General features: G+C 62.1%; 54 protein-coding genes (1 of these 54 cut by a window edge). 11 read left to right on the forward strand and 43 right to left on the reverse strand.

The window, feature by feature from the left end:
• The coding region (locus AC0GNO_RS21540; RefSeq protein WP_472904386.1) for an IS5 family transposase at nucleotides 1-797 on the forward strand (797 nt) is incomplete at its 5' end.
• A gap of 98 nt (nucleotides 798-895) precedes the next feature.
• Here AC0GNO_RS21540 and AC0GNO_RS21545 read toward each other — a convergent pair.
• From AC0GNO_RS21545 to AC0GNO_RS21620, 16 genes are all read right to left on the reverse strand, one after another.
• Entirely contained in the window at nucleotides 896-1030 is a 135-nt protein-coding gene (locus AC0GNO_RS21545) for a hypothetical protein (protein WP_472905452.1), read from the reverse strand.
• A gap of 4 nt (nucleotides 1031-1034) precedes the next feature.
• A complete protein-coding gene (locus tag AC0GNO_RS21550) occupies nucleotides 1035-2723 on the reverse strand; it encodes a glycosyltransferase family 4 protein (protein WP_472905453.1) in 1689 nt (562 codons plus the stop codon).
• Between the two features lie 80 nt (nucleotides 2724-2803).
• Complete coding sequence (locus AC0GNO_RS21555) at nucleotides 2804-4144, reverse strand: class I SAM-dependent methyltransferase (protein ID WP_472905454.1); 1341 nt, start codon at nucleotides 4142-4144, stop codon at nucleotides 2804-2806.
• The gene (locus AC0GNO_RS21560; RefSeq protein ID WP_472905455.1) at nucleotides 4137-5360 is read right to left on the reverse strand and encodes an ABC transporter ATP-binding protein; all 1224 of its coding nucleotides are present in this window, start codon (nucleotides 5358-5360) and stop codon (nucleotides 4137-4139) included. Before AC0GNO_RS21560 ends, AC0GNO_RS21555 begins: the two co-directional genes overlap by 8 nt.
• A gap of 33 nt (nucleotides 5361-5393) precedes the next feature.
• Nucleotides 5394-6185: an ABC transporter permease gene (locus tag AC0GNO_RS21565; protein ID WP_472905456.1), complete on the reverse strand. Its 792-nt coding sequence runs from the start codon at nucleotides 6183-6185 to the stop codon at nucleotides 5394-5396.
• Entirely contained in the window at nucleotides 6185-7660 is a 1476-nt protein-coding gene (locus AC0GNO_RS21570) for a mannose-1-phosphate guanylyltransferase/mannose-6-phosphate isomerase (protein ID WP_472905457.1), read from the reverse strand. The genes AC0GNO_RS21565 and AC0GNO_RS21570 overlap by 1 nt, the downstream gene beginning before the upstream one ends.
• 5 nt (nucleotides 7661-7665) lie before the next feature.
• On the reverse strand, nucleotides 7666-8211 hold the full coding sequence (gene rfbC / locus AC0GNO_RS21575) for a dTDP-4-dehydrorhamnose 3,5-epimerase (protein WP_472905458.1): 546 nt from the start codon (nucleotides 8209-8211) through the stop codon (nucleotides 7666-7668).
• Nucleotides 8212-8223: 12 nt separating this feature from the next.
• Nucleotides 8224-9105 carry a glucose-1-phosphate thymidylyltransferase RfbA gene (gene rfbA, locus AC0GNO_RS21580; protein ID WP_472905459.1) on the reverse strand — a complete coding sequence of 294 codons (882 nt, stop codon included), beginning with the start codon at nucleotides 9103-9105 and terminating at the stop codon, nucleotides 8224-8226.
• Between the two features lie 15 nt (nucleotides 9106-9120).
• A complete protein-coding gene (gene rfbD, locus AC0GNO_RS21585; RefSeq protein WP_472905460.1) occupies nucleotides 9121-10008 on the reverse strand; it encodes a dTDP-4-dehydrorhamnose reductase in 888 nt (295 codons plus the stop codon).
• On the reverse strand, nucleotides 10005-11069 hold the full coding sequence (gene rfbB, locus AC0GNO_RS21590) for a dTDP-glucose 4,6-dehydratase (protein ID WP_472905461.1): 1065 nt from the start codon (nucleotides 11067-11069) through the stop codon (nucleotides 10005-10007). Before rfbB ends, rfbD begins: the two co-directional genes overlap by 4 nt.
• Before the next feature lie 78 nt (nucleotides 11070-11147).
• Nucleotides 11148-11906, reverse strand: coding sequence for a glycosyltransferase (locus AC0GNO_RS21595; RefSeq protein ID WP_472905462.1), 759 nt, complete (start codon nucleotides 11904-11906; stop codon nucleotides 11148-11150).
• Nucleotides 11903-12922, reverse strand: coding sequence for a glycosyltransferase family 2 protein (locus tag AC0GNO_RS21600; RefSeq protein ID WP_472905463.1), 1020 nt, complete (start codon nucleotides 12920-12922; stop codon nucleotides 11903-11905). The genes AC0GNO_RS21595 and AC0GNO_RS21600 overlap by 4 nt, the downstream gene beginning before the upstream one ends.
• Nucleotides 12919-13851, reverse strand: coding sequence for a glycosyltransferase (locus AC0GNO_RS21605; RefSeq protein ID WP_472905464.1), 933 nt, complete (start codon nucleotides 13849-13851; stop codon nucleotides 12919-12921). The genes AC0GNO_RS21600 and AC0GNO_RS21605 overlap by 4 nt, the downstream gene beginning before the upstream one ends.
• Nucleotides 13851-15911, reverse strand: a complete 2061-nt coding sequence (locus tag AC0GNO_RS21610) for a glycosyltransferase family 2 protein (protein WP_472905465.1) — start codon at nucleotides 15909-15911, stop codon at nucleotides 13851-13853. Before AC0GNO_RS21610 ends, AC0GNO_RS21605 begins: the two co-directional genes overlap by 1 nt.
• Before the next feature lie 77 nt (nucleotides 15912-15988).
• A complete protein-coding gene (locus tag AC0GNO_RS21615; RefSeq protein ID WP_472905466.1) occupies nucleotides 15989-16669 on the reverse strand; it encodes a hypothetical protein in 681 nt (226 codons plus the stop codon).
• Nucleotides 16666-18309, reverse strand: coding sequence for a glycosyltransferase family 39 protein (locus tag AC0GNO_RS21620; RefSeq protein ID WP_472905467.1), 1644 nt, complete (start codon nucleotides 18307-18309; stop codon nucleotides 16666-16668). Before AC0GNO_RS21620 ends, AC0GNO_RS21615 begins: the two co-directional genes overlap by 4 nt.
• Before the next feature lie 69 nt (nucleotides 18310-18378).
• Between AC0GNO_RS21620 and AC0GNO_RS21625 the strand changes: the two genes are divergently transcribed.
• Nucleotides 18379-19383, forward strand: coding sequence for a glycosyltransferase family 2 protein (locus AC0GNO_RS21625; RefSeq protein WP_472905468.1), 1005 nt, complete (start codon nucleotides 18379-18381; stop codon nucleotides 19381-19383).
• 31 nt (nucleotides 19384-19414) lie between these two features.
• Nucleotides 19415-20425, forward strand: a complete 1011-nt coding sequence (locus AC0GNO_RS21630; protein WP_472905469.1) for a polysaccharide deacetylase family protein — start codon at nucleotides 19415-19417, stop codon at nucleotides 20423-20425.
• Nucleotides 20426-20443: 18 nt separating this feature from the next.
• Here AC0GNO_RS21630 and AC0GNO_RS21635 read toward each other — a convergent pair whose 3' ends face one another.
• The 10 genes from AC0GNO_RS21635 to AC0GNO_RS21680 form a co-directional block, all read right to left on the reverse strand.
• Nucleotides 20444-21487 carry an acyltransferase family protein gene (locus AC0GNO_RS21635; RefSeq protein WP_472905470.1) on the reverse strand — a complete coding sequence of 348 codons (1044 nt, stop codon included), beginning with the start codon at nucleotides 21485-21487 and terminating at the stop codon, nucleotides 20444-20446.
• Nucleotides 21488-21497: 10 nt separating this feature from the next.
• A complete protein-coding gene (locus AC0GNO_RS21640) occupies nucleotides 21498-22517 on the reverse strand; it encodes a lysylphosphatidylglycerol synthase domain-containing protein (protein ID WP_472905471.1) in 1020 nt (339 codons plus the stop codon).
• Nucleotides 22518-22616: 99 nt separating this feature from the next.
• Nucleotides 22617-23933 (reverse strand): protoporphyrinogen/coproporphyrinogen oxidase, encoded by a 1317-nt coding sequence (locus AC0GNO_RS21645; RefSeq protein ID WP_472905472.1) that lies wholly within the window; start codon nucleotides 23931-23933, stop codon nucleotides 22617-22619.
• 55 nt (nucleotides 23934-23988) lie between these two features.
• Complete coding sequence (locus AC0GNO_RS21650; protein WP_472905473.1) at nucleotides 23989-25053, reverse strand: glycosyltransferase family 4 protein; 1065 nt, start codon at nucleotides 25051-25053, stop codon at nucleotides 23989-23991.
• 47 nt (nucleotides 25054-25100) lie between these two features.
• Nucleotides 25101-26942, reverse strand: coding sequence for a GDSL-type esterase/lipase family protein (locus tag AC0GNO_RS21655; RefSeq protein ID WP_472905474.1), 1842 nt, complete (start codon nucleotides 26940-26942; stop codon nucleotides 25101-25103).
• A gap of 79 nt (nucleotides 26943-27021) precedes the next feature.
• Nucleotides 27022-28188, reverse strand: a complete 1167-nt coding sequence (locus AC0GNO_RS21660) for a nucleotide sugar dehydrogenase (protein WP_472905475.1) — start codon at nucleotides 28186-28188, stop codon at nucleotides 27022-27024.
• Nucleotides 28189-28343: 155 nt separating this feature from the next.
• Complete coding sequence (locus AC0GNO_RS21665) at nucleotides 28344-29249, reverse strand: AEC family transporter (RefSeq protein WP_472905504.1); 906 nt, start codon at nucleotides 29247-29249, stop codon at nucleotides 28344-28346.
• 44 nt (nucleotides 29250-29293) lie between these two features.
• A complete protein-coding gene (locus AC0GNO_RS21670; protein WP_472905476.1) occupies nucleotides 29294-29722 on the reverse strand; it encodes a DUF1850 domain-containing protein in 429 nt (142 codons plus the stop codon).
• A 4-nt stretch (nucleotides 29723-29726) separates the two neighbouring features.
• Nucleotides 29727-31778 carry a TRAP transporter permease gene (locus AC0GNO_RS21675; protein WP_472905477.1) on the reverse strand — a complete coding sequence of 684 codons (2052 nt, stop codon included), beginning with the start codon at nucleotides 31776-31778 and terminating at the stop codon, nucleotides 29727-29729.
• Between the two features lie 88 nt (nucleotides 31779-31866).
• Nucleotides 31867-32826 (reverse strand): TAXI family TRAP transporter solute-binding subunit, encoded by a 960-nt coding sequence (locus AC0GNO_RS21680; RefSeq protein WP_472905478.1) that lies wholly within the window; start codon nucleotides 32824-32826, stop codon nucleotides 31867-31869.
• A gap of 154 nt (nucleotides 32827-32980) precedes the next feature.
• Here AC0GNO_RS21680 and xerD point away from each other — a divergent pair, with 154 nt between their 5' ends.
• Nucleotides 32981-33943: a site-specific tyrosine recombinase XerD gene (xerD, locus tag AC0GNO_RS21685; protein ID WP_472905479.1), complete on the forward strand. Its 963-nt coding sequence runs from the start codon at nucleotides 32981-32983 to the stop codon at nucleotides 33941-33943.
• 115 nt (nucleotides 33944-34058) lie between these two features.
• Here the strand turns inward: xerD and AC0GNO_RS21690 are convergent, their stop codons facing one another.
• The 7 genes from AC0GNO_RS21690 to AC0GNO_RS21720 all read right to left on the reverse strand — a co-directional run bounded on the left by AC0GNO_RS21690 (nucleotide 34059) and on the right by AC0GNO_RS21720 (nucleotide 40065).
• Nucleotides 34059-34922 (reverse strand): PA4780 family RIO1-like protein kinase, encoded by an 864-nt coding sequence (locus tag AC0GNO_RS21690; protein WP_472905480.1) that lies wholly within the window; start codon nucleotides 34920-34922, stop codon nucleotides 34059-34061.
• A 28-nt stretch (nucleotides 34923-34950) separates the two neighbouring features.
• A complete protein-coding gene (locus AC0GNO_RS21695) occupies nucleotides 34951-35202 on the reverse strand; it encodes a hypothetical protein (protein ID WP_472887756.1) in 252 nt (83 codons plus the stop codon).
• 90 nt (nucleotides 35203-35292) lie between these two features.
• On the reverse strand, nucleotides 35293-36741 hold the full coding sequence (locus AC0GNO_RS21700; RefSeq protein WP_472905481.1) for a phospholipase D-like domain-containing protein: 1449 nt from the start codon (nucleotides 36739-36741) through the stop codon (nucleotides 35293-35295).
• Between the two features lie 86 nt (nucleotides 36742-36827).
• Nucleotides 36828-37412 carry a DUF1439 domain-containing protein gene (locus AC0GNO_RS21705; protein WP_472905482.1) on the reverse strand — a complete coding sequence of 195 codons (585 nt, stop codon included), beginning with the start codon at nucleotides 37410-37412 and terminating at the stop codon, nucleotides 36828-36830.
• A 6-nt stretch (nucleotides 37413-37418) separates the two neighbouring features.
• Nucleotides 37419-37667, reverse strand: coding sequence for a DUF3297 family protein (locus tag AC0GNO_RS21710; protein ID WP_472905483.1), 249 nt, complete (start codon nucleotides 37665-37667; stop codon nucleotides 37419-37421).
• 51 nt (nucleotides 37668-37718) lie between these two features.
• Complete coding sequence (gene dbpA, locus AC0GNO_RS21715) at nucleotides 37719-39125, reverse strand: ATP-dependent RNA helicase DbpA (protein ID WP_472905484.1); 1407 nt, start codon at nucleotides 39123-39125, stop codon at nucleotides 37719-37721.
• Nucleotides 39126-39195: 70 nt separating this feature from the next.
• Nucleotides 39196-40065: a ferritin-like domain-containing protein gene (locus AC0GNO_RS21720; protein ID WP_472905485.1), complete on the reverse strand. Its 870-nt coding sequence runs from the start codon at nucleotides 40063-40065 to the stop codon at nucleotides 39196-39198.
• A gap of 71 nt (nucleotides 40066-40136) precedes the next feature.
• Here AC0GNO_RS21720 and AC0GNO_RS21725 point away from each other — a divergent pair, with 71 nt between their 5' ends.
• On the forward strand, nucleotides 40137-40661 hold the full coding sequence (locus tag AC0GNO_RS21725) for a gamma carbonic anhydrase family protein (RefSeq protein WP_472905486.1): 525 nt from the start codon (nucleotides 40137-40139) through the stop codon (nucleotides 40659-40661).
• A 38-nt stretch (nucleotides 40662-40699) separates the two neighbouring features.
• Nucleotides 40700-41680, forward strand: a complete 981-nt coding sequence (hslO, locus tag AC0GNO_RS21730) for an Hsp33 family molecular chaperone HslO (protein WP_472887763.1) — start codon at nucleotides 40700-40702, stop codon at nucleotides 41678-41680.
• Between the two features lie 12 nt (nucleotides 41681-41692).
• Here the strand turns inward: hslO and AC0GNO_RS21735 are convergent, their stop codons facing one another.
• The 8 genes from AC0GNO_RS21735 to AC0GNO_RS21770 all read right to left on the reverse strand — a co-directional run bounded on the left by AC0GNO_RS21735 (nucleotide 41693) and on the right by AC0GNO_RS21770 (nucleotide 48893).
• Nucleotides 41693-42925: an AGE family epimerase/isomerase gene (locus AC0GNO_RS21735; protein ID WP_472905487.1), complete on the reverse strand. Its 1233-nt coding sequence runs from the start codon at nucleotides 42923-42925 to the stop codon at nucleotides 41693-41695.
• Nucleotides 42922-43599: an AAA family ATPase gene (locus AC0GNO_RS21740; RefSeq protein WP_472905488.1), complete on the reverse strand. Its 678-nt coding sequence runs from the start codon at nucleotides 43597-43599 to the stop codon at nucleotides 42922-42924. Before AC0GNO_RS21740 ends, AC0GNO_RS21735 begins: the two co-directional genes overlap by 4 nt.
• A 66-nt stretch (nucleotides 43600-43665) precedes the next feature.
• The gene (locus AC0GNO_RS21745; protein WP_472887766.1) at nucleotides 43666-43950 is read right to left on the reverse strand and encodes an FtsB family cell division protein; all 285 of its coding nucleotides are present in this window, start codon (nucleotides 43948-43950) and stop codon (nucleotides 43666-43668) included.
• 38 nt (nucleotides 43951-43988) lie between these two features.
• Nucleotides 43989-45272, reverse strand: a complete 1284-nt coding sequence (gene eno / locus AC0GNO_RS21750; RefSeq protein ID WP_226465707.1) for a phosphopyruvate hydratase — start codon at nucleotides 45270-45272, stop codon at nucleotides 43989-43991.
• Between the two features lie 76 nt (nucleotides 45273-45348).
• Nucleotides 45349-45702 carry a DUF1330 domain-containing protein gene (locus AC0GNO_RS21755; RefSeq protein WP_472905489.1) on the reverse strand — a complete coding sequence of 118 codons (354 nt, stop codon included), beginning with the start codon at nucleotides 45700-45702 and terminating at the stop codon, nucleotides 45349-45351.
• On the reverse strand, nucleotides 45699-46553 hold the full coding sequence (gene kdsA / locus AC0GNO_RS21760) for a 3-deoxy-8-phosphooctulonate synthase (RefSeq protein ID WP_472905490.1): 855 nt from the start codon (nucleotides 46551-46553) through the stop codon (nucleotides 45699-45701). The genes AC0GNO_RS21755 and kdsA overlap by 4 nt, the downstream gene beginning before the upstream one ends.
• 17 nt (nucleotides 46554-46570) lie before the next feature.
• The gene (locus AC0GNO_RS21765; protein ID WP_472905491.1) at nucleotides 46571-48238 is read right to left on the reverse strand and encodes a CTP synthase; all 1668 of its coding nucleotides are present in this window, start codon (nucleotides 48236-48238) and stop codon (nucleotides 46571-46573) included.
• Nucleotides 48239-48353: 115 nt separating this feature from the next.
• Nucleotides 48354-48893 carry a hypothetical protein gene (locus tag AC0GNO_RS21770; RefSeq protein WP_472905492.1) on the reverse strand — a complete coding sequence of 180 codons (540 nt, stop codon included), beginning with the start codon at nucleotides 48891-48893 and terminating at the stop codon, nucleotides 48354-48356.
• A gap of 139 nt (nucleotides 48894-49032) precedes the next feature.
• Between AC0GNO_RS21770 and coaBC the strand changes: the two genes are divergently transcribed.
• Both coaBC and AC0GNO_RS21780 read left to right on the forward strand, forming a co-directional pair.
• Nucleotides 49033-50259, forward strand: a complete 1227-nt coding sequence (gene coaBC, locus AC0GNO_RS21775) for a bifunctional phosphopantothenoylcysteine decarboxylase/phosphopantothenate--cysteine ligase CoaBC (protein ID WP_472905493.1) — start codon at nucleotides 49033-49035, stop codon at nucleotides 50257-50259.
• An 89-nt stretch (nucleotides 50260-50348) separates the two neighbouring features.
• Nucleotides 50349-51419 carry an MBL fold metallo-hydrolase gene (locus AC0GNO_RS21780; RefSeq protein ID WP_472905494.1) on the forward strand — a complete coding sequence of 357 codons (1071 nt, stop codon included), beginning with the start codon at nucleotides 50349-50351 and terminating at the stop codon, nucleotides 51417-51419.
• A 1-nt stretch (nucleotide 51420) separates the two neighbouring features.
• On the opposite strand, the gene AC0GNO_RS21785 is transcribed toward AC0GNO_RS21780, so the two are convergent.
• Nucleotides 51421-52539: a substrate-binding domain-containing protein gene (locus tag AC0GNO_RS21785; protein ID WP_472905495.1), complete on the reverse strand. Its 1119-nt coding sequence runs from the start codon at nucleotides 52537-52539 to the stop codon at nucleotides 51421-51423.
• A 118-nt stretch (nucleotides 52540-52657) separates the two neighbouring features.
• On the opposite strand from AC0GNO_RS21785, the gene AC0GNO_RS21790 reads away from it, so the two are divergent.
• Genes AC0GNO_RS21790 through AC0GNO_RS21800 form a run of 3 tightly spaced genes read left to right on the forward strand, consistent with a single transcriptional unit; the run spans nucleotide 52658 to nucleotide 55001 of the window.
• Complete coding sequence (locus AC0GNO_RS21790) at nucleotides 52658-53386, forward strand: ABC transporter permease (RefSeq protein ID WP_472905496.1); 729 nt, start codon at nucleotides 52658-52660, stop codon at nucleotides 53384-53386.
• Entirely contained in the window at nucleotides 53383-54165 is a 783-nt protein-coding gene (locus AC0GNO_RS21795; protein ID WP_472905497.1) for an ABC transporter ATP-binding protein, read from the forward strand. Before AC0GNO_RS21790 ends, AC0GNO_RS21795 begins: the two co-directional genes overlap by 4 nt.
• Nucleotides 54162-55001, forward strand: coding sequence for an ABC transporter substrate-binding protein (locus tag AC0GNO_RS21800; RefSeq protein WP_472905498.1), 840 nt, complete (start codon nucleotides 54162-54164; stop codon nucleotides 54999-55001). Before AC0GNO_RS21795 ends, AC0GNO_RS21800 begins: the two co-directional genes overlap by 4 nt.
• On the opposite strand, the gene modC is transcribed toward AC0GNO_RS21800, so the two are convergent.
• On the reverse strand, nucleotides 55002-55594 hold the 3' portion of the coding sequence (gene modC, locus AC0GNO_RS21805; RefSeq protein WP_472905499.1) for a molybdenum ABC transporter ATP-binding protein. The gene runs 517 nt beyond the window's last position; only the last 593 of its 1110 coding nucleotides appear in the window; its start codon lies off the right edge, out of view; it ends in the stop codon at nucleotides 55002-55004. It lies immediately after the preceding gene.

A 55594-nucleotide genomic window follows, 5' to 3' on the forward strand; every position in this document is an offset into this window, starting at 1 on the left:
TGCGCATTCATTTTTTGCAGCAGTGGTTCGGCCTGTCGGACCTGGCCATGGAAGAAGCCCTGTTCGAGACGCCGCTGTACCGTGAATTCGCTGGTCTCTCGGGCAGCGAGCGCATTCCGGATCGCGTGAGCATCCTGCGCTTTCGCCACCTGCTCGAAGAGCACCAACTCAGCCTGCAGATACTGGCCACCGTCAACAGCACGCTGGCCGCCAAAGGGCTGCTGCTCAAGAACGGCACAGCCATCGACGCCACGCTGATCGCAGCACCCAGCTCGACCAAGAACAGCAGCGGCGAGCGTGATCCTGAGATGCACCAAACGAAGAAGGGAAACCAATGGCACTTCGGCATGAAGGCGCACATTGGCGTGGATGCCGATTCGGGACTGGTGCACACGGTGGTGGGCACAGCGGCCAACGTCAACGATGTGACGCAGGCCGGCGCGCTGGTGCATGGTGAAGAGAGCGATGTGTTCGCTGACGCAGGCTACCAGGGTGTGGCCAAGCGCGAGGAGACGCAGGCGATCAATGCCAACTGGCACGTGGCCATGCGCCCGGGCAAACGCAAAGCGTTGGACAAGAGCACGCCCATGGGCGCGATCATGGACAAGCTCGAACATGTGAAGGCCAGCATCCGGGCCAAGGTGGAGCACCCGTTTCGGGTGATCAAGCGCCAGTTCGGGTTTGTGAAGGTGCGCTACCGCGGATTGGTCAAGAACACGGCGCAACTGCACACGCTGTTCGCACTTTCCAACTTGTGGATGGCGCGGCACCGGCTTTTGCAGAAGGCGCAGGGATGAGTGCGCCTGCAACGCGCCCATGGGCCTCGATGAGGCCCCGAAAGGCCGGTAAATCGACCTTTGAACGGTGGAAACTGATCGAAACGGGCACGGCGGTTTCATGTCGCGAGATCCATGCGCTCAACGCCCTTCACCGCTCCGGTTTTGAACATCATCCCTAGCAACAGCAATGCGAAATAGTAGGCAGTTGAATTAACCGACTTTTGGCTGTAGCCCGCTTGTGGATTTTGCATGGGTTCAGGTCTCGGTTTGCCGTGGTGCATTTCGCAGCATCCGACCCGTGCTGAGTCCTATGGCGTCCAGCAATTGCTGGGCCGACTGCTTCCAGTTCAGCCAGGGAAAATGCGCGGATTGGGGATGCCGATTGTCCTGGTAGAGCGCCAGCCATTCCTGTATGGCATCGGCTAGAGCCTGGGGGGACAGACCTTCGAAATAGTGAGCGTGTTCACCGGCCACCTCTTTGAAAACAGGCAAAGACCGGGCTAGTATGGGTAGGCGATGCTGGGCAGCCTCAATCAACGGCAGACCAAAGCCTTCACCCTCACTGGCGGCGATCAGGCAGGTGCTCGCCGCATAGACTTTTTCGAGGTATTCGTCGCTGAGGCCCTCCAGCCACAATAGACGTTTTCCATTTTCGGGGTGTTCGATGATGCGTTGAAGCAGGGAGTCGACCAGCCATCCACGACGCCCTGCAATCACCAGTTTAAGATCCAGACCTTGGTTCCACAGCAGTTCAAAGGCATCCAGGGTTTGGCGGTGTCCCTTGCGCGGTTCGATGGTGCTGACCATCAAAAAACTGTGACTGTTTTGGATCGAGTCCAGTATTTCTTCGGCGGATTCGGGCAGCCCCATGGTAGGCAGGCTGTTTTGAACGTCGGCGCCCAGATGAAAGCTGTGTACGCTGGGGCCTGGCCGAACGCGTTGGGGGGGGTGCTGTTCCAGCCAGGTGGAGACATCCCGCGCCACAGCAGCCGATATGCAGCACAGCCCGCTTGCATGGCGCGTCAAGGAGTCCAGCCAGCCCATATACATGGGCGAAATCTCCGCCGGCCACCATTCCGGGTGTTGAATCGGCAGCATGTCGTAGACGATGAAAAACAGCTCGACGCCTTTGTTGCCCATGTCCCGGTAAATCGCTTCGACCTCGGAAACGATGTGCATGTTCAGGTCCAGTGACAAATAGATGTCGCCCTGGTAGAAATCGACCGGTTCGTCGGATCCGGTGTTCAAAGCATGGCCTGCTTTGGCGGCAAACGCATCGGCGTAGTGGTAGTGCCCTTCGCTGAAGCGGATGGCCCGCACCGTGTGATTCACGGGCGGACAGATCAACAATTCATTGAAGATGGATCGCCCCACGCGTTGAATGCCGGACTTGGCGTCTGTGATCGCGAGCACAGAGACGTCGAGCAGCAACTGCCTCTTTTCAGGGCGCCGGTTGTAGGCCATGGCCTTTGCCGCGTTTCGAATGACCTCGTCGCTGGTCGGATGCCGTCTAAATTCGTCTGCCAGACACTGCATGAGGTCGGTGGCCGCCGCGCCGTGCGCTTTGGCAGCACCGGCTGAGGCATCGTTCAGCCAGCTCAAAATTGCCGGCAGGTCTTCTTCTGATCGCAGCGACAGGGTGGCACAGCTCAGGGCGTATCGATCCAAAGGCTTGAGGATCTGGTGGTTGTCTTCATCGACATGACCCAGCCATATCAGCAGGTCGGGCCGGTTGTTTTCTATGAAGTCGGTATACACACCTCGAGAGACTGTGCGACCACTGGAGGGGTCCTGCGGAGGTACGCAAAACAGCCTGAATTCGCAACCATTCGAATCGGGTGCGAGCACTTCTTTCAGGGCCAGTACATTGCCGCTGTTGCGCTCGTCCAGAATGAAGCGGCATTCGTGGCCGACGGCTTGTTGCAGCAAGCGTTTGGCCAACATGACCGCCGTCGAGCTCCGTCTAAACGGTAAAAGGTCCGTTTGGGCAGCTTGAAGATCAATAAGGATGCGCATCAGGCCGTTCAATCTTGTGATGCATTGATCTTGTTGATCAATTGCAGGTAAATAGTGCGCGCGTGAGGTGACAGTGGCACGCTTTCGAGTTGCGTCTGAGCAGAAACATCATCCCGGCCGGCCCGGCTTGTATCGACCGTTGGTATGACGCGCCGCCCGGTCAATTTGCGCACGAGGGCTGTCAACCGCTCCTGCGGACCATGTGTTCTCAGCAGTCTGAGCTGCAGGCTGGCCCAACGCAAAGGTCGGGTCAGTTGCCAGGATCGGCTTGCGTGGAGGGATTGTAAGGCCTGTTCCATGTGCATGGCACGGTCTTGCGCGTGAGCCGCCAGTTCAATTGCGTGTTCAACCTTGGCTTCAAGTTCGCCGTGCGCAGCAATCCATGACCGCAACGTCGCATTCGCTTCAATTGCGTGTTCAACCTTGGCTTCAAGTTCGCCGTGCGCAGCAATCCATGACCGCAACGTCGCATTCGCTTCAATTGCGTGCTCAACCTTGGCTTCAAGTTCGAGATGCGCCGACCGCAACATCGCATTCGCTTCAATTGCGTGTTCAACCTTGGCTTCAAGTTCGAGGTGCGTCGCAACCCATGACCGCACCATCGCATTCGCTTGGTCGTGGCGCTCGCAAAGTTCGTTCAGCGTCAAGCCGATCTCTTTGGCAAAGGCCTGATCGGACCGTTCCAGGATGTCTGCCGGTCCACGCTTTTGCGCCACCACGGCGTAGTCAGGGCTGGCGCCTTCCAAGACGTCTATCAAGCTTGGATCGGTATCTTGTTCAAGGCGGGCAGATTGTTGGAGTCGCAGAATCTTGCTTCGTTGGAAGCCGTAATACTCTGGCAGGAAGGAAAGCAGGAGCGGTGGGATGGGGCGCTGGTGGGTGGGGTCCAGATAGAAATCACGGGTGGCAACCGCGATGTTCTCAGGATTGGGTGTTTCCATGATCAGCAACCCACCCGGCTTCAACACCCTCAGCGACTCCGAGACGATGACCTGCAGCTGATCGAACGGAATGTGTTCAACCATGTGGAATGCCGAGATGACGGCCTGACTCTCGTTCGGCAGAGCAGCCAGATAGGCCACAGCATCGCCTTTGACGGCAGGTAAGTGCAATGCCCGACAAGCTTCAAGCATCCCTTCGTCCAGATCGATCCCCAGTGGCTCAATGCCCTCCTCCTGAAGCACTTCGAGCCATTCCCCGCGACCGCAGCCGAGATCCAGACCTCGTGCATCGGAATAGATCTGTTTCAGAGGTGAAATGAAGGCCCGATAAACATCTAGGCGCGAACGGATCAATGACCTTGACCCCCGAAATTTCTCTTCGAATGCGCGGTAAAACAGATCAGTCATGGCTGGATTGCAGTTGGGGAGGAAGCCAGGCACAGCCAACAAAGCTGCTCTTGTCGAGGTTCACCACGTTGAACACCAGGGCCAGGTCTTTCCATTCGTAGTTTTTCGCAATGTGTGTATCGCCGGTGTGCAACGAAGTGGCGATCGAGTAGGTGCCCGGCCCCAGCGAGGCATCGAAACGGAACACATAGGTCGCCAGGTGACCGGCGCGGACGTCATGGATCACGTTGCTCAGGTGATAGGTGTTGGTGCCAAAGATCGGTTGCCCCAGGCGGTCTTTGATCATGTAGCCCAGCACCAGCTCGGGCAGATGGTCCCGGGCTTCGACCACGATCTTCAGCTGGACTGGCTGCCCCACATTCACCATCTCAATGGGCTCATCAGCGTCGTTCAACAGCGCGATGCTGTGCACGATGGCTTCGCCCGTGCCAGAGACGGTTTGCACCTTTCCGCTGTCCGATACTTCCTGCCGCACCGTCTGGTTTTCCCTCTCGGCCAGCATCGCGTTGTAGTAGTCCATCACCGTTTCGGGTTCACCTTCCATGGCCAGCCGGCCGGCGTTGAGCAGGATGGCCCGGTCACAGATGGACTGGATGGCGCCCTTGTCGTGGCTGACGATCAGCAGCGTGGTGCCTTGTTCGCGGAACGCCTTGATGCGTGCAAAGCTTTTGTGCACGAAGTACGCGTCACCCACCGACAGCGCTTCGTCCACGATCAGGATGTCGGGTCGGTGCGCGGTGGCAACGCTGAAGGCCAGTCGCATCTGCATGCCGCTGCTGTAGACCCGCACGGGTTGGTCGATGTATTCGCCAATCTCGGCAAAGGCTTCGATCTCGGGCATGAGGCGCGCAATCTCTTCGACCGAGTAACCGAGCAACTGGCCCGCCATGTAGGCGTTTTGTCGCCCGGTGAAGTCCGGGTGGAAACCCATACCAAGTTCCAGCATGGCGGCCACCCTCCCGGTCAACTGAACGCTACCGGTGGTGGGTTGCGTGGTACCCGTGATCATTTTCAGCAGCGTACTTTTACCGGCACCGTTCATTCCAATGATGCCGACAGCTTCACCGGGCTGGACAGTAAAGCTAATCTCCTGCAGGATCCACTTGAGCGTGTGTCTTTTCGGGTTGAACGGCACCAGCCACTCTACCAGCCGTGCCCATCGGGACGGATACTGTTTATAGGCTTTGCCCAGTTGGGAAACGGAAATGGTGCCCATGGCGCTTAGGTGGGAGTAAGAGGGCCAAGTGGCTCAGAGTTCATCGACCATTTCGCCGGACCGGCGACGGAACAGGTAGAGACCGTAGGCGCACAGCAGTACCGACAGCACCACCACAGGCCAGAGGCTGGTCCAGTTGGGCCAGCGCCCGTACACCAGGACGTCCTGGTAGCCAGCGATCATGCGCGCCATGGGGTTGAATCGGATGATTGGCTGCACACTGGCCGGCAGAATGGACGCCGGATACACAATGGGCGTGAACCAGAACCAGAAGGTCAGGAAGATGCTGAAGAACTGCCCGACATCCCGGAAGAACACATTGAGCATGCCCAGCGTGATGCCCAGACCGATAGCAAAAGCTACCTGCAGCATGATCAGCGGAAACAGGGCGACGACGGCAACGCCGGGGAACTGCCCGATCAACACCAGAAACACCAGAAACAGTGCAAACACGATGGCAAAGTTGAGCAGGGCGTTGCTGACCACCACCACCGGCAGGCACAGGCGCGGAAAACTCAGCTTCTTGAGCAGGTTCGCGTTGTCCACGAACATCGTGGTAGACCGGTTGGCGATCTCTGCAAACAGCCCCCAGGTCAGGATGCCCGCGCACAGGTAGATGCTGAAGCCATGCATGCTTTCTACCCCCGGCAACCGGGCCTTCATGATCTCCGAAAAAATGACCGTGTAGACCACAATCATCGACAGCGGGTTGATGATGTTCCAGGCAGCGCCCAGCAGCGAGTTTCTATACTTGACCTGAAACTCCCGCTTGACGCTGCCCAGAATAAACCCGCGGTAGGCCCAGAGGGCACGTATCACGTTCATCAGTTTCGCCCGTAGATGTCGGCCAGGCGGACGATGTCATCCTCTCCGAGATAGTCACCGCACTGGACTTCGATCAAGACGAGTTCTTCGTCGCCGGTGTTGCTCAGACGGTGTTTTTCGTTCAGCGCTATGTGGCGGTATTCGCCCGGTCCCGTGGGATGTAGCGTCTCACCGATCTGGACGTCGCCGTGGCCGCGCACCACCACCCAGTGTTCCGCTCGCTTGTGGTGGTACTGAAGGCTCAGGCTTTGCCCAGGCTTGACCGTGATGCGCTTGACCTTGTAGCCGACCTCTTCCTTGAGCATGGCGTAGGTTCCCCAGGGGCGTTGCACCGCAGCGGGCAGCAGCGTGGTCTGGTGCGGCGGGCTGTCGACATGCCGCTCCTTGAGCGCATCCACCACCCGTTTGACGTTTTGCGCCTGTTCCTTGCTGGTGATCAGCAGCGCGTCGGGCGTGTCCACGATCACCAGATCTTTGACGCCCACCGTGGCCACGACCTTGTGACCGTGGCTGTCGATGTGCACATGGGTGTCGGTGGTGTCGATTGCAACCCAATCGGCGTCGTCTGCTGTGCCCAGGGTGTTGCCGCTGGCATCTGCGCTGTGGGCCCGTGCGACTGAGGGCCAGGTGCCCACGTCGCTCCAGCCAAATCGGGCGGGCACCATGGTGACGTTGCCGGCGCGTTCCATCACGGCATAGTCGATGCTGATGTCGGGTTGCAGGCCGAAGCTGTGGACTTCAAAACGCGTAACACTTTCCGGACTGGCCGGTCCCATGGCCGGGTGCTGCTGGGTGCTGGCGTGGGCCATGGCCTCGCGAGCTGCGTGCAGCACGTCGGGCGAGTGTTCGGCGAAGGCGCTGAGCAGGGTGCCGACCGTGAAACAGAACATGCCGCTGTTCCAGTAGTAGCGGCCTGTGGCCAGATACTCCTGGGCGGTTTCCAGATCGGGCTTTTCCACAAACTTGAGCACCGGCTGGGCCTGGCGCCCGACCTTGGCAACTTCGATGTAGCCAAACCCGGTTTCTGGGCCGGTGGGGTGGATGCCAAACACCACCAGGTGGCCTTGCAGGGCTTGGCGCGCGGCTTCCAGTGCATTGGCCACAAATGTTTCGGTGTCTGGGATCAGATGGTCAGCGGGCAGCACCAGCATCACTGCATCGTCCCCTTGGGCGGCCTGGCAGGCCAGGGCGGCCAGGGCGATGGCGGGCGCCGTGTTGCGTCCCTTGGGTTCCAGCAGGTAACGCACCCGGGGCGGGTCATTCATTTCGGCCAGCAGGCCTTGAGTGAGGAACAGGTGCTCCTGGTTGGTGACGATGTACACGTCATCGGTACCGCAAGCCTGGCCGCGCGTGATAGCCTGCTCCAGCAGAGCGCTGCCACCCAGTTTCATGAAGGGTTTGGGATAAGCTTGTCGAGATGCTGGCCAAAGCCGGGTTCCAGCACCACCCGACAGAATAACGGAGACTATTTTCATACGCTTCAATCGAACAGATCTGCGGTCTGGAGATTCTTGGCCGCTTGATCTTTGGTCGAAAGAACCGGTGTGATATCCGTTGTCCAGTCAATCGCGATATCGGGGTCGTTCCACAGGATGCTGCGTTCATGCGCAGGCGCATAGTAGTCCGTGGTCTTGTACAGGAACTCTGCGGTATCGCTCAGCACAACGAATCCATGAGCAAAACCTTCCGGCACCCACAACTGGTGTTTGTTCTCAGCGCTCAGCAAGGCGCCCACCCATTTCCCGAACGTGGGTGACGAGCGCCGAATATCCACTGCGACATCGAACACAGCTCCCTCGACTACCCTGACCAGCTTGCCTTGGGGTTGCTGGACCTGATAGTGAAGACCGCGCAGCACGCCTTTGACCGACTTTGAGTGGTTGTCTTGCACAAACTTGACGGGGTGTCCAATAGCCTCCTCAAACTTGGAGAGGTTGAAGCTCTCAAAGAAGAAGCCGCGGTCATCGCCGAACACCTTGGGTTCGAAAAGGATGACGTCAGGGATGGCTTGAGGTGTGGCTTTCATGGGGGAGTCCTGTCAAACGAGGGCTTCTTTGAGAATCTGCTGCAGATACTGGCCGTAGCCGTTTTTGGCCAACGGTTTGGCCAATGCTCCAAGTTGTTCAGCGTTGATCCAGTGATGACGGTATGCAATTTCTTCCGGACAGGCCACTTTGAGGCCTTGGCGCTTCTCCAGGGTGGCGATGAACTGGCCTGCTTCCAGAAGGCTGTCGTGTGTGCCGGTGTCCAGCCAGGCATAGCCGCGGCCCATCACCTCGACACGCAGCTGGTTCTGTTCCAGGTACAAGCGGTTCAGGTCGGTGATCTCCAGTTCGCCACGTGGTGAAGGCTGGAGGTCTTTGGCCAGTTGCACCACCTGATTGTCGTAAAAGTACAGGCCAGTGACCGCAAAATTGCTTTTCGGTTGGCTCGGCTTTTCTTCAAGACTGAGCACCTTGCCATGCTCGTTGAATTCGGCAACACCATAGCGTTCCGGGTCGTGCACGTGGTAGGCAAACACGGTGGCACCTTCTTCGCGTTGAGTGGCATTGCGAAGCAGCTCGGCGAAGTCGTGTCCGTGAAAGATGTTGTCGCCGAGAACCAGCGACGATGTGTCGCTTCCGATGAACTTCTCGCCAATGATGAAAGCCTGTGCAAGCCCGTCGGGGCTGGGCTGTACGGCGTACTGGATGTTCAACCCCCACTGGCTGCCATCTCCCAGCAGATCCTGGAAGCGGGGGGTGTCCATGGGGGTGGAGATCACCAGAATGTCCCGGATGCCCGCGAGCATCAGCGTGCTCAGCGGGTAGTAGATCATTGGCTTGTCGTACACCGGCATCAGCTGCTTGCTCACGGCTTGCGTGACGGGGTAGAGACGGGTGCCGGAACCTCCGGCGAGAATGATGCCTTTGCGTGCCATCTTGGGGCTTTCTGGTCAGAGGATTTGCTGGAGGACATGACTCACACCCTGTTGCCAGTGAGGCAGGTGCAGATCAAAAGCGGCGCGCAGGCGCTGCGTATCCAGGCGGGAATTTTGGGGGCGTTTTGCGGGAGTGGGGTAAGCCGAGGCCGGAATGGGAAGCACACGATCAGGGTGCGCCCGCAGCACCTTGCCCCTGCCAAGTGCCTCCCCAATGACAAACTGGGCGTACTGGTGCCAACTGGTTTCACCGTCTGCCGCCAGATGATAGGTGCCAAAAGGGAAAGCCTGACCATCTTCGTGCTGGTGTTGCCGCAGGATATGGGCGGTGACATCGGCAATCAGGGCCGCCGAGGTGGGCGCACCAAACTGGTCAGCTACCACCTTGAGTTCATCGCGGTCTCCTGCCAGCCGAAGCATGGTTTTTGCAAAGTTGCCTCCATGCGCGCCGACCACCCAACTGGTGCGCAAGATGACATGCTGAGCGTTGGCTGCTGCGAGCGCCAGTTCGCCGTCCAGCTTGGTCTGGCCATAGACCGATTGCGGGTTGGTAGAGTCCGATTCCACGTAGTAGCCGGCTTTGTTGCCTTCGTAGACGTAGTCTGTCGAGTAATGAATAACGAAGGCACCCAGCTTGGCGGCCTCTTCACCCAGTATTCCCGGCGCAATGGCGTTGACCGCGCGGGCTGTTTGGGCGTCGCTTTCTGCCCGGTCAACGGCGGTGTAGGCGGCCGGGTTGACGATGACTTGCGGCTGGACGGATTGCACCAGGCGACGCACAGCATCAGCGTCCGCGAGATCGCAGTCGGTGGTTCCCACGGCGACAACGGTTCCCAGCGGTGCCAAGGCGCGCTGGAGTTCGAAGCCCAACTGCCCGTTCTTCCCGGTCAGCAGGATGTTCATGCTTTGTTACCGTACTGCTGGTCCATCCATTGCCGATATTCGCCGCTTTGTACTTGTTGCACCCAAGGCTGGTTGTCCAGGTACCAGCGAACGGTCTTGCGGATGCCTGTTTCGAAGGTTTCCGCAGGCCTCCAGCCCAGCTCACGGTGGATCTTGCTGGCGTCGATGGCGTAGCGACGATCATGTCCCGGCCGGTCGGTGACATAGGTGATCTGATCGGCATAGGCCTTGCCATCCCTACGGGGTGACATTTCGTTGAGGAGGGCGCACACGGTGTTCACGATCTCGATGTTGGGCTTTTCGTTCCAGCCCCCCACGTTGTAGGTTTCTCCAGGAACACCCGCTTCCAGCACGCGGCGAATGGCACTGCAGTGGTCCTTGACGAACAGCCAGTCGCGCACCTGCATGCCATCGCCATAAACGGGCAAGGGCTTGCCAGCCAACGCGTTGACGATCATCAGCGGGATGAGCTTTTCCGGAAAGTGATACGGCCCGTAGTTGTTGGAACAGTTGGTGGTCAGTACCGGCAGCCCGTAGGTATGGTGGTAGGCGCGAACCAGGTGGTCACTCGAGGCTTTGCTGGCTGAGTAGGGACTGTTGGGGGCGAAAGGCGTTGTTTCGGTGAACGGTGCATCAGCCGGGCCGAGCGTGCCGTACACCTCGTCGGTTGAGACGTGCAGGAAGCGAAAGGCGGCTTTGGCCTCTGTGTCCAGGCTACCCCAGTAGGTGCGCACCGACTCCAGCAAATGGAAGGTACCGACCACATTGGTCTGGATGAAATCCTCGGGGCCGTGGATGGATCGGTCAACGTGGCTTTCGGCCGCGAAGTTCACGACCGCGCGCGGCTTGTGTTCTGCAAGCAAGCGCTGCAGGAGGGCGCGATCCCCAATGTCACCATGAACGAAGATGTGGTTCGGCTTGCCCTTCAGGCTGGCCAGGCTTTGCATGTTGCCGGCATACGTGAGCTTGTCGAGATTGATGACTGGCTCATCCGACTGGGTAAACCAGTCAAGGACGAAATTGGCTCCAATGAAGCCTGCGGCTCCGGTCACGAGAATCATCAGGAACTCCTGTAGGGTTGTGCGACGAGGACTTGCACCGAAGATCAACGGGCGGGCGGCAATGCCAAGCACATACCTTCAGCTTGCGGAGGCGGTGGTGGTGTCAGGCAATCTGCCCAGGTGCTTGCGGAAGTAGCGGGCCATGCTTCTGACATGCCAGGACATGTACAAAGGATGGCGTCTGCTGGTTCGCTGCGCGGCGTGGACCACGGCGATCTGCGGCGATACCATCACTTTCCAGCCTGCATTCCAAAGGCGAGCACAGATATCGACGTCTTCGTAGTAAAGATGGAATTTATCATCGAATCCTCCCACATCCCGAAATGCGGAGGCTCTAAACAACAGGAACATGCCGGCAGCCCAATCAACGGGCACAGGCTCGGCCGAAGCAGAAGGACGAATGTTGTACCGGCCATCGCGTCCACCGATGGCTTTCCGTAGCAGAGATGCGAGCGTCGGGAAGTGGCGAGCGCTGTCTTCAGTAGCCCCCTTCGGGCTCACCACCATGGGTGCAACTACCCCCACGAGGGGGTCTTTCATGGCGGCAAGAAGAGCGGGAAACGGATCGTGGGGAAGGCGGATGTCCGGGTTGGCGACGCAAAAAAATGTTTCGGTGCTGCGACGAAAGGCTTGGTTGTGATTGGCACCAAATCCCAGAGGCTGAGAGTTGGTCGCGATATCCACTGCCACTTGGTGAACGTTCCATGGCGCGGGTTCCTGCACATTGCTGGTCAGAAGAATCCTGTTGGGTCGAGTGGCGTGATAGGCAAGGTCGTTCAGCAACAAATTGGCCAGCGGGGCTTGGGCATGACTGACAACTGAGAGGCACAGGCTCATAGCGTGCGCAGGAGCCGGAACAAGGCTCGCTGGAGTGGAGGAAACGGGATGCCCAATCCACAGGCCATCCAGACGCTGAGGCGCTGCATCGACGTCAGGCGAGCTGCGAAATACCGCAAAAAAGTGCGAGCCTGCAGGGCGTTGGCTTGAAAGGCTTGACTGTGTTCGTTGTTGAACAGCCGGATGCTGACGATAGCGAGCACACGCAACACGTGATAGGTGTTCCGCGGCAGTGCCGCCAGCCCTGGTTTCATCCTGTAGCGGTTGCGCTCTGTCCATTCTTTGGCACCGATGGTGTTGCTGTCATGTTGTCGGTAGTTCACCAACGGTTGTTTTACGTAGCGACGGCGGCCAAACGCGCTGGCTACCAGTGAAATCCACCAGTCGTGCATGATCGAATCGGCGGGCACAGGCGAACTGATCACGACGAGCGATCTGTTGAGCAATGCGGTACAGCCTGTGACTGTGTTGCTGATCAGTTGTGCAGCCAAGCTGTCGCGGTCCGCCCGGAGCCCCTGGTAAGTGGCCATGGAGGGTGCAATCTCTCTGCCGTCATGATCAACAACGCGCAGATCTCCGTGTACTAGGCACGGTATGTCCGGTGTGCCGTTTTCGAGTTGGAGCATTTCGTCAAGCAACACAGCCAGCTTCTCAGGGTGCCATGTGTCGTCTTGATCTGCCAACGCGAAATAGGTGTTTGTGTCGGGCGTTTCCTCATGTGCCGGAAGTTTGAGCCCTTCCTCCATCAGACGGGAGAAACTTCCTCTTGCCCCCAGATTGCCCAGAGTATCGTGGACCAGTTGAATTCGCCCTGGATACCGAGCGGCATATTCCGCCAAAATGGCAGCGGAGTTGTCTTGGGATGCGTCATCACGACAAAGGATGAGCGTGTTCTGGAAGCTCTGCGTGAGGATGGAGTCCAGTTGGGCACGCAAGAAACGTGAGCCGTTGTAGACAGGCAGTAAAACAACCATTTTCTGCACAACATGTACGACGTGGGCGTGAGAGCTTGTCATGAAAGATGTCTCGCATCTCGCACGGCACGTCGTAGATTGGTCCAGATGCTGTGCCTGTCACCCGATGTGATCAACAGGTAAGTGGACTTGAGTACGAAGCGAACGATGTCTTTTGTGCGCCAGATCCAGGGGGTGTAAGGCTGCTTGTGCAGATGAATGCGGTTGCGTGAGGAGTAGTAGTAGCGCAAGGCGCTGTGTTGCACGATGACACCTCGGCGAACCAGGACGTTGTCGCTGTCCTCTCCAATGCGGTGATGCAATGTGGCGAGTTCCGTGCCAAACAGCTGGTACCCGAGGGCCTTCGCTCTGAAGCACCACTCCAGATCGACGTTGTCGATGAAATAGTCGCTGCGCATGAGGCCAATCCTTGGAAGCAGACCCACAGCCAGCAAACATCCGGATGTGATCAGAAAAGCGGTGTCAATCAACCGAGACTGTGGTTCGGCAACGGTTTCACTACGTTCGATCAGACTTCGAAAAGTGCGGAAGGGCATCCGTCTTTTTGATCGTGGCTCGATCAGTCGCGGACCTATGGCTGCCACAGTTCCTCGTGCAATTTGTTGTCCCAAATTCCAGGAGGTCAGCATGCCTGGAACGAAGTTGTCATCAATGCTGCTGTCCTGATCGAACAGCAAAGCCAACTCGTAACCTGCAGTTTCAATTCGCGTCAGCGCCTCGTTGAGAGCCGAGGCTTGTCCTAAGTTTTCAGGCAGGCAAATCACCTCGCGACAACGGTTGAAGCCCAAAGCCTTGGTCTTGAAGTGATCGATGTTGTTCGAGTGGTTGTCGATCAGGATGAAGTCACATCCGCTTTGGTCGAGCTGATTCAGCAGATCCAAGAGGACGGTCGTCTCAGGGTGGTAGCTCACCACGACAGCACACACGGCGTTCAGTGACGTGGCAGGCGAGTGATGGAGTTCGGAAGTCATCAGACTCGCCAGTTCAAAGAAAAATCACCGTCAAGCGACAGATTCGGGTTGTAGGCGGGGTCCTTTGGCTTGGGACCCCACTTCTGAATCCAGGTTGTACGTCTTGCACTCAAAGGAGGCAGTGACGTGAATAGATTGGTTCTTCCAGCAAAGCGCAAATCGTTGAAACGAAGCTCGACTTCTGGAGTCCATACATTGGCGAGTCCGCGGTCTCGAAACTCCAGACACAGGTCGACAAAATCCAGAGGATCACCAAAGAGCGAAGTCAGAGGGAGTGCTGTATTGATCAATTCTCTACGCACGACAAGTAGCGCGGGCGACAGGGCAGAAAATGATTGAGACAGAGCACCTCGGCCAGCGTAGCCGGTGTGATCAATGTGCAGCCCCTTGTGTGCATGGACGGCTCGGAAGTTGTCGGTGAATAGTATGCCGCCATGGTCCACGAGCTTGATCTGGTCTGCGGCGTCTACCACCATGGGTGCAACGAAACCTACTCGCGGTTGTGCAGCGAATCTGGCGAGTTCATCCAGCCAGCCATCGGTTGCTTCTGAGAAGGGCATGGTCAAGACGGCCAGGATCGGATCATCAGACAGTGGCAATGCGGTGGCGACACGAGCCAGCGCAGACCCACCGGGCGGCGCAGAAACGACTTGTATGGTGGGTGCGATCGATTGTGGGTCCGTTTGTATGTCGGCTGCGGTGACTGCTTGTGATGTCACCCAGATGAAGCTTGTGTCGCGGACTCCTGCCCGGGTGCCAAGCATGGTGATCAACTCGCGCACTTGGTGGACAGGGTAGTCAAATGCCAAGACCACGGTGGCGCGCTGCATGTTGGAGGCCAGCGTGTACCGGATTCGGTGAAAATTTGGCAGCAGGCGACAAGGCAGAACCTCTGCCGCGACCCCGGTTCTTTCCAGGTGATCCACCAGTGCTTTGTAGCTTGCCGTGGTGGTATAGGTCTTTTCAGACTGACTCAGTGCTGTGCTGCCTTGAATGGCTCGCCAGTGATAAAGCACTTTAGGGATGTGAACCACCTGATCGAGGCGCAGCCTCTCCAAGGCGCGCAAGGCCACGTCATAGTCTTGGGACCCTTCAACACCGCGACGAAATCCGCCAATCGCAGTGAGCAGGCTGCGTCGGTACACACCCAGATGGCTCACCATGTTGTGACCCATGAACAGGTCGTAGTTGAAGTCGGGCTTGAAATAGGCGCCCAGTGACCGCGTTCCGGATTCGACGATCCGGTCTTCATCCGAAAAAATGATGCCCACATCGGGATGTTCGGCGACACACTTGACCACCTCGGCCAGCGCTTCTTCAGGGAGCAGGTCATCCTGATCCAGAAGAACCACGAACTCGCCAGTGGCCAAGTCGAGCGCGGAGTTTGTGCATTCCGAAATATGGCCGTTGGCCTTTCTGAAAATGACGTGCACGTTGGCGTGTTGAGATTCCAGTGTGTGCAAATACGCTGTTAATTGCTCATCGTTCGATGCATCGTCGGCAATGCAGAGTTCCCAGTTGGCATAGCGTTGCCTGAGGACAGAGGCGACCGCTTCCTGCAGCAGGTGCAAAGGGGGGCGATACACCGGGAGCACCACCGACATCAAGGGGGTGGGGTCTGTTGGGATAGTCGCTGCCGGTTTCGTTTGGGTGAAGCGATGTTTCCAGGCTGTGTAATCGTTGCGATCATGGTTGCCTGACCCTGGGCCAGGGTTGTGTTCATAAGTGGCAACGCGTCCAAAGTAGCCCCATCCGTACGATTGGATGTCTCTCCACCATTCACAGAGATGACCAAACCAGCCGCCATGACGCGCAATGCGGCCAGGCAGTCCACCCCATCCATGCCGAAGCCTCAATATGAACATGACGGGCGCGCGAACAGCCAATGACATGCGCCATATCGTCGAGTTCTGTATGGCTTCGAGCTCGGATCTGGTCTGCTTGAGTTCCTCAAGAGCCGAGGAGAGTTGGGCCTGCAGTCGGACCACTTCCACGTCGCCCGGGTCGCTGGCATGCGGGTGTTCGAACCCAGGTTCACGCATCGGGTCAGGGTGATTCATGTAGGAGGCAGTGTCATGGGTTCAACCCGGTGCAGATCAAGAGGAGGCCCGAAGACGCCGTAACTTCGGGGTGGGAGTTATTTTCTGGAAGCCGGAAGCGCAACCATGGTTCGACTTGCCAGCAGGATCGCAGTCATTAACAACGATGCAAAGACAATCAGGACATACGAGTTGATCTGGTACAGCTCAGGGTCCTTGCGAATCGAAGCGATGTAGACCAACGTCAAGTCACTGGGTCGCCCATTGATGACCGCCCTCGGCGGACCGGCAGTAGTGCTGCCGACAGTGGTCACGGATTTCCCGCGGGGGCTGTCAATGCCCTGTATGTCCACCCACGAATCTTGCTGAAATATTTCTCTAAATGAGATGCTGTGAAAACACACCAGCTCCATTTCGTTGTCTTCGATGTTCCTGGCCTCTATGACGCGCTCCTCGGAGGCTGAAGCTGTGGATGCCACGATCCGCAAACGCCCGGTGTTTTTCCTGTTTGCGTAGTTGGCGAATTGGATATCCAGGCAAACCGGGTTGTGAAATTCGGTGGGCAGAAGATCTGTATGCTCAACGCGAATGCTTTGGCGCAGACTGAATTCCGGCGTGATCTCACCAGTGACACGCATGTCTTTCCATGCAATACCTTCGTTGAGCACATGTTTATTTTTGTACCGCTCAATCGTTGGGTAATACATGAACAGCAGCATCAGCACACTGAACAGTGCAAGCTTTCCAAACTGGCGGGCGGTGGCGGTCTGTTGCGTCATATCTTTACCGATTCAAAGAACGGTATGACGTGCTGGAGATAGGTGTAAATTTCGGCGAACATGAGACCCAATACGATCCAGAGGGCGATCTTGATCGGGAAACGCAGATCCACTAGCGCCGTGGCAAGGGCCGCCAAAAGCATGGGGATGTAGGGAAAAAAGTACCTTCCCTGGGCGCCCCGCATCTCGCCGACCAGCATGTATGCCTTGTGGGCCTGCAGGATGAAAATCATGCCGAACAAGGCGAAAACCAGAATCAGGTGGTGAGGCAGTCGTTTGGATGGGTTCGTTTCGAGCAGCACGGCCACGAGAGAGAACGGAATGATCAATAGGGGTGCCAGTGCAATACCATTCACGACCAGGCCATTGAAAATGCCTGGTTCGGCATGCACGGTTTGCATGGCATAAACGTACAGGAAAACGCCGGACGATATCGATATGACCAAGAGCGCCATGCCGATGGGTTTTCGCGCAACCATGCTGTGCACCCATCCCTGCAATGATTGAGGTATTTCTGGGGGCCGCACCTGCGAGGTGAATCTTCCGGCCTGCTTGGCCGCAAAACCCACGGTGAGCAACACCAGCAACGCCAACACGAACAAGAAATAGAAGAAAGGCTCGTTGTTGATGTGGGTAAGCCGTGTTCCTTGGCACAAGTGCACCAGACTCGGTGTCTGGCAATAGCCCGAAAAACCAAACAGTGCATAGAAATGCACAAGCATAAAATAAAAGAAAGGCTGGCTTTCCAGGAACTGTAACATGGTGGCTCCCGGCATGACCGGCTGAATGGCAGCCGAAATTCCAATGTAAAAAGGGTCGCCGAAGTGCATCAGGTTTCGTCCCATCCACCACAATGGGGCAAGTAGCGACACAACCGTGATACCGATGGTGTGGCTTAACCAGCCCTTGATGGGCTGACGCAATTCAAGCACCATGACAGCCACAAAGCCGGCAATTATGATCCATGCCGTCATCTTTGTTGCACCCGCCAATGTCAGCCAGATAGCGCACAGGTAGGCGTCCCGTAATCTATTCTCCAATACAAAACGGACGAGATAGCGTGTGGCGACTGCACACACCAAAAGCAAAAAGACGTCGTTGGTAATCCCCGCTGAGAGGCTGTTCAGCGTAGGAATGAACGCAAGGGACGTGGACACCAACAGACTGCGTCCTGGATCCAGTCCCACATCCATCAGAATGCGGAATACCACCAAGACTGTCAGTCCCAACGAAAGAGCGGAAACCAGCCTCGTAATCCTGATCAGAAACCACCTGTCGTCAGTCACCTTGCTGGCGAGGGCATACGGAATTGCCGCAAGGGTGTAATATAGGGGAGGATGTTGCACTATGTAATTGATACGAGGGTGCAGAATCACCTTATCCGCAGGGTCCATCCAGAGGTCATTTAATATTGTCGCATTGCCCAGCAGTGGAAAAAACGAGCCGTTCGCGATATCTTTGATGTAAGCGTAGTGCCCGGATTCGTCAGGGATGTCGGCTGGTGGAATGACAAAGAAGGCGAGGTAGGCCGACTTCAACGTCACGATGAGCACGATCAGCCACGACCAACGCCACGCCGGGTGGGATTGCACCTCATTCTTGTGTGTGTGCAACGGCGGCGGGGCTGTGTTCGTGGGCATCATTCAATTGTATACTGTTGGGTTTACCCAACATCGCCGCGCGCTGCTGCCGAGCCGCTCATTGCATCGATGCCAAAGATCTCCATCGTCGTTCCCGTCTACAACTGCGAGCCCTTCCTGGAGCAGTGTCTTTTGTCTGTTCAGGCGCAGGTGCTTTCTGACTTCGAGGTGCTGCTGGTTAACGATGGCTCTACGGATGGAGGGGGCACCATTTGTGATCGCTTCGCCCTGCTGGATCCTCGTTTCCGGGTGTTTCACAAGGCCAACGGTGGTGTGTCGTCCGCTCGAAACCAGGCGCTCGACGCCGCACAGGGCGAGTGTGTTGTGTTCATCGATGCCGACGACTATGTGGAGCCGGATTTTCTGACCAAACTGGTCGAGCCGATGGCCTCGCATGACGTGGCCGTCTGTGCCTATGACCGGGTGCGGCCGGATGGCACCCAGCCGTTTGTGCTGGGAGACTCTGGTGAGTTGAGCATGAAAGCACTGTACGAACATACCCTGTGCACTCAGATGGTGGGGGGCGGGTGCTGCAACAAAGCGTTCCGCATGGCCCTGATTCGGAATTTCCGTCTGCGCTTTGATGGGCGGATCGCGGTGGGAGAGGACATGTTGTTTCTCGTTCAGTACTACAGGCACTGTCGATCGGCATGGCTGGTGGGCGATGTGCTGTACCACTACCGCTTCAACCAGGTGTCGGCAACTGAGTCGAGTTTTGCCCAGAAACGTGTCGATCAGCGGACCGCCAGCATCTTGCTTGCTGTTGAAAGCATGGCAGCCCATACCGATCCAGATGTGGGGTATCAGCTCAACTTTGTTCAATTTCGCAAGGCGCGATCGAGCTTGCGACTTTTTTTCCAGATGGTGCTCTCCCGAACCAACGACCCAGCCATTTTTTCTTCCTTGGAGCGCATCACGCGTGACAGCCTGATGTCGTTCCTCGGTTCAAATCACGCGCGCCCCCTTGAGAAGGTTGTTGCCTTGAGCATGGCGTTTTCCACACGCTTTTCTTTTGCGTTTGCGGTGAGGCTGTCGGGTGCCTTGGCCGGTCGTCTGGCAGCCTACCGAACTTAAGCAACTTTTCACGCATCTCTCACAGGTTGTCATGTCCTTCGTCAATGAAAAGCTCCTGCGCTCGGCCTCACGCGGCATGCGCATGATCATGCGGCACATTCCATTGGAGGTATCTCGCGCAGTCTCTGCACGGACACTGCCTATTTTTATTTTTCATGCGGTCGAAACACACCCCAAGCCGTACATCAAGCATCTCTACGACTACCACACTCCCGAAAGTTTTGAGCGGGTGCTGGACGAAATTCTTCGCCACTTCAAGCCACTGGAAGACCTGTCGCCCGAAGGAATTGCACGGGCTGGCGCTGATCGGTTTCTTGTCACGTTTGATGATGGCCTGCGTTCCTCCTACGAAGTGGCTTCGCCCATTCTGGAGCGCAAGGGAATTCCTGCCATTCACTTTTTGATCACCGATTTCCTCGGTGCGGGGGCGTCTTCTTCCATGGTGGAGGAGAAGTTCAAAGCCAGTCTCTTGATGGAGCTATTGAAATCCCGTTCCGAACGTGATCAGACCGACGTTGCCGCCATCCTGGCACGAATGGGTTACGCATCCGCCCATCCTGGACAAGCACTGATGTCAGTTCGTCAGGCTGATGGCGCTGTTTTTGACGCTGTTGCAGCGAGGCTGTCCGTGGATCTCGATGCTTACTTCCGCGCCGATCGACCGTACATCACGCACCAGGAAGCCACCGATCTGGTGCGTAGGGGGTTCATGCTGGGTGCACACAGCTGTGACCATCCTCGGTATTGGGAAATCACCCTGGATGAGCAGGTGTCGCAGACGCGTCGCAGTATGCGCCATATGTCCGAATCCTTTGACCTGCCTTACCGCTATTTCGCTTTTCCCTATAAAAATCGCGGCATCACCCCCGCCTTCTATGAACGTGTCCGCGGCGAGGTTGACTTGTTTTTCACCACCAGCGGCTGGGGCAGTCGCATGAACGACGACCAGGTGTTTCACCGGGTTGGGCTGGATAGCTCAGACAGTGCGTTGACGGCACTTCAGTGTGGCTGGCGGCCTTTTCCACTCAGTCTGGTCCAGTAGAAGTTCCGGTGAGCCCGCTTATCCTGCGGAGTGCCGTTTCCCCAACGTCCAGGGGAGCGAGCGCTCAATGAGCCAAATCGATGGCCACATGATCAGAGCAGAGATGACAAGCACGAGCACTCCCCACCCCAACTCCTGTTCCATGGTGTCCAGGCTCACACCCGTTCCCAGGCTGAATATCACCTTCACACCTTTGATCACCAGCATGTGCAGTACCAGAATGCCCATGCTGTGTTGTCCCAGCATCGCCATCCAGGGGATGCGGTTCCCGACCCGCCAGCTCAGTAGCACCGACAGTCCAATACCCACCAAGGCAAAAGCCAGAAACATGATGGGATGGTTGACGGTGGGTCCTGCCAGACCTACAGCACCGTTCATCGGTGAAAGAAGGGACAGCGGCAGCAGTATTGCTAGCAACCAGTATTGCTGAGTTGGACGCAGTCTCTCCAGCCAACCGTAACGGCGCATGTCAAGCCCCAGTTGCATGAAAACAGCTGCGCACAAGGCTGAAGCCGCACTCATGGGCAGCTTCAGTCGATCTTCAATCCATGCGCCAAGAGCAAAAGCCGCCATCAGTAAGGCGTAGCGCAGAAGCGGAGGGTGCTCACGCTGGTTCAGTGCGTACACCAGTCCTGAGGCCAAAAAAAGTGCTGGCAGGAACCAGAGAGGACTGTTGACGAGCAGTCCGTCACCGACTGTGCCGTAAAACGCACCCAGCAATGGCCACCAAAGGCCATATCCAAACTGTGCGACCTGCTTGCCAGCCAGTGCGGCTGCGGCAAACCCCAGGACGTAGAAAAGGTAGCCCAGCAAGGCATAGAGGATGTACGGGACCAAGATGCTGCTGACGCGGTTGCGCAAGAAGCGGCTCAGCGGCTGTGAGCCGGGTTTGAGAGTCAGGCCGGAGGCAAAGAAAAACAGTGGGACATGGAAGGAGAATATCCACATGTACGCGGTGGACACGTCGCTCAGCGACCAGACATGACCGACCACGATCAAGAGCATGCCCCAACCTTTGAGGACATCGATCCAGGTTTCGCGTGCTGCCATTTGTGGGTTCATCTGGCGGTTTTCAGGTGCGGTGCGAGGTCACGCGTTCGGCAGCGCCATTGCTTGCAAAAAGTTTCAAGCCCATTCCCACCAGGAAGGCCAATCCATCGCCCAGCACGGTGGCCAGACGCATGGTGACGCTCAGCCCGATGGCGGTGCCGGTACCCACCACCGAGCCCAGCAAGGCCACCACCAGGGCTTCTCGAACCCCTAGGCCGCCCGGTGCACCCGGGAGCAGGTAGCCGGCGATCCACGCCGAGGTGAACATCAGGGTGAAGGTCAGGATGTCCCCCTCTGAAATACCAAACAGGTAGGTGGCCTGGATTTTGAGCATCAGCCCGAAGACGAAAAAGCAGAAAATGAACCCCACCGCAACCAGAACTGCGGTGTGAAAGCGCGGCAGCGCCACCCGTTGACCACTGCCTAGCTTGCGCGACAGCTTGGGCAGGAATCGGTTGAGCAGCCAGACCGCCACCCATGGACTCATGGCCACGGCAACACCCATGGCTGCCATGACGGGGGCGTTGGGCATGGGTACTTCAAGCACCGCCGTCGTGTCCAGGAACAGGATCAGTCCCGCGCCCCCCATGCTCAGACCAGTGGCAACCAGCCAGAGGGTGGAGATGAGCATGGTGGTGATCGACACGCCCACCGGGACGCCAGCGGCGCTGGCCAGCGTGATTTGTCCTACGAGGTGTCCCACATTGCCCGGCAGGTATTTCGCCACCTGGGCCATACCGACAATGCGGAATGCGGTGGCTGCAGGCAGGCGTACGCCCTGATCACGCAGCAAGGCCATCCACATTAGCCCACCACAGACCAAGTTCACGAACATGCAAAAAACCGTGGCCGTCATGGCGAGCCAAGCCGATGCGCCCCACTGAATGGGCGGAATACTGTCGAAGTGTTTGCTGGCTGCTGCGACGAAGTAGAACGCTGTGATCGACAGGATGATCACAGCAGCCCACTTGGCGAGCCGCTGCATGGTAGGAGAGCGGGTCATGTTTTCGGGTCTGTGCTGTCGGTACACGTCGTGGTGCACCGGCTTTCGTGATCACACAAAAGCAGCCCATGCAAACGGCCGCGGGGCTGGCGAAGGCATGGGCACAGGAGATAGAGAGGTTTCAGGCCTCTCCGCGCATCATTCGGCTCGGCTGTTGATCAGATCGGCGACGCGCTTGCCGGCCAGGATGCTGTGGTCCATGTTGTAGTACTGCCAGTCACCGAAGCGGCCGGTGGGATGGATGTCGAGGCTGACCAGGTACTCATGAATGGTCTTGACGTTCTTTTCGTAGTCCAGGTCGTAGATCACGTAGGCCGGGTCCACGGTCAGCACGTCTGCTGCCAGCACTTCGTCGTTCGGGCGCATGATCTTGGCCTTGATGAGGCCGTCGATCGTGGCCTGGATCAAGGCTTCGCGACCCTGCACGCGCAGCGGGCGGTGCTTGGAGTAGGAAATCTCGCAGCACACGGAACTGGTGCCCGGTGGGCAGGTCTTCTCGGAGGCGTTGCGCGGGAAGCTGATGCGGTGGAAGATGAAATCTTCGGCTTCGTGGAAGTACAGCCAGTGGTAGGGGCTGATGTCTGGCCGGTTGATGCCGATGTTCACGCACTCGATCTGGTTGAACTGCAGCCCGTTGATGGCGTCCAGCACGTTTTGCGGAATGCCGTCGATGAACTTGGGCAGGTGCGTCAGCGGCAGCGTGTAGACCAGGTTTTCGTAGCCCACCACCTTGCCGGACTCGAACGACACCTGTCGGGTGACGGGGTCGATCCGGGTGACGGTTTCGTTCAGGTGGATGTTCTGCACGCCTTTGGCCAGCGCCACGGGCAGGGATTCGATCGCACCCTCGATGGGGTACCAGAACTCCTGGTTGAAGCCCGATTCGTCATCTTCGTCCTGCAGTGCCCCGCGCAGCACGGCTTCGAAGTCGGGCTCGGGTACGCGACGGTCGATCCAGTCGAAGTTCATGTGCTTGGGATCGATGGTCCAGATGCGCTCGGCGTAGGGAATCATCAGCTGCTCGGCGATGCCTTTGCCAAAGCGCCAGTACATCCACTCGCGGTAGTTCTGCGGTTTCGGACGGTCCGGGTCTCGCAGCACATCCACCAGCCCGCTGAGGCACTCGATGACGTCCTTGGCCGGCAGGCCATGCAGGTGGGCCTGGTAAGGGAACTGCGTGTAAAGGTCGTACTTGCCGTGGTAAATGAAGGCCTTGCGCTTCTTGATCTCGAGATTACCCTTGAGCAAGGTGTGGATCAGCTCGTGCGCATAGGGATTGACCGTGTACAGGATGTGGGGCGCGTAGTCGAATAAGAAGCCGTTGACCTCTTCCGAGCGGCACAGTCCACCCACCTCGTGGAGTTTTTCGTAGACCGCGTAGTCGCTCTTGAGGTGGTAGCCGGTGCTCAGGCCGGTCAGGCCGCCGCCGAGGATGAGGTTCTTGGTGTGTTGCATATGGGTGTCGGAAAGCTGAGGTAACCGACAATTTTAACCGGGTGCCTGTCCCCGCTCAGGTGCGGGTTTTGCCCGTGACTTCGTCAAACATCGCCTGCAGGGCTTCCCCGGTCTTCTGGATCGCGCAGTGGTCCTTGAACGCCTGGTAGCCGTTGTCGGCGATGCGCTGGCACAGGGCCGGGTCGTTCTTGAGCGTGCGCACGGCGTCGGCCAGTGCCTGTGGGCTGGCGGCGTCGACCAGGTACACGCTCTCACCGTGCCGGAGCAGTTCCTGCACCGGTGCGTTGCGCTGGGTGATCAGCGGCTTGGCCATGCCGATGCCTTCGATGACCTTGTTGGTCATCACCAGGGAGGCGCGCGTGTTCTCGCCGAAGATGCCCAGGCAGACGTCGGCGTTGGACATCAGCACGGCCAGCTGGTCGTAGGGCACGGAGTCGATCAGGCGGACATTCTTGAGGTCCAGTTCCTTCGCGAGCTTCATGTCTTCTTCGTAAGTGATGCCCTTGCCCACGATCTGGAACTGCACGCCTTCGTTCTCCAGCATCTTGGCAGCACGCAGGATGTGGCGCACGCCGTGGAACGGGGTGTATTCGCCATGGAAGTGCACCAGGAAGTCGCTGCTCTTCTCGGCTGGCGGGCGTGGGTAGATGGCCTTGTCGTCCACCGCCAGGAAGAGGCGGCGCAGCTTGCGGCCGTCCACCTTGAAGGTGCGCTTGAAGTGTTCGATGACGTGCTGGCTGTCCAGAATGGAGATGTTGGCCGCCTTGTACGACAGCCAGTCGCTCAGACCGTACACCCAGGCCATGAAGCTGCCTTCCTTGGCCTTGGCGCGGTCGAACACCATGGTGTCGTAGGTGGTGATGTACATGTCGAACACGATCGGCTTCCACGTCAGCAGGCGGATCACCGGGGTGATCAGCTGGCCGTAGAAGCCGGTCAGCACCACATCGCAGCGGGGTGCGGCCAGCAGGGTCTGCCACAGCAGCCGGGGGTAGTTCTTGAACGAACGGTCCGGCGGCAGGACGGTGACCACCTCGTGCCCCATGTCGGTCAGGGCGCGCAGGATGATGCGCGTGCGCGAATAGCTGGCCTCACGGCCAGCAACGTAAAGAATTTTCATGAAAGCTCCGATTCGGAGACGTGTGCCAAAACCAGAGGGTCGCCTGATCAGAAGTGGGCATTGGCGCGCAGCTGCACGGCCTGGGTTTGTCGGGCTTGCTTGATGTTGGCGGCATAGGACGCATTGAGGTTCCAATGCCGGGACAGATTCATCTGCGCATTCAGTCCGAGGTAAGTCTGGTTGATACGCGCACGATCAATCAGCTCGCGCTGCACGACCAGCGGTTGGGCGGTTTCGCGCATATTGACGACGAACCCCTCCCGTTTGAGGCTTTCCCGGTGCATCAGGCTCCCACCCCATTGCAACTTGCGGCCACCAGCCAGGTTGATGGGCGAGAATTGCAGATCCATACCCACTCCAGAAAACCACTCTGTGGATTTGGTTGCATCAAAGTGCACGTCGGATGTGTAGAGCGTTTTCAATGTGCCAGCATCGAGACTTTGGCGCGTTTGAGTGAGAGAGGCCCATGGCGTCACCGTGAACATTGGGTGGCTCACTGTGTAGCGCAGTTTGCTTTCCATCGACCAGCTGTTGCCCTGGCGGGTGTTGTCAACGGTGCGCATGATCAGGTCATCGGATGCAGTCTGGCTGAAACGCTGCGAGGCTTGAGACAGGTGAGTGGTGAACAGGAAGTCGGACATCGGTTTGATCCAGTACAGGCTGGCCGCATACGACTGAAAGCCGATGCTGGAACGGCTCTCGGTGCTGCTGATCTGTGTGCCGGCGTTTTTCTGGTGCAGCGCCAAGCCCATCTGGGATGCTCCGGTTAAGGCGTTGTCAGAAGCATTGAAGTTCAAGGCCAAACCAGTGAAGGCAGGTGCCGTGTTGCCCGATGCGTAGTGGTTGAATGACCGATGCTGCGCCATGCGATCAGGAGTCGATGTTTGCGATTGCACACCCAGTGGAACCAGGCTGAACGATGAGCCAGAGATGTTCTTTGTATTTTCTGCCATGCTCAGTACCAGAAGACCCTGATCAATATCCTGATTCAGTTGAGCCGCGGCTGCGGAGCCTGCCTCGATGGCGTTGGCCCAGTTCCATGCGCGCGTCAGGTAGTGCGCATAGGTTCTGGCGATGATTTCCATGCCGCGACTACCAAAATGGATGGCATCGTAGAACAGCGCATCTCTGGTGTGCCGCGCAGGATCCTCTGTGTCGATGATGTTGAATCCGTACTTGGTTGGCTCATTGAGGATGCGATTGAATACGGTGTAGAGGTCCACCGCAATGATGTTGGGATTGCTGTTGGCCAGTCCTGCCACATGATTGTTCAAGTCAACGATCATGCTTTGGGTATGAAGAGGATTGACGCCGGGGTTTCGGCTCCAATCATGGATTTGGGTCACGAAGATGCGGTTGGTGCCGCTGGCTGCTCCGGCTTGCACCAACTGGTTCACGCCTTCTGTGTAGCCCGCCTTGGATGCAGCAAAGTCCTCAGGTGACCGGCCGTTACGACCCACGTCGTTGTAACCGAAGTACGTGACGGAGAGGTCGCGCTCGGATATCGCTGAATTCCTGTTGCGCCAGGTGGCCAGCTGTCTGTTAAATGAGGTGGTTTGTGAAAACTGCGCTCGGGCACCTCCAATTGCGTAGTTCTCGACCCGTGTCACGTAGCCACTTCCCTGCAATGCACTGGCCCAGTTCAGGATGCCATTTGGACCGGTGTACCCCGGATCAGAGTAGCTGTCTCCAAAGACGCGCATGGTGTTGACCTTGATCTGGTCGTTGCTCCCGGCAGCGTCTATCGAGAACGGATTGGGTGTCGCCGGGACGACCTTGGTTGAACCGCCACTGCTGGCACAACCAGACAATAGGATCATGGCGATGGCTAAGCTCAACACAGATGGATAGTAAGGAATGCACAGGGGGGGGCTGATACGTTTCTTCATGGTGTTGATCGGTGTGAGAAGGGGTTTAAGCTAGATCGCGATGGTCTGCGCACAGCACGAAACAAAGGGGGTTTGGAGTTCAATCGCTGCCGAAGAGGTCGCGCGTGAAGACCTTGTCCTGGACATCGGCCAGGCTGCTGGACATACGGTTGCTGATGATCACGTCGGATTGCTGCTTGAAAGCTTCGAGGTCCTTGATGATCGGTGAATTGAAGAACTGATCACCTTCCAGCCCCGGCTCATAGATGATCACGGGAATGCCCTTGGCCTTGATGCGTTTCATGATGCCCTGAATGCTGGAAGACCGGAAATTATCGGATCCCGCTTTCATGATCAGGCGGTAGATGCCCACGGTAGTGGGCCTGCGCTGGAGTACGCTGTTGGCAATGAAGTCCTTGCGCGTGGTGTTGGACTGCACGATCGCCTGGATCAGGTTCTGGGGCACGTCCTTGTAGTTGGCCAGCATCTGCTTGGTGTCCTTGGGCAGGCAGTAGCCGCCGTAGCCGAAGGACGGGTTGTTGTAGTGGCTGCCGATGCGCGGATCAAGGCCGACGCCTTCGATGATCTGGCGTGAATCGAGGCCGTGGGTCGCTGCGTAGGTGTCGAGTTCGTTGAAATAGGCCACCCGCATGGCGAGGTAGGTGTTCGAGAACAGCTTGACAGCCTCGGCCTCGGTGGAGTCGACGAACAGCACCGGAATGTCCTGTTTACGGGCACCCTGGCGCAGCAGACCGGCAAACACCTCGGCACGCCCGGAGCGTTCGCCGACGATGATGCGCGACGGGTAGAGGTTGTCGTACAGCGCCTTGCCCTCACGCAGGAACTCGGGCGAAAAGAGGAGATTGTCGCAGCCGGTCTGGGCCCGGATCTTGGCGGTGTAGCCCACGGGGACCGTCGACTTGATGATCATCACGGCCTGCGGGTTGATGCGCATGACGTCGTGGATCACGGCCTCGACCGACCGGGTGTTGAAGTAGTTCGTCTCGCTGTCGTAGTCGGTCGGGGTGGCGATGATGACAAAGTCCGCGCCGGCGTACGCCTCTTCCTTGTCCGTGGTGGCTTTCAGGCGGAGCGGCTCGTGGGCCAGGAAATGTTCGATTTCGCTGTCGGCGATCGGGCTTTTGCGCTCGTTGATCAGCCGCACCTTCTCCGGCACGATGTCGAGTGCAACCACCTCGTTGTGCTGGGCCAGCAGGACCGCATTCGAGAGTCCAACATAACCAGTACCTGCGACCGCAATTTTCATGAAACGCCTTCAGAGGAAACGAGCGGGTCGTGGCCGTAGGCCGTGCCGGAGGGCGGGTACTGCCGTGGCGGCCTGAGGACGGCTACCTTGCGCGCGACTTCGCTAAAAAGTCCTCAATTTTGCCATACTGGCCTGTTCCGTTCCGGGCCGTTGCGTCAGCGCAAAACCCCCAGTGCAAACGGCAGACTCACCATCCCCAGGAGCGTGGACAGCGTGACCAGCCCGGCCACATAAGGCCCGTTGTAGCCCATGCGGGCGGCCAGCACATAGCAGCTGGAGGCCGTCGGTACCGCCGAGAACATGAGCAGCACCGTGGTCTGTGTGGTGTCCAGCCGGAACAGGCGGGACAGGCCGAAAGCCATGAGCGGCATGGCCAGGTGCTTAACGGTCAGCACCAGCACGCCCAGCGTCTTGGCCGCCTGCAGGGAGCCCAGCTGCATGCCGGCGCCCGCGGCCATGAGCCCCAGTGCGAGAGAGGCCTGGCCGATGCGGCTCACCGTCGGTTCCAGCCAGTCCGGAATCTGGAAGCCCAGCAGGTTGGCCAGCAGGCCCGAGGCGGTGCCGATGATCAGCGGATTGCGCAGCAGTTCGCCGGCAAAGTGCTTCTGGGCGTGGCGGGCCATGGGCCAGACGGCGCCCACGTTGAACAGCGGCACACACACGCCGATGATCACGGCGATGAGCTGCAGGCCCTGCGGCCCGGCCACCTTGCTCGCTAGGGCCAGGGCGATGAAGGAGTTGAAACGAAAGCCGATCTGTGCGCTGGCGGCGTGCAGGCGCACATCCAGCCGGCGGCCCAGCCAGGGCCAGTGGGGCAGCGAATACGAGAGCGCGATACCCAGCAGGCCGAGTGTGAAGCCGGCGGCCATGAGGCTGGAGGTGGCCCCCAGGTCCAGCGGGCTTTTCACGATGGACTGGAACAGCAGCACCGGAAACAGGAAATAGTAGACCAGGCTCTCGATGGGTACCCAGACCTTGCGGTCGAGCGCGGTGAAGCGGCAGAGCAGGTAGCCGATCAGGATGAGCGAGAAGTCGGGGAAGAGCAACTGGGCAAAGTTCACCGGCGCGAGCATACCTTGGGCATTGCCGTGGGCGAGTCACCGGGTCATCGCTCCGGGGCGGGCGGCCGGTAGCACGGGGTGAGCAGGGTGACACCGCCGTCCGACGGCAACCATTGACCCAGCGGCACGCACTGGCCGTCCACGCACCAGGCGTAGTCGGCGGTGTACGGCGAGCGGGTGAGCCGCAGGCCCTGCGGCGACCCCATGCGGGGGGTGTACTCGTACCAGCCATTGCGCAGCACCGCGTCGTCGGGCGGCTCCATGCCGGCGCCAGAGCCGCGCACGCGTGCCGTCCGCGCCTGCAGCACCGGGGGCTGTCCAGCGGTGGGCGAGGCGACCACGGCGTAGTCTTCCTCCCAGCGCACTTTTTCGATTGAGTGCGTCCAGGCCAGCGTGAAGCGCTCGACCGGCACGAACACCGGCGGCGCTGCCGCCGATGCCGCCAGAGCCAGACAGACGCCGAGCCCGGGCATGGGATCAGCGTGCGGTGCCCAGGGCACGCTGCTGGCGGGTGCGCCAGGCGTGCCAGAGCACAAACAGCGCCACCGCGCCCAGGCCGATTTCATCGGTGAGCGGCAGCGCGACGACCAGGAAGCTGGCCGCCACAATGGCCATGATGCGCTCGGCCCAGTTCAGCGGTCCGATCAGGAACCCGATGGCGCCGGCGCCCCACATCGATATCGCCACCAGCGCCTTGAACACGATCCAGGTGGTGTCCAGCCAGTCGCCGGTCTGCAGCATGAGCGCCGGGCTGTAGACCGCCATGAAGGGCACGATGAAGCCCGCGATGGCCACGCGGATCGCCTGCATGCTGATCTTCAGACCGCTCTCACGCGCGATGGGCGCTGCCGCGAAGCAGGCCAGCGCCACCGGCGGCGTGAGGTCGGCCATGATGCCGAAGTAGAAAACGAACATGTGCGAGACGATCAGCGGCACACCCAGCTCCAGCAACACCGGCGCGGCCAGCGAGCTGGTGATGATGTAGTTGGGGATGGTGGGAATGCCCATGCCCAGCACCAGGCAGGTGACCATGGTCAGCAGCAGCGCCAGGAACAGGCTTTCGCGGCCGATGGCGATGATGTGGCCACCCAGCTCGGCGGCCACGCCAGTGAGGTTGATGACGCCGATGATCACGCCCACCAGCGCGCAGGCGATCGCCACCGGCAGGGCATGGCGTGCGCCGTCCACCAGCGCCTTCACCGCCAGCGCACGGGCGTCGCCTCCGGTGCGCAGGATGAAGGTCAAAGCGATCAGCAGCGCACTCACCACGAAGAAGGTGCCAACGCCGAACTGGAAGAAGCCGGCGCAGGCGAAGCCCAGCAGCACCCAGGCCAGGCCGCGCAGCGCCGGGGCCTTGACCCCGCTGATCACCGCGGCACCGAAGATCAGGATCACGGTCAGGCCCAGGCCCACCGAACCCGAGAACAGCGGCGTGTAACCCGAGAAGAGCAGGGCCACCAGCCCCACCAGTGGCAACAGCAGGTACCAGCGCTCGCGCACCGCGGTCCAGGGGTTGGGGCACTCGTCCTTGGGCAAACCCATGAGGCCCTTGCGCCCGGCTTCCAGATGCACCATCCAGAAGGCGGTGACGAAATACAGGATGGCCGGGATCAGCGCCGCCTTGACGATGTCGATGTAAGGCACATTGATGGTTTCGGCCATGATGAAGGCCACGGCCCCCATCACCGGCGGCATGATCTGCCCGCCCATGCTGGCCGTGGCTTCGACACCGCCAGCGAACGCCGGGCTGTAACCGAAGCGTTTCATCAGCGGGATGGTGAACTGCCCGGTGGTGACCACGTTGGCCACGCCCGAGCCGTTGATGGTGCCCATCAGCCCGGAGGAAATCACCGACACCTTGGCCGGGCCGCCGCGTGTGTGCCCCACGGTGCCCATGGCGAAGTCGTTGAACAGGCGGATCATGCCGGCCTGTTCCAGAAAGGCGCCGAACAGGATGAACAGGAAGATGTAGGTGGACGACACATAGGTCGGTGTGCCGTACAGGCCTTCGGTGCCGAAGCCCAGCGTGCTCACCACCTGGTCCACGCCGTAGCCGCGGTGGGCCATGGCCCCCGGCAGGTGCTGGCCGAACAGGGCGTAGAGCAGGAAGGTCAGGCACACCAGGGGCAGGCCCCAGCCCATGACGCGGCGTGCGGCTTCGAACACCAGCGCGATCAGCAACACGCCCACCATCCAGTCGGCCTGCGTGAGATCGCCGGCGCGCAGCGTCAGGTCGGCCTCGAACACCCACTGGTACAGGCCGGTGGCAAATCCCGCGATGCCCAGCAGCCAGCCCAGCGCGCGCCAGGTGCCCGAGCGCCCGTCCATGGGCGGGAACAGCGCGAAGATCATCAGCAGCACAAAGCCGACGTGAATGGAACGGATCACCTGGCTGGAGAGCGGATGAAACGATGCCATCCAGAGCTGGTAGGCGGAGAAGGCGATCGCGACCCAGAAGATGCCGCCGGTCAGGCGATCACCATGGCCCGTGTGGCCGGTGTCGGTGCTGTTGTTGTCGTTGTCGTTCATGGAATCCTCGGCTGGCAGAAATGAATACGGCCCCGGGGCGGGGCCGCATCACAACGGGAAGTGCCGGCAGGCCTGCCCGCGGGCCCGGTTATTTGATCAGGCCCACTTCCTTGTAGTAGCGCTCGGCGCCAGGGTGCAGGGGCACCGGCATGCCCTTGATGGCGTTTTCGCGTTTGATGTTCTTGGCCGCGTTGTGCGCAGCGTAGAGCGTGTCGATGTTGTCGTACATGGCCTTGGCCATGCGGTAAGCCACGTCATCTGACACCCCGCTGTGGGTCACCAGGAAGTTGGGAATGGCCGCGGTGGCCACGGCCTCGGTCTGGCCGCCATAGGTGTTGGCCGGGATGATGGCGGGCTGGTAGGCCGGGTCGCCGACCTTGGCCACCACGTCGGCGGGCACCGGGATCACGACGATCTTCACGGACGTGGACAGGTCGCGGATGGAGGCCACGCCCAGGCCGGCGGACTGCAGCGTGGCGTCGAGCTGGCGGTTCTTCATCAGTTCAACCGACTCGCCAAACGGCAGGTATTCCACCTTGGCCAGATCGGCGTAGCCCAGGCCGGCGGCCTTGAAGATGGCGCGGGCGTTCAGCTCGGTGCCCGACTTCGCGGCACCCACCGAAACGCGCTTGCCCTTGAGGTCCGCCAGTGTCTTGATGCCCGAGTCGGCGCTGGCGACGATCTGGATGTAGTTGTTGTAGGTGGCCGACAGGCCGCGCAGCTTGTCCAGCTTCTTGGGGAAGCCCGCTTCGGCTTCCCCCTTCCAGGCGTCGGACACGGAGTCGGCCAGCGCCAGCGCCAGCTCGCCACGGCCGGCCTGCAGCAGGTTGAGGTTCTCGGCCGAGGCCTTGGTCACCTGAGCGGTGGAGCGCGCATTGGGGATGTCCTTGGCGAAGATCTGCGACAGCGCCACGCCCATGGGGTAGTACACACCGCTCTGGCCCCCGGTGAGCACGTTGATGAACTGCTGTTGTTGTGCAACGGCAGCACCCGATGCGATGGCCGCGGCCACGCTCAAGCCCAGACCGATCTTGTGAATCAAACGCATGGATGTGTCTCCTTTGGGTGGGATGAAAACAAAAGGGCAGAATACCCCAATTCGATAGCAGACCACCCCCGGTAAACGCTTATGAGCTGGGGCGGGTTTTCCCCGACGCAGCCTGTGCCGCAGGTGACAGTGTCCGTGGTTTTTCATCGTTTCCATGGCAACCCGACGACCTTCGCTCCTTCCCGCCGACCCGCCCGTCGCCGCATCACCGCTGCTGCTCGCCAGCCAGGCGAGCGCGGAGAATTTTGCCGACGCGCTCTGGCTCGAAGAGGGCCTCTCGCGCAACACGCTCGACGCCTACCGGCGCGACCTCACGCTCTTCGGCCAATGGCTGGCCGCACGCGGCACGGCGCTGCCCGAGGCCGGCGAAAGCGACATCAACGCCTACTTCGCCGAACGCCACGCCCAGACCCGCGCCACCACCGCCAACCGGCGGCTCACCGTGTTCAAGCGCTACTACCGCTGGGCGCTGCGCGAACGCCTCATCACCGCCGACCCCACGCTGCGTCTGATGGCCGCGCGCCAGGCGATGCGCGTTCCCAAGACCATGAGCGAGGCACAGGTGGAGGCCCTGCTCAACGCGCCCGACACCGGCACGCCGCTGGGTCAACGCGACCGCGCCATGCTGGAGCTGATGTACGCCAGCGGCCTGCGCGTGAGCGAGCTGGTCACGCTCAAGACCTTCCATGTGGGGCACAACGAACACGTGTTGCGCGTCACCGGCAAGGGCAACAAGGAGCGGCTGGTGCCGTTCGGACAGATCGCGGGCCATTGGCTGCAGACCTGGCTGGGCCAGGGACGGCGCGAGGTATTGGGCAGCTTGCAGAGCGAAGACCTGTTCGTCACCTCGCGCGGCTCGCGCGCGGGTGAGGCCATGACGCGCGCCATGTTCTGGCAGCTGGTGAAGAAGTACGCGCTGGTCGCCGGCATCACCTCGCCGCTCTCGCCGCACACCCTGCGCCACGCCTTCGCCACGCACCTGCTCAACCACGGTGCCGATCTGCGCGCGGTGCAGATGCTGCTGGGCCACGCCGACATTTCCACCACCACCATCTACACGCACGTGGCGCGCGAGCGGCTGAAGAGCATAGTGGCGCAGCACCACCCGCGCGGTTAAAGTGAAACACCCCCGCAGCGCTTCGCGCTACCCCCAAGGGGGCGGCACTGGCCGTCCGGCAAAGCCGGCCCGGCGGTGCCCTGGGCGACTCCGTCTCTGAATCAACCCGCGCAGCTCACTGCGCCATGCGCAGACGCCGCGCCGCGTCTTCATCGCGCGCATCGTCGATCTCGCGCATCACGCTGGCCAGGTCCACTTCGGCGTGGCTGGGCGTGTAGCGCCCGGTGAGCACGGTGTCGTTGCTCAGCAGCCCGCGCTGGTACAGGCTCCAGATTTCGGGGCCGTACCGGGTGGCCAGCAGCTCGGGCGCGAACTGGCCAAAGAAGTCGCGCAGGTTGGCCACGTCGCGCAGCAGCATGCGCGGTGCGTGGTTGTTGCCGGCGGCGTCCACCGCCTGCGGCAGGTCGATGATCACGGGGAAGTCCTCACCGTCCGCTTCGCCCGAATGCGCGAGCAGGATGTTGAATTCCGACAGATCACCGTGCACCACGCCCGCACACAGCATGCGCACCACCTCGGCCACCAGGGTGGCGTGGTGCTGGCGTGCCTGCCCGGGCGTGAAGCGCACGTCGTTCAGGCGCGGGGCGGCGTCGCCGTGGGCGTCGGTCACCAGTTCCATCAGCAGCACGCCGTCGCAGAAGTTGTAGGGTTGCGGCACGCGCACGCCGGCCGCGGCCAGGCGGTACAGCGCATCCACCTCGGCGCTTTGCCAGGCCGCCTCCTGCGCCTCGCGGCCGAACTTCGTGCCCTTGGCCATGGCGCGCGCCTGGCGCGAGTTCTTGACCTTGCGGTTTTCGGTGTAGTCCACCGCCTGGCGGAAGCTGCGGTTGTTGGCTTCTTTGTAGATCTTGGCGCAGCGCGTTTCATCGCCGCAGCGCACCACAAACACCATGGCTTCCTTGCCGCTCATGAGCTGGCGCACCACGGAGTCGATCAGACCTTCTTCGATCAGCGCCTGCAGGCGGGGCGGCGCCTTCATGCGGACCCGCACCCGTTGCGGGAAGTGCTCACTTGGGCGCCAGCGACCAGCCGGCGCGCTGGTTCGTCTTGTCGTTGGTGTAGTGCCAGTGGGCACCGCAGCGATCGCAGAAATAGCCGGTGATCGTCACCTGGACATCGCCGCGCAGTTCCTTGCGGTGGTTGCCCTGCTGCAGCTCGGCGTGGCCGGGCGCGCCGCGCCAGTTGCGCTGGATGCCCTGGCAGGATTCGCACAGCGGCGAGGGTTCGGTTGGGGTGGTGGAGTCTGGTGCTGGGTTCATGGCCGAAGGATCGGGTGGCGCGATGGCGTTTAGGGGAACAAGGATTGTGCGCCCGGTGTCACGGGCGGTCGCCAAGAGGGGCTGCTGCCGCTACATCAGGAAGTCGAGCAGGCTGGCGAACGGGGCGATGGCGCGCATCTTGAGCAGGGTGTCCTCGTCGGCGTCTTTCACCAGGGCCTCCAGCCCGCCCGCGTTGGCCGCACCCACCACCGCCCGGGACTGCGCGATACGCAGGCGCATGTTGTGCTGCAGGGTCTCGGCGAGGAAGCGGTTGTTGCGGCAGACCACCATCAGCTCCGAGTTCAGGTTGGCCGAGCGGGGATCGATGTTGTAGGTGCCGACGACGACCGTGTGGTCGTCGAAGACCGCGCGTTTGGCGTGTACGCCCCAGCGCGGCGAAGCGGAGGGCCGCTCGCTGCCCGCCAGCGCTTGCCCGCCATAGGCCCAGACTTCCAGCTTCGGCAGGGACAGGCGATCGAGCGAATTCGCCAGACTGGCCACGGTGTAGAACGCGTCGGTGGAATACAGGCTGTTCGTCAAAATCTGCAACTTGACGCCGCGTTGCGCCACCTGCTGCAACACCGCGAGGCCGTCGTCGCGCAAGACCAGGTAGGGGCTCTCCACCATGATCTGCTGGCGCGCCTCTTTGGCCAGCCGGGTGAGTTCCAGAAACACCTTGCGCCGCTCCACGCCCGAGCCCGGGTAGTCGGTGACGAAGTGCATGTCGTTGCAGGTGCTGAACGTGTGTTGGGGGGTGTGGCGCTGCAGTTCGGCGGCCAGCGCGACTTCAGCGGGGGAAGGCAGACCCAGCAGCTCCGGGCCGGGCACGGGCTGCGATGCGGTGGCCACGTCGATGGGGTTCGTCACCCAGTCCGACGCCCAGTACAGCTCGAAGCTGTCCGTGATGCCCGACACTACGGGGCCATCGATGACCATGTCGCTGTCGAGGAAGTTGTAGCGTTCCGAGAGGTCGAAATAGTCATCGGCGATGTTGCGCCCGCCGATGATGGCCTTCTGGCGGTCCACCACCAGCAGCTTGCGGTGGGTGCGGTGGTTCGAGGCGAAGAACCGGGCCAGGCCCGCGGTGTTGTAGTAGCGCACCTCCACGCCGGCCGCCTCCAGGGCCTGGGCGTAGTGCGGCGCGAGCTTGAAGACCGGCAGCGCAAAGTCCACCAGCAGGCGCACCTTGACGCCTTCCCGGGCCTTGCGCGCGAGGGCTTGCGTCACCAGCCGGCTGGCGGTGTCGACCTCGTAGATGAAAAATTCCAGCTCGATGGAATCTTTGGCTTCTTCAATCAGCCGCATGCGTGTGGCCAGCGAGTCGAAGCCCACGTCGAGCAGGGCCACCGTGTGGGGCTCGTGCGAGCGCACGTCGATGGCGGGGTGGGTGGGGGCTTTGCCCAGCCACTGCCGTTCGCTCGCTTCCTGGATACCCAGGAAACCGAGGTAGAGCAGCACGGGCAGGCCCACGAAGATGCCCGCCAGGCTCCAGGCCAGGACTTTCGCGGCCCGCCAGAGGGTCCATCGGCTCCCACTCATGCTGTGTTCCCTGTCATCGTTTGAACGCGGTCTGCGGGCGCAGTATCGCACCCGTTGTCAGGCGCGAAGTGACAGCCGGCCGGGGCCTACAGCGGTTTGGTGACCAGCTCGACCGCCAGACCTTGCCCGGTCACGGTGATGCGGCCTGGTCGCAGTCCGAGCAGATCGGCCATCGCCGTTTCCTGGGCGTTCAACTGGTACAGCACCACTTCGCGCAGGGATTGTTCGGCCAGTGCGGGTGCGTAGTTGTTGAGCAGTTCGGCGGCGTCGGCCGGCAGGCCGGGGAAACGCATGCGGTAGACCTTGAGCTGGTGGGCTCGCAGCGTTCGATCGCTGTGCTCGTAGCGCAGTGCGAAATCGACGGTGAACGTGCCCGGCTGGTTGCGCTGCAGGATCGGGCCGGCCGCGTTCACCGCCATCTCGGCGCGCAGCCGGTTCGAGGCCGGCAGCAAGCCCAGTTGCGGCACCGCCAGGTCCAGGTTCACCAGCCCGGCCACGGGGTAACGCAGCGGGAAACGTTTGCCCACCTCGTTCTGCAGCACATCGAGCGGCACGTTCAGGCGGGGCGGCGAGGCGGGCGCCGCGTCCGGTGAAGGCGCAGCCTGTGCCCGTGCCGCGCCGATCCAGGGCAGCAGCGGTATCCAGGCGGTCAGCAAGACGCGGCGGTGCATGGCGGTCTACTTGTAGAACACCTCGACCTGGCCCTTGAGCTGGATCAGCAGGGGCTGCCCTTTGCGGTCCACCGTCTTGCTGGAGGGCACTTTGACCCAGCCTTCGCTGATGCAGTATTCGGCCACGTCGAAGCGCTCCTTGTGATTGAAGCGGATGCCGATGTCGTGTTCAAACACGGCGGCCACGTGGTGCGGGCTGCGTGGGTCGATGGAGAGGCGGTCGGGCAGCGCGGGTCGGGAATTGGTGTCGTTCATGGGTCTATTTTCGGGGAGTTCTGGGGGGCGGCAGGCGGCGGTGCGGCGGCATCAATCGGCCAGTACCCGCACCTTCACGCTCTTGCCCTTGATGCGGCCATCGTTCAATCGGCTGGCGACTTGCTCGGCGATGGCGCGGTCCACCGCGACGTAGGTGGACCAGTCGTTGACGTTGATCTTGCCGACCTGTTCGCGTGTGTAGCCGAGGTCGGCGGTGAGCGCGCCCAGCACGTCGCCAGGGCGGATCTTTTCCTTGCGCCCGCCCTGGATGTGCAGCGTCACCATCGGTGGCATGAGCGGGCCTTTGCCGGTGGGAACCAGTTCGGCCAGTTCGTGCCACTCGGATTCGCGGCCCTGCAGCTGCTCGATCTTGCCCACGCTGCCCATCTCGTTCATGCTGGCCAGGTTCAGCGCCAGGCCGCTTTCGCCGGCTCGGCCGGTGCGGCCGATGCGGTGGATGTGCACCTCGGCGTCGGGCGTCACGTCCACGTTGATCACGGCCGCCAGGCTGGCGATGTCGAGCCCGCGTGCGGCCACGTCGGTGGCCACCAGCACCGAACAGCTCTTGTTGGCAAAGCGCACCAGCACCTGGTCACGCTCGCGCTGCTCCAGTTCACCGAACAGCGCCAGCGCGCTCATGCCCTGCGCCTGCAGCACGGCCACGAGATCGCGGCACTGCGCCTTGGTGTTGCAGAACGCGAGCGTGCTGGCCGGGCGGAAGTGCAGCAGGAGCTGGCTCACCGCGTGCAGGCGCTCGCTGTCTTTCACCTGGTACCAGCGCTGTTCAATCTGGCCACCGGCGTGCTGCGCTTCGACCGTCACCGTGACGGGATCGCGCATGAACTGCGCGGCCAGCTTGGCGATGCCTTCCGGGTAGGTGGCGGAGAACAGCAGGGTCTGGCGATCTTTCGGGCACTGGCGTGCGACCTTCACGATGTCGTCGAAGAAACCCATGTCGAGCATGCGGTCGGCTTCGTCGAGCACCAGGGTGTTGAGCGCGTCGAGTTGCAGGCTCTGGCGCTCCAGGTGGTCCATGATGCGGCCGGGTGTGCCGACCACGATGTGCGCTCCATGCTCCAGCGTGGCCAGCTGCCCGCGCAGCGGCACGCCACCGCACAGCGTGACGACCTTGATGTTGTCTTCGGCGCGCGCCAGGCGGCGGATTTCGGTGGTCACCTGGTCGGCCAGTTCGCGCGTGGGGCAGAGCACCAGGGTCTGCACCGCGAAGCGGCGCGGGTTCAGGTTGGCCAGCAGGGTCAGCGCGAAGGCGGCGGTCTTGCCGCTGCCGGTCTTGGCCTGGGCAATGATGTCTTTGCCCAGCAGGGCAGCCGGCAGGCTGGCGGCCTGGATGGCCGTCATGCTCAGGTAGCCGAGCTGCTGCAGGTTGGCCAGCATGGCTGGCGAGAGCGGTAACTGGCTGAAATCGGCGGCGGAGGCGATGGGGGAAACAGTGGTCATCCCCGATTATCGGTTTTTGCCCGATGGCAGCGACCGCACCGGGGTTGTCGGGCCGGAACGGTCCGCGGTCTCAGGCGCCAAGCAGGTCGTCAAGTTCCTGCTGGCTGAAGCCGGCCTCGCGCCGGGCCGCGTCGTTGAACGGCGGCCTCAGGCGCGGGGCGCTGTGCGTGCGGGCCAGCAGGCGGTAGTGCGCCAGCGGGTCCAGGCCCTGCTGCGCGCAGAGCCAGCCGTACCAGCGGTTGCCGATGGCGACATGGCCGATCTCGTCGCGCAGGATCACGTCGAGGATCTCGACGGTGCGCAGGGCTGCGGGGGTGTTGACCTTGCGCAGCCGGGCCTGGATCAGCGGGGTGGCGTCGAGCCCGCGCGCTTCGAGCGTGCGCGGCACCAGCGCCATGCGCGCGGTGATGTCGTGCTGTGTCTTCACGCACATTTCCCACAGGCCATCGTGCGCCGGGAAGTCGCCGTAGTGGAAGCCCAGGCTTTGCAGGTGCGTGTGCAGCAGGCCGAAGTGGGTGGCCTCTTCCGCGGCCACGCGCAGCCAGTCGCGGTAGAAGTCGACGGGCATGCCGGCGAAGCGCCAGACCGCATCGAGCGCCAGGTTGATGGCGTTGAATTCGATGTGGCAGACCGCGTGCAACAGCGCCGCCAGGCCCTCGGCGGTGAAGGGCGAACGGTGCGGCACGTCCATGGGTGGCACCAGGGCGGGTCGGTCCGGCCGACCCGGCAGGGGAGCGCCGGGCGCGGGGTTCAGGGGGTCGTTGGGGCGCAGGGCGCCGAGGCATTGATCCGCATCGGCGCACGCACCCAGGGCGGCCCACAGCGCCAGAGCCCCCTGGGCTTTGTGGCCCGGGTCGGGGATGCAGAGCATGTGCAAGGCGCGTTCCCTCAGGCTGGTGCCGGGCATGTCGGAAGGGGGGCGGTCATCGGGGCGCTGCATCCCTACAATTCTAGGTTTCGCGTGTGGCCCCCTGGGCCCCGCAACAACAACCAGGATTGGAGACACCCGGCATGGCGATTTATGAACTCGATGGCGTGGCGCCGCGCGTGGCCGATTCGGCCTGGGTGGCCGAGAACGCGTTGGTGATCGGGGATGTGAGTCTGGGCGAGCACGCGAGCGTGTGGTTCGGCACCACGGTGCGCGGCGATACGGCCACCATCACCATCGGCACCGGCAGCAACATCCAGGACGGCAGCGTGCTGCACGCCGACGACGGGTTGCCCTTGACCATCGGCGCCCATGTCACCGTGGGCCATCAGGTGATGCTGCACGGCTGCACCGTCGGCGACGAATCGCTGATCGGCATCGGCGCCATCGTGCTCAACGGCGCAAAGATCGGCAGGAACTGCCTGGTGGGTGCGGGCGCGCTGGTGACCGAGGGCAAGGAATTTCCCGATGGCTCCATGATCATCGGCAGCCCGGCCAAGGTGGTGCGCCAGCTCACACCCGAGCAGATCGAAGGCTTGCGCCAGAGCGCGAAACACTATGTCGAGAACGCGGAGCGCTTCAGGCGCGGCTTGAAAAAGATCGGTTGACCCCGATCTGCCAGCGTTGACCGAATCGAAAGAACCCCTTGTCCGAACTCCACAAATTCATGTTTGAAGGCCTGCCGGTGCGCGGCATGCTGGTGCGCCTGACCGATGCCTGGACCGACATCCTGCACCGGCGCGAGCAGGCGGGCGGCTATCCCGCGGCGGTGCAGGAACTGCTGGGCGAGATGACGGCCGCTGCCACGCTGATGCAGGCCAACATCAAGTTCAACGGCGCGCTGGTGATGCAGATCATGGGCGACGGCCCGGTGAAGCTCGCCGTGGCCGAGGTGCAGCCCGACCTGAGCCTGCGCGCCACGGCCACGGTGTTGGGCGAGGTGGCGGCCGATGCGCCGCTCTCGCACATGGTCAACGTGAACAACCAGGGGCGTTGCGCGATCACGCTCGACCCGAAAGACCGCCAGCCGGGCCAGCAGCCTTACCAGGGCGTGGTGCCGCTGTTTGGTGACCGCCACGAGAAGCTGGAAAAGCTCAGCGAAGTGATCGAACACTACATGCTGCAGAGCGAGCAGCTCGACACACGCCTGGTGTTGGCCGCGAATGACAAGGTGGCCGCGGGCCTGCTGATCCAGCGCCTGCCGCTGCAGGGCGAGGCCAACCTGGCCGGTGCGGGCGCGGTGGCCAGCGACGAAGACCAGATCGGCCGGAACGAGGACTACAACCGCATTGCCATCCTGGCCGCCAGCCTCAAGCGTGAGGAGCTGCTGGAGCTGGACGCCGAGACGATCCTGCACCGCCTGTTCTGGGAAGAAGACCTGCGCCGCTTCGAGCCCCTGGCGGGCGAGGAAGGCCCGCGTTTTGCCTGCACCTGCTCGCGCGAGCGCGTGAGCAGCATGCTGCGCAGCCTGGGGCGCGACGAGATCGAATCGATCATCACCGAGCAGGGTCAGGTGGAGGTGGGCTGCGACTTCTGCGGTGCGATGTACCGGTTTGACCCGGTGGATGCGGCGCAGGTGTTTCTGCAGCCGCACGCGCAGCCGCCCGCCACACCCCATCTCCAGTGAACGGCGGCGGGGTCAGGTCGTCGCACGCAGCCGCCGCGCGCCCTGGCCCAGTGTGTCGAGGACGTCGTAGCACGCCCCCATGGTGTGGTAGTCCACCTTGCCCGCAGGGCTTTTTTCGTCGCTGATCTTGGTGTTGTCGGCGCGCAGGATGCGCCACCAGGCGCCGTGTTGATGGTCCACGAAATGCTGCCAGGCGTAAGCCCACAGGCGGTCGTAATCGGCCCAGTAGCGGGTTTCGCCCGTGACGCTGGCCAGGCGCGCGGCGGTGGCGACAGATTCGGCCTGGACCCAGAAATATTTGTCGCTGTCGCACACGCTGCCGTCGGGCGCGAAGCCGTAGAACAGGCCGCCGTGTTCGGCATCCCACGACTTCGCCATCGCGGTGTCAAAGAAAAACCGGGCGCGCGGCAGGTGGTCGGCGCGTGGGCGGCGCTGATCGAGCAGCAGCAACAGCTTGGCCCATTCGGTCAGGTGGCCGGGCTGGAAACCCCAGGGGCGGAAGAGGTTGCTCCTGTCGTCCTTGTTGTAGTCCCAGTCGACCGACCAGTCGGCGCGGTAGTGCTCCCACACCAGGCCATCGGCCAGCGCCGCCTGGCGGATGCAGATGTGGTCGGCCAGCCGCTCGGCACGGACCAGGTAGCGCACTTCGCCGGTGGCGTCGAAGGCGGCGAGCAGCGCCTCGCACAGGTGCATGTTGGCGTTCTGGCCCCGGTAGTCGCTGAGCACCCCGTCGGGGCCGATCTCGTCGGCGTAGAGGCCGTGGCCTGGTTCCCAGAAACGCTGCTCCAGCAACTCAAAGGTTTCGGCGATGCCGGCGTGCGCCTCGGGCAGGCCGGCCATGAAGGCGTGGGCGTGCGCCAGCAGGACGAAGGCCAGGCCGTAGGCGTGCTGGGTGCCGTCGAGCACGGTCTTTTTCCCGTCGCGCCAGTCCAGCAGCCAGGTGTAGCCACCGCTGTGGGGGTCGCGGTGCGCGCGGCGCAGGAAGTCGAAGGCGTGGGCCAGTGCCTGGCGGTGCGAGGCATCGGCCCCCGAGCGCACGGCCATGGCGTAGGTGACGACGAAGCGGGTGCTGCTGACCAGGTGGCGGGTGTGGCGGTCGTAGACCTCGCCGTTGTCCCGGAAAAAATGGAACAGACCGCCGCTGGGGTCGATGGCCCGCGGGTGGTAGAAGGCCATGCAGTCGCGCACGTGCGCGCGCAGGAAATCGGGAGAGCGGAAGTCGGGCAAGGGTTGTGCCGGGATCATGGTGGCGGGTCTTTGGTGTGATCGGTGGTCACCAGCTGGCTGAACAGGCGGTGTTCACAGTCCGGGTCGCTGCAGCTCTCACAGATCCAGCGGCCCCGGCCCAGACGCAGCGCCGGATCGTCGGCCAGCAGCGGCCGGCCGAGGTGCTTGCCGATGGCCCTCAAGGCCTGCTGCAGACGCGCTGGCCCCTTTCCATAGATGGTCTGGTAACGCACGCCGGCGATCTGCAGCTCGCGCCGCAGCACCGCGTCGGTGGCGTCGCGCACGGCCAGGCTGTCGCGAAACAGGCCGTCGGCGACCCAGGGCAGGTCCAGCCCCATCAGCAGCGTCAGGTCGTAGCCGCGCTGTTCGGCCCGGGCGGCGGGCAGCAGTGAGGTGTCGTTGAAGTACAGCTCGCTGTAGGCCGCGATCACGAGCGAGGTGGTATCGGCAATGACCAGTTCCACACCGTGCTGGCGGGCGGCTGTTTCGATGTGCTGCGTTTGCTCGGCGGCGCGCGCGGCCTGCTCTTGCGCTTGCGGCGCGCGACCCATGGTCTCGCACCAGTGCCGGAGCCGCTCGGGAACGAGCACGGTGGGGATGTGAAGCACCTCGTTGAGGTGCTGCTGCAAGGCCTGTCCCAAAGCAGACTTGCCGGTGGACTCGCCACCCAGCAGCGTGATCGTCGTGGCCACGGGCGGGGCGGCGTTCAATGGCGCATGGTGACGTTGATGCGCGCCTGGTGGCCGAATGACACGGGCTCAGGGCCGGGTCTGCGCGATCTGGACAAAGACCTCGTTGGGCTTGACCATGCCCAGATTCTGACGGGCCAGCTCTTCCACCATGTCCAGGCCCTCTTGCAGGTCGCGCACCTCGCTGGCCAGCTGGTCGTTGCGCAGCTTGGCCTCGCGGTTGCTGCGCTCCAGCCGGGCCAGTTCCTGCTTCATGCCCGACACCGTGGGCACGCTGCCGCGGCCGAACCAGAGCTGCGCGTGCAGCACGAGCAGCAGCGTGATCAGCAGGGCGGGGATGAAGCGTGAACCCATGGTGGCAGGAGTCTATCGGCGCAAGAGGCCCGCAGACATCACTTCAAGTTGTAAAACGCGGCGCGGCCCGGGTACACGGCCACTTCACCCAGATCTTCTTCGATGCGCAGCAACTGGTTGTACTTGGCCATGCGGTCCGAGCGCGACAGCGAGCCGGTCTTGATCTGGCCGGCGTTGGTGCCGACGGCGATGTCGGCGATGGTGCTGTCTTCGGTTTCGCCCGAACGGTGCGAGATCACGGCGGTGTAGCCGGCGCGCTTGGCCATCTCGATGGCGGCGAAGGTTTCGGTCAGCGTGCCGATCTGGTTGATCTTGATCAGGATCGAGTTGGCGATGCCCTTGTCGATGCCTTCCTTGAGAATCTTGGTGTTGGTGACGAACAGGTCGTCGCCAACGATCTGCACCTTCTTGCCCAGGCGATCGGTCATCAGCTTCCAGCCGTCCCAGTCGCCTTCGGCCATGCCGTCTTCGATGCTGATGATGGGGTATTTGTCGACCCAGTTGGCCATCATGTCGGTCCATTCCTGGGCGGTGAGGCTCATGCCTTCGCCGGCCAGCTGGTACTTGCCATCCTTGTAGAACTCGGAAGCGGCACAGTCCAGGCCCAGGGCGATCTGCTCGCCAGCCACAAAACCAGCCTTGTCGATGGCTTCCAGGATCATCTGGATCGCGGCTTCGTGGTTGTCCACGTTGGGGGCAAAACCGCCTTCGTCGCCCACCGCCGTGCTGATGCCGCGGTCGTGCAGGATCTTCTTCAGCGCATGGAACACCTCGGCGCCGTAGCGCAGGGCTTCGCGGAAGCTCGGCGCCCCCACGGGGATGATCATGAACTCCTGGATGTCGAGGTTGTTGTTGGCGTGTTCGCCGCCGTTGATGACGTTCATCATGGGCACGGGCATCTGCACCGCGCTCATGCCACCGAAATAGCGGTACAGCGGCAGGCCGGCTTCTTCAGCGGCAGCGCGGGCCACGGCCATGGACACGGCGAGCAGGGCGTTGGCGCCCAGGCGACCCTTGTTGTCGGTGCCGTCGAGGTCGATCAGGGTCTTGTCCAGGAAGGCCTGCTCGGACGCGTCGAGGCCCAGCACGGCTTCGGAGATTTCGGTGTTGATGTGTTCGACGGCCTTGAGCACGCCCTTGCCGAGGTAACGGCTCTTGTCGCCGTCGCGCAGCTCAATGGCTTCGCGGCTGCCGGTGGAGGCGCCCGACGGCACGGCCGCACGGCCCATCACGCCGCTCTCCAGCAGCACGTCGCATTCGACGGTGGGGTTGCCGCGGCTGTCCAAGACTTCGCGGCCAACGATATCAACGATTGCACTCATATCGGTCCTTCAAAAAAATCCAAAATAGATCAACACAATCAATCCCAGGATGAAGACGTAGATCACGGGAATCCGGTCAAACGCCTTCAACAGCAAACATGCGGATCGAGCCCGCGCCTTCCCGCAACTGGCGGGCATGGGTATAGGTTTCAGAACGGTAGTAGGCCTGTGCGGTCGCGAGGTCCTTGAACCGGAGCACCACCACCCGTTGCGGGTTCCAGTCCCCTTCGAGCGGCTCCACACGGCCCCCGCGCACCACGACTTCAGCGCCGAACTCCTGCATGGCGCGCGTGCTCCATTCGCGGTAGCGTTTCATCTGGTCTTCGTTGGTGACCGTCACTTCCGCAATGATGTATGCGCAAGGTGTTGAACCTTCGCCCTCACGGGCTGCGGTGCGAGCTTGCTTGGAGCGGTCCGGCGCTTCGCTCATTGGAAGTTGTTCTCCAGCAGTGGCGTTTTTTTGACGACGGCATCGAGCGCCACCAGTGTTTCGAGCAGCGCCTTCATGTGCCTGAGCGGCACGGCATTGGGGCCATCCGACCAGGCCTCGGCGGGCTTGGGATGGGTTTCCATGAACAGGCCCGCGACCCCGGCGGCCACACCCGCACGGGCCAGCACCGGCACCATCTCGCGGGCACCGCCGCTGACCGAGCCCAGGCCGCCCGGTTTCTGCACCGAGTGGGTCACGTCAAAGACCACCGGCGCACCGGACTTGCGCATCTCGGCCAGGCTGGTCATGTCGGCCACGAGGTTGTTGTAGCCAAAACTCACGCCACGTTCGCAGGCCAGAAAGCGGTCTTCCGACAGGCCGGCTTCCCGAGCGGCATCGCGGGCCTTGTCGATCACGTTCTTCATGTCCCAGGGGGCGAGGAACTGGCCCTTCTTGATGTTCACCGGCTTGCCGGACTGGGCCACGGCGCGGATGAAATCGGTCTGGCGGCACAGGAAGGCCGGCGTCTGCAGCACGTCCACCACGCTGGCCACCTCGGCCACGTGCGATGCATCGTGCACGTCGGTCAGGATGGGCAACTGCAGCTGGCGGCGCACCTCGTCGAGGATCTTCAGGCCAGCCTCCAGGCCGACGCCGCGCTGGCTGGTGCCCGAAGACCGGTTGGCCTTGTCGAAAGAGCCTTTGTAGATCAGCGGAATGTCCAGCGCGGTGCAGGCCTCCTTGAGCTGACCGGCGACGTCGATGGACATCTGCAGCCCTTCGATCGAGCAGGTGCCGGCGATGAGGAAAAAGCGCTGGTCCAGACCGACGTCGAATCCGCAGAGTTGCATGTGTGGGCTTCCCAGTTTCAGGCCACAGCCTTGAGTTTTTGCAGACCGTGCTGTTCGACGGCGGCCTTGATGAAGGCGTTGAACAGCGGGTGACCGGCCCACGGCGTGGACTTGAATTCGGGATGGAACTGCACGCCGATGAACCAGGGGTGCACGGCCTTGGGCAGCTCGACGATTTCGGTCAGCTGCTCGCGCTGTGTCAGCGCCGAGATCACCAGCCCGGCCTGGCGCAACTGGTCGAGGTAGTTGACGTTGGCTTCGTAGCGGTGGCGGTGGCGCTCGGTGACCACGTCGCCGTAGATGCTGTGGGCCAGCGTGTCCCTGGTCACGTCGGAGCTCTGCGCGCCCAGACGCATGGTGCCGCCGAGGTCGGAGCTGGCGCTGCGTGTCTGGATGCTGCCATCGGCATCTTTCCATTCGGTGATCAGGGCAATCACCGGGTGTGGGGTGGCGGGGTCGAACTCGGTGCTGTTGGCGTTCTTCAGGCCGGCCACGTGGCGGGCGTACTCGATGGTGGCGACCTGCATGCCCAGGCAGATGCCCAGGTAAGGCACCTTGTGCTCGCGGGCGAAGCGGGCGGTGTTGATCTTGCCCTCGACACCGCGCTGGCCGAAGCCGCCGGGCACGAGGATGCCGTCGTATTTCGCCAGCTTTTCAGCGGCGTCCGCGCCTTCCATGGTCTCGGAATCGACGTGGTCGATGGTCACCTTGACATGGTTGCGCATGCCGGCGTGGCGCAGTGCTTCGTTGACCGACTTGTAGCTGTCCGACAGGTCGACGTACTTGCCGACCATGGCGATCCTGACTTCGCCCTGAGGGTGCTCGGTCTCGTGCACCAGTTCGTCCCAGCGCTTGAGGCTGGTGGGCGGTGTGTTCAGGCGCAACTTGTCACAGATCAGGCCGTCCAGGCCCTGCTCGTGCAGCATGCGCGGCACCTTGTAGATGGTGTCCACGTCCCACATGCTGATCACGCCCCACTCGGGCACGTTGGTGAACAGCGAAATCTTGGCGCGTTCTTCTTCCGGGATGCGGCGGTCGGCGCGGCAGAGCAGGGCGTCGGCCTGTATGCCGATCTCGCGCAGCTTCTGCACCGTGTGCTGTGTGGGCTTGGTCTTGAGCTCGCCAGCCGCGGCAATCCACGGCAGGTAGGTCAGGTGCACGAAGGCCGTGTTGTTCGGCCCCATGCGCAGGCTCATCTGGCGCACCGCTTCAAGGAAAGGCAGCGATTCGATGTCGCCCACGGTGCCGCCGATTTCCACGATGGCCACGTCCACCGCATCGGGCGTGCCGATGCCGGCGCCGCGCTTGATGAATTCCTGGATTTCGTTGGTGACGTGCGGGATCACCTGCACCGTCTTGCCGAGGTAGTCGCCCCGGCGTTCCTTCTCCAGCACCGACTGGTAGATCTTGCCGGTGGTGAAGTTGTTGGTCTTCTTCATGCGCGTTTCGATGAAACGCTCATAGTGGCCCAGGTCCAGGTCGGTTTCGGCGCCGTCGTCGGTGACGAAGACCTCGCCGTGCTGGAAGGGCGACATGGTGCCCGGATCCACGTTGATGTACGGGTCGAGCTTGATGAGGGTGACGTTGAGGCCGCGCGATTCGAGGATCGCAGCCAGGGAAGCAGAAGCAATGCCCTTGCCCAGGGAGGACACCACACCGCCGGTGACGAACACAAATTTGGTCATGTCTCGGGCGAGCCGGTCGCTCGCAGGAGGTGGAAATGGCGATTATAGAGGGCACCCCACGGACCAGGCCGGGCCCAGCCCGGTGGGGCTGGACCGATCAACTGTCAGAACGCGCTCAGTTGTTGGCGCGCACGCGCAACGCGAATTTGCGGGTCAGAGAACCCTTGTTGCCATTGACGCTGGCTGTCGCGGTGATCAGGAATTCGTCGTCCTGGGCGCTGTGGTTGTCGTAGCAATTGGGAAAGCCCGTGCAACTCTGGGTGATCAGGCCGGTGTCCTCCTGGATCCGTAGGTTGCTGGTCAGGCTGGCGACCTCGGCAGCGCCAACGTTGACCCCGCTGACCTTGAAGCTGTAGCTCAGCGTATGGCCAGTCGGCACGCTGGCCGAGGTGTCGATGGCCCACTTCGATTCGGTCTTGCTGCTGACGGCGTAGGCTGGGTTTGGCGTGCCAAAGTCGGGTTCATTGCCGGCATAAAAACTGCCGTCGGCTTTGAGTTTGTCCAGTGGCAGGTATCCATCGTTGTCCGCGAACGCCAGATTGGGCAAAGCGCCCCCGGTTGGGATGATGTCGGGATCGTCCGATCCGCCACAGGCAACCTGTGTCACGAGAGTGCCGCAAAGGATCCAGGTCCGGAGTACGAAAGCGATACGCATGGCTTTGTGTGTTCGTCGTTGGGTTGAAGGTGTAGGCGGGGATTATCACTGCGGTTCACTGTGATGCGGGAGACCTGTCGGGAGAGATTGTGCCTGCATGTGCTGACCACGACCGCATACAAACTGATACATTGAAGCCATGAACGACCTCGCCGGAAAACACATCGTCCTCGGCCTCTCGGGCGGCATTGCATGCTACAAGGCGGCCGAGCTCTGTCGCACCCTGATCAAGGAGGGGGCCTCGGTGCAGGTGGTCATGACCGGGGCCGCCGAGCAGTTCATCACGCCGGTCACGATGCAGGCGCTGTCGGGTCGCCCCGTGTTCACCTCGCAGTGGGACCAGCGCACGTCCGGTGGCTCGGACAACAACATGCCGCACATCAACCTCAGCCGCGAGGCCGATGCGATCCTGGTGGCGCCGGCCAGTGCCGACTTCATGGCCAAGCTGTTGCATGGCCGGGCCGATGACCTGCTCAGCCTGATGTGTCTGGCGCGTCCGCTGGACAAGGTGCCGCTGATCCTGGCGCCGGCCATGAACCGCGAGATGTGGGCGCACCCGGCCACGCAGCGCAACGTGGCCCAGCTGCGCACCGACGGCACCACCGTGCTGGATGTCGGCGTGGGCGATCAGGCCTGCGGCGAAACGGGCGATGGCCGCATGCTGGAATCCGACGAACTGCTGTACGAGCTGGTGCGCTTCTTCACGCCCAAGGTGCTGGCGGGCCAGCAGGTGCTGGTGAGCGCCGGCCCCACGTACGAAGCCATCGACCCGGTGCGCGGGTTAACCAACCTCTCGAGCGGCAAGATGGGCTTTGCCATTGCGCGTGCGGCGCACGAAGCGGGTGCTCTCGTGACCCTGGTGGCCGGACCGGTGAGCCTGCCCACGCCGCGTGGGGTGGGACGCATCAATGTGAAGTCGGCGCTGAACATGCAGAAGACGCTCAACGTGCTGAGCCAGACAGCGAACGTGTTCATATCCGCCGCCGCCGTCGCCGACTGGCGCCCTGCGGAGTCGGCCAACGAAAAAATCAAGAAGGACGGCAGCGGCCGGGTTCCCACCTTGTCCTTCATTGAGAACCCGGACATCCTGGCCGGTATCGCCTCGGGCGCCCGGGCCCAGAACCGCCAGCTGTTCTGCGTGGGTTTTGCGGCCGAGAGCCACGACCTGCTGGCCAACGCCCAGGCCAAGCGCGAACGCAAGGGTGTGCCGCTGCTGGTCGGCAACATCGGGCCCGACACCTTCGGGCAGGATGACAACGCCCTGCTGCTGGTGGACGCACAGGGCACGACCGACCTGCCCAAGGCCTCCAAGCTGCAGCTCGCGCGCCAGCTCGTGGCCGAGATCGCGCTGCGTCTGCCCACCTGACCTGCCGCTTGCCTGCCCGGTGGTTCCGGTCTTATGATCATCAAATAAGTGCATGCTTATTCGATGATTCAAAAGACAGGAGACACCCCATGACCTCTCGGTCCACACCGGCACAGGCCGGCAACGCCCTCAACCCACCCACGAACACGCGCAGCCGCCGCGCGTGGCTTCGCATGATGGGGGGCGCGGGGCTCGGGGTGGCCGGTCTGGCCATGGTTCCGGAAGTGAGGCTCTTTGCCCAGCAGGTGCACGAGTTCATCGAAGGGCCACCGGTGCCCGACGTGAAACCCGAACAGCTGTCGCCGCACGTCTGGATGGTCTATGCCAAAGAGGGCTTTCCAACCCAGGAAAACCAGGGTCTGATGGCCAGCATCATTTTCGCCATCACCCAGAAGGGCGTGGTGGTGCTGGACACCGGTGCTTCGGTGCAGATCGGCCAGATGGCGATCCGCATGATCAAGACCGTGACGCCCAAGCCGGTGATCGCGGTCTTCAACAGCCATTACCACGGTGACCACTGGCTGGGCAACCAGGCTTTTGCCGAAACCTATGGCGCCGACCTGCCGATCCACGCGCTGGCCCACACGCGCGACCAGATCGCGGGCCATGAAGGCAATCTCTGGCGCAGCCTGATGGAGCGCTGGACCAACCAGGCGACGCTGGGCACCAAGGTGGTGGCGCCCAACAAGGTGGTCGAACATGGCCAGGTGTTCGACTACGGCGATGTGCAGATCAAGCTGCACCACTACGGCCGCGCCCACACCCCGTCCGACCTGTGTTTCGAGATCGTGCAGGACAAGCTCACCTACGTGGGCGACATCGCCATGGCGAACCGCATCGCCAACATGGACGATGGCTCCTACCCCGGTACCTTCAAGTTTTACGACGAGCTGAAGAAGGCGGCGGGCGACCAGCTCTGGCTGCCCGGTCACGGTCGCGGCAGCAAGGACCTGCTCGACACCTACGGCACGTTCATGAAAGGCATCTGGGAGCCCAGCGTGCACGCCGTCAAGGAAGGCATTCCCATCGATGGCGCCAAAGACCTGGTGATGAAAGATCCCCGCGTCGCCAGCCGCGCCAAGACCATGGACGGCTTCGACAGCAACATCGGCAAGTACACCAGCCTGGCATATCTCGAAGCCGAGAAAGAAGCTTTCTGATTCACCGCCACCAGGGCAGCAGGCGCTTCATCGCGGCGACCTCGCCACTGTGGTCGCTCGTATACCCCGGCAGCCGGTCCAGTCGCGCCTGCCACGCCTGGCTGCCCAGCAACGCCAGCAGGCGCTTGACGGCGGGCAGCTCCAGTGCCGACTTCAGGCACACCAGCAGGTAGCGCTCATCGGTCAGGGGCACGAAACCCAGGCCCTGGCTGCGGGCGGCGTATTCGGTGCCCAGGCCCGCATCACCGTCCCCGCTGGCGATCGCCTGTGCCACGGCGGCGTGTGAGCTCTCCACGCGGTCAAAGCCCCGCAGGTCGATCGGATCCATGCCCGCCTGGGCCAGCAGCTCCTCCAGCAGCAGGCGGGTGCCGGTGCCCTTGGCACGGTTGATGAAGCGCGCCTGCAACCGGGCCACATCGCGCATGTCCCACAGGCGCAGCGGGTTGCCCGGCGCCACCATCAGGCCCTGCGAGCGGCGGGCGAAGCCGATGATCTTGTGCGTGCCCGGCTTGAGCAGTGGCCGGTAGGTGCGCGCGCTCAGGCTGGTCGCGTCGGCGAACGGCTGGGTGTGAAAACCCGCCAGCACGCAGCGCCCTTCGTTCAGGGCGCGGATGGCGTCCACGCTGCCGCAGAAGCGGATGTCCAGGTGCAGGCCCGTCGCGCCGGCCACCGGGCTGGCGGCGATATCCTGCAGCTCGTTCAGGGCGTGGTCGTGGCTGGCGTACAGCGTCAGCACCTCGGCGCCGGCCGCGCTGGTCTCGGGCTCGAAGGCCAGCGCAAAAGCACGCTCCAGCTCGGCGCGCAGGCTTTCCATCTGCGGCCCCAGGCGCGCCTGCGCCAGCCGCTCCGCCATCAGCAGGCGCTCGCCGAACGGGCTGAGCAGGGCCGACTGGCCGCGTTCCCACACCAGCAGTTCCTGGCCGAGCTCGGCCTCCCAGGCTTTGAGCTGGCCCCAGACGTGGCGGTACGACAGGCCCAGGTAGCGCGCTGCGGCCGAGATGGAACCCCGCTCCCGGACGGCGTGCAGCACGTCCATCATGGCGTTGCGCAGCAGCGCATGGTGGGGCGTGCGGCCCGTGCCCTGGGCCGTGAGCGAATACGAAAGCTCGACCTTTCTCATGGGCGCGAGTGTGCCTCAAGCGACATCGCCGCCGGCCCGTCTCCTATGCACGCGGGTTCATACCGCGTCACTACGTACTCTCAAACCCGCAGTGCCCACGTAAGCTCGTTCGCACAATATGAACACCTTTTCCGATAGCGCGGGAACCGCGCTGCAACTGATTCTCTCGGGCGACGCCGGCCTCTGGGCCATCGTGCTGCGCTCGCTCGCCGTCAGCGCCACGGCCTGCCTGCTGGCCTGCAGCCTGGGCCTGGCGCTGGGCGCCTGGCTGGGGGTGTCGCGTTTTGCGGGCCGGGGCGTGGTGCTGACGCTGCTCAACACCTTTCTCGCCGTGCCGGCGGTGGTGGTGGGGCTGGTGGTTTACCTGCTGCTTTCGCGCTCGGGGCCGCTGGGTTTTCTGGGCTGGCTGTTCAGCTTCCAGGCCATGGTGCTGGCGCAGGCCCTCCTGGTGCTGCCGCTGGTGACGGCGCTCACGCGTCAGGTGGTGGAAGACGTCGACCGCAGCCACGGCGAGCAGTTGTCGTCGCTCGGCGCACGCCTGGGCCTGCGCAGCCTGCTGCTGGCCTGGGACGAGCGCTACGCCCTGCTCACGGTGCTGATCACCGCCTTTGGCCGCGCCATCGCCGAGGTCGGCGCGGTGATGATCGTGGGCGGCAACATCGAAGGGTTCACCCGCGTCATGACCACCGCCATCGCGCTGGAGACCAGCAAGGGCGACCTGCCGCTGGCGCTCGGGCTGGGCATTGTGCTGCTGGCCGTGGTGTTGCTGCTCAACAGCCTGGTGGCGCTGCTGCGCCGCTGGCGCGAGCACCTGGACGGTGGCGACCTGCGGATGGCCACGGCATGAGGATCGAACGCCCCACCGAAGGCAGCGCGGCCGGCGCCACGGTGCGACAGGACACCGTGCTGGAACTGCTCGACGTGAACGTGAGCCTGGGCCCGGCGGCCCAGGTTGAAGCGCTGCGCAGTATCACGCTCAGCATCGAGGCCGGTGAGCGCGTGGCCCTGGTCGGGCCCAACGGTTGTGGCAAGAGTACGTTGCTGCGCACGCTGCACGGTCTGCTGCCCATCGCATCGGGAGAGCGGCGGGTGCCACTGGCCTCGCGCATCGCCATGCTGTTCCAGCGGCCGCACATGTTGCGCATGTCGGTGCGCCGCAACCTGCAGCTCGGCCTGTGGCTCAGCGGCGTGCCCTGGGCGCATACGCGTGGTCGTGCGCAGCAGGCGCTCGTGCGCGTCGACCTTGTTCACCTGGCCGACCGCAATGGCCGCGCCCTCTCGGGCGGGCAGCAGCAGCGCGTGGCGTTGGCGCGCGCCTGGGCGCTGCAGCCCGACGTGTGGCTGCTCGACGAACCCACCGCCAGCCTGGACCCGCACGCCAAGCGCGATGTGGAGGCACTGATCGCCGACTTTGGCGACGAGCTGCCCGCGCCCGGCCGCCTGCCCCCCACGCTGGTGCTGGCCAGTCACAACCTCGGCCAGGTCAAGCGCCTGGCCAGCCGGGTGATCTATCTCGAACAGGGGCGTGTGCTGGCCGATCTGCCGGTGCACGACTTCTTCAACCAGGACCTGCTCGAACAAACTTCGCCGCAGGCCAGCGCTTTTGTCAAAGGAGAAACCACATGAAAGCTTCCCTCTCTTCCCGCCGCACCGTCGTGCGCCTGCTGGCCGCGGCCGGCTTCGTCACCGCTGGCCTGCTGGCCAGCACCGCCGCGCTGGCGCAAAGCAGCATCGTCGTGGCGTCCACCACATCCACCGAGCAGTCGGGGCTGTTCAGCTACCTGCTGCCTGAGTTCAAGAAAGCCAGCGGTATCGACGTGAAGGTCGTGGCCCTGGGCACCGGCCAGGCGATCGACATGGCGCGCCGTGGCGATGCCGACGTGCTGTTCGTGCACGACAAGGTGGCCGAAGAGAAGTTCGTCGCCGACGGTTTTGCGGCCAAGCGCCAGGAAGTCATGTACAACGACTTCGTGCTGATCGGCCCCAAGGCCGATCCGGCCGCCACCAAAGGCAGCGACATCGTGGCCGCGCTCAAGAAGGTCGCCACCGCCAACGCGCCCTTCATCTCGCGCGGCGACAAGAGCGGCACGCACGCGGCCGAGCTGCGCTTCTGGAAGATGACCGACACCGACGCCAACAAGGGGAGCGGCTACAAGGAATGCGGCTGCGGCATGGGCCCGGCCCTCAACATCGGCGCCAGCAGCGGCGCCTACGTGCTGGCCGACCGCGGCACCTGGTTGAACTTCAAGAACCGCGCCGACCTGACGGTGCTGGTCGAGGGCGACAAGCGCCTGTTCAACCAGTACGGCGTGATGCTGGTGAGCGCCGCCAAGCACCCGCAGGTGAAGACCGCCGAAGGCCAGAAGTTCGTCGACTGGGTCACCGGTCCGGCCGGTCAGGCGGCCATTGCCGGTTACAAGATCGGTGGCGAGCAGCTGTTCTTCCCGAACGCGACGAAGTGATCAGCGCACCATCGCCACACCCTTGATCTGCGCAAACACCGCCATGCCGGGCGCGATGCCCAGCCGTTCACACGAAAGTCGGCTGATGCGCGAGAGCAGGCGCGTGTCCTGCCCCAGTCGCAGGCCCACCAACACCTGACCCGGTCCGTCCTCGCTCACGTCGGCCACCGTGGCCGGCAGGCAGTTGAGCACGCTGGTCTGCTCGGGCTGGATCAGCGACAGGCTCACGTCGCGCGCCTGGATGCGCACGCGAACCGGCGTGCGGTCCGGCAGCGGTGTGGCGCGCGTTTGCGGCAGCAGCAGCGTGCCGCCGTCAAAGCGCAGTTCGCACAGGTCGCTGTCGCTTTGCAGGCCGCAAGTCACGGCTTCCACCAGGGCGCCTGCGCTGTCGCCGTGGGCCAGCGGCAGATCAGCGCGCGTCATCAGCTCCAGCACCGGCCCTTGCGCCAGCACCCGGCCTTGCTCCAGCAGCACCACGTGGTCGGCCAGGCGCGCCACCTCGTCGGCCGAGTGCGTCACGTAGACCACGGGGATGTCCAGCCGCTCGTGCAACTGTTCCAGCCAGGGCAGGATCTCGGCCTTGCGCGCCGCGT

This window comes from Hydrogenophaga sp. L310 (genome assembly GCF_055703065.1).

Excerpts from the sequence above, each read along its gene's own strand:
- AC0GNO_RS21545 (WP_472905452.1), bottom strand. The coding sequence starts at position 1,030 with ATGCAAAATCCACAAGCGGGCTACAGCCAAAAGTCGGTTAATTCAACT.
- AC0GNO_RS21550 (WP_472905453.1), bottom strand. The coding sequence starts at position 2,723 with ATGTTGGCCAAACGCTTGCTGCAACAAGCCGTCGGCCACGAATGCCGC.
- AC0GNO_RS21555 (WP_472905454.1), bottom strand. The coding sequence starts at position 4,144 with ATGACTGATCTGTTTTACCGCGCATTCGAAGAGAAATTTCGGGGGTCA.
- AC0GNO_RS21560 (WP_472905455.1), bottom strand. The coding sequence starts at position 5,360 with ATGGGCACCATTTCCGTTTCCCAACTGGGCAAAGCCTATAAACAGTAT.
- AC0GNO_RS21565 (WP_472905456.1), bottom strand. The coding sequence starts at position 6,185 with ATGAACGTGATACGTGCCCTCTGGGCCTACCGCGGGTTTATTCTGGGC.
- AC0GNO_RS21570 (WP_472905457.1), bottom strand. The coding sequence starts at position 7,660 with ATGAAAATAGTCTCCGTTATTCTGTCGGGTGGTGCTGGAACCCGGCTT.
- rfbC (WP_472905458.1), bottom strand. The coding sequence starts at position 8,211 with ATGAAAGCCACACCTCAAGCCATCCCTGACGTCATCCTTTTCGAACCC.
- rfbA (WP_472905459.1), bottom strand. The coding sequence starts at position 9,105 with ATGGCACGCAAAGGCATCATTCTCGCCGGAGGTTCCGGCACCCGTCTC.
- rfbD (WP_472905460.1), bottom strand. The coding sequence starts at position 10,008 with ATGAACATCCTGCTGACCGGGAAGAACGGGCAGTTGGGCTTCGAACTC.
- rfbB (WP_472905461.1), bottom strand. The coding sequence starts at position 11,069 with ATGATTCTCGTGACCGGAGCCGCAGGCTTCATTGGAGCCAATTTCGTC.
- AC0GNO_RS21595 (WP_472905462.1), bottom strand. The coding sequence starts at position 11,906 with ATGAGCCTGTGCCTCTCAGTTGTCAGTCATGCCCAAGCCCCGCTGGCC.
- AC0GNO_RS21600 (WP_472905463.1), bottom strand. The coding sequence starts at position 12,922 with ATGACAAGCTCTCACGCCCACGTCGTACATGTTGTGCAGAAAATGGTT.
- AC0GNO_RS21605 (WP_472905464.1), bottom strand. The coding sequence starts at position 13,851 with ATGACTTCCGAACTCCATCACTCGCCTGCCACGTCACTGAACGCCGTG.
- AC0GNO_RS21610 (WP_472905465.1), bottom strand. The coding sequence starts at position 15,911 with ATGAATCACCCTGACCCGATGCGTGAACCTGGGTTCGAACACCCGCAT.
- AC0GNO_RS21615 (WP_472905466.1), bottom strand. The coding sequence starts at position 16,669 with ATGACGCAACAGACCGCCACCGCCCGCCAGTTTGGAAAGCTTGCACTG.
- AC0GNO_RS21620 (WP_472905467.1), bottom strand. The coding sequence starts at position 18,309 with ATGCCCACGAACACAGCCCCGCCGCCGTTGCACACACACAAGAATGAG.
- AC0GNO_RS21625 (WP_472905468.1), top strand. The coding sequence starts at position 18,379 with ATGCCAAAGATCTCCATCGTCGTTCCCGTCTACAACTGCGAGCCCTTC.
- AC0GNO_RS21630 (WP_472905469.1), top strand. The coding sequence starts at position 19,415 with ATGTCCTTCGTCAATGAAAAGCTCCTGCGCTCGGCCTCACGCGGCATG.
- AC0GNO_RS21635 (WP_472905470.1), bottom strand. The coding sequence starts at position 21,487 with ATGAACCCACAAATGGCAGCACGCGAAACCTGGATCGATGTCCTCAAA.
- AC0GNO_RS21645 (WP_472905472.1), bottom strand. The coding sequence starts at position 23,933 with ATGCAACACACCAAGAACCTCATCCTCGGCGGCGGCCTGACCGGCCTG.
- AC0GNO_RS21650 (WP_472905473.1), bottom strand. The coding sequence starts at position 25,053 with ATGAAAATTCTTTACGTTGCTGGCCGTGAGGCCAGCTATTCGCGCACG.
- AC0GNO_RS21655 (WP_472905474.1), bottom strand. The coding sequence starts at position 26,942 with ATGAAGAAACGTATCAGCCCCCCCCTGTGCATTCCTTACTATCCATCT.
- AC0GNO_RS21660 (WP_472905475.1), bottom strand. The coding sequence starts at position 28,188 with ATGAAAATTGCGGTCGCAGGTACTGGTTATGTTGGACTCTCGAATGCG.
- AC0GNO_RS21670 (WP_472905476.1), bottom strand. The coding sequence starts at position 29,722 with ATGCCCGGGCTCGGCGTCTGTCTGGCTCTGGCGGCATCGGCGGCAGCG.
- AC0GNO_RS21675 (WP_472905477.1), bottom strand. The coding sequence starts at position 31,778 with ATGAACGACAACGACAACAACAGCACCGACACCGGCCACACGGGCCAT.
- AC0GNO_RS21680 (WP_472905478.1), bottom strand. The coding sequence starts at position 32,826 with ATGCGTTTGATTCACAAGATCGGTCTGGGCTTGAGCGTGGCCGCGGCC.
- xerD (WP_472905479.1), top strand. The coding sequence starts at position 32,981 with ATGGCAACCCGACGACCTTCGCTCCTTCCCGCCGACCCGCCCGTCGCC.
- AC0GNO_RS21690 (WP_472905480.1), bottom strand. The coding sequence starts at position 34,922 with ATGAAGGCGCCGCCCCGCCTGCAGGCGCTGATCGAAGAAGGTCTGATC.
- AC0GNO_RS21695 (WP_472887756.1), bottom strand. The coding sequence starts at position 35,202 with ATGAACCCAGCACCAGACTCCACCACCCCAACCGAACCCTCGCCGCTG.
- AC0GNO_RS21700 (WP_472905481.1), bottom strand. The coding sequence starts at position 36,741 with ATGAGTGGGAGCCGATGGACCCTCTGGCGGGCCGCGAAAGTCCTGGCC.
- AC0GNO_RS21705 (WP_472905482.1), bottom strand. The coding sequence starts at position 37,412 with ATGCACCGCCGCGTCTTGCTGACCGCCTGGATACCGCTGCTGCCCTGG.
- AC0GNO_RS21710 (WP_472905483.1), bottom strand. The coding sequence starts at position 37,667 with ATGAACGACACCAATTCCCGACCCGCGCTGCCCGACCGCCTCTCCATC.
- dbpA (WP_472905484.1), bottom strand. The coding sequence starts at position 39,125 with ATGACCACTGTTTCCCCCATCGCCTCCGCCGCCGATTTCAGCCAGTTA.
- AC0GNO_RS21720 (WP_472905485.1), bottom strand. The coding sequence starts at position 40,065 with ATGCAGCGCCCCGATGACCGCCCCCCTTCCGACATGCCCGGCACCAGC.
- AC0GNO_RS21725 (WP_472905486.1), top strand. The coding sequence starts at position 40,137 with ATGGCGATTTATGAACTCGATGGCGTGGCGCCGCGCGTGGCCGATTCG.
- AC0GNO_RS21735 (WP_472905487.1), bottom strand. The coding sequence starts at position 42,925 with ATGATCCCGGCACAACCCTTGCCCGACTTCCGCTCTCCCGATTTCCTG.
- AC0GNO_RS21745 (WP_472887766.1), bottom strand. The coding sequence starts at position 43,950 with ATGGGTTCACGCTTCATCCCCGCCCTGCTGATCACGCTGCTGCTCGTG.
- eno (WP_226465707.1), bottom strand. The coding sequence starts at position 45,272 with ATGAGTGCAATCGTTGATATCGTTGGCCGCGAAGTCTTGGACAGCCGC.
- AC0GNO_RS21755 (WP_472905489.1), bottom strand. The coding sequence starts at position 45,702 with ATGAGCGAAGCGCCGGACCGCTCCAAGCAAGCTCGCACCGCAGCCCGT.
- kdsA (WP_472905490.1), bottom strand. The coding sequence starts at position 46,553 with ATGCAACTCTGCGGATTCGACGTCGGTCTGGACCAGCGCTTTTTCCTC.
- AC0GNO_RS21765 (WP_472905491.1), bottom strand. The coding sequence starts at position 48,238 with ATGACCAAATTTGTGTTCGTCACCGGCGGTGTGGTGTCCTCCCTGGGC.
- AC0GNO_RS21770 (WP_472905492.1), bottom strand. The coding sequence starts at position 48,893 with ATGCGTATCGCTTTCGTACTCCGGACCTGGATCCTTTGCGGCACTCTC.
- coaBC (WP_472905493.1), top strand. The coding sequence starts at position 49,033 with ATGAACGACCTCGCCGGAAAACACATCGTCCTCGGCCTCTCGGGCGGC.
- AC0GNO_RS21780 (WP_472905494.1), top strand. The coding sequence starts at position 50,349 with ATGACCTCTCGGTCCACACCGGCACAGGCCGGCAACGCCCTCAACCCA.
- AC0GNO_RS21785 (WP_472905495.1), bottom strand. The coding sequence starts at position 52,539 with ATGAGAAAGGTCGAGCTTTCGTATTCGCTCACGGCCCAGGGCACGGGC.
- AC0GNO_RS21790 (WP_472905496.1), top strand. The coding sequence starts at position 52,658 with ATGAACACCTTTTCCGATAGCGCGGGAACCGCGCTGCAACTGATTCTC.
- AC0GNO_RS21795 (WP_472905497.1), top strand. The coding sequence starts at position 53,383 with ATGAGGATCGAACGCCCCACCGAAGGCAGCGCGGCCGGCGCCACGGTG.
- AC0GNO_RS21800 (WP_472905498.1), top strand. The coding sequence starts at position 54,162 with ATGAAAGCTTCCCTCTCTTCCCGCCGCACCGTCGTGCGCCTGCTGGCC.